We start from the raw sequence: 57,327 nt of genomic DNA on the forward strand, positions 1-57,327 counted from the left end.
CCGGCCGACAGGGCGTGCTCGGTGTAGTCCAGGACCCGCGCCCGGATGCCGACCGAGGCGAGCGCGTCGGTGAACGCGGAGATCGGGCCGTTGCCGATGCCCTCGATCTCGCGGATCTCCCCGTTGATCCGCAGGTCGACGTTGAGGACGTCCTTCTCGTCGACACGGGAGCTGGCCCGGTGGGCCAGGAGACCGACCCGCGGGCCGTTCGTCAGGAACTCCCCCTCGAAGATCTCCCACATCTGCTCGGGCGACACCTCGCCGCCCTCGCCGTCGGTGTGCTCCTGGACGACGCGGGAGAAGTCGATCTGCAGCTTGCGCGGCAGGTCGAGGGAGTGCTCGGTCTTCATGATGTAGGCCACGCCGCCCTTGCCGGACTGGCTGTTGACCCTGATGACCGCTTCGTAGGACCGGCCGACGTCCTTGGGGTCGATCGGGAGGTACGGCAGCGCCCAGCGGAACTCCTCCACCGGGACGCCGGCGGCCGCCGCGTCGCGCTCCAGGGCGTCGAAGCCCTTCTTGATGGCGTCCTGGTGGGAGCCGGAGAAGGAGGTGTACACGAGGTCGCCGGCGTACGGGTGACGCTCGTGGACGGGGATCTGGTTGCAGTACTCGACGGTACGGCGGATCTCGTCGATGTCGGAGAAGTCGATCTGCGGGTCGATGCCCTGGGAGAAGAGGTTCATGCCCAGCGTCACCAGGCAGACGTTGCCCGTACGCTCGCCGTTGCCGAACAGGCAGCCCTCGACCCGGTCCGCCCCGGCCAGCACCGCCAGCTCGGCGGCGGCCACGCCGGTGCCGCGGTCGTTGTGCGGGTGCACCGACAGCGCGATGTGCTCGCGGCGGGACAGGTTGCGGCTCATCCACTCGATCTGGTCGGCGTAGACGTTCGGCGTGGACCGCTCGATCGTGGACGGCAGGTTCAGGATGATCTCGCGGTCCGGGCCCGGCTCCCAGGTGTCCATGACCGCTTCGCAGACCTCGAGCGCGAACTCCAGCTCGGTGTCGATGAAGATCTCCGGGCTGTACTCGTAGCCGAAGTCGCAGTCGCCGAGGTACTTCTCGGCGTACTTCATGACGTGCTGGGTGCCCTGCACGGCCAGGGCCTTGCAGTCGTCCCGGTCGATGCCGAAGACCACGCGCCGGAACAGCGGCGCGGTGGCGTTGTACAGGTGGATCGTCGCGCGTGGCGCCCCGCTCAGCGCCTGGGCCGTGCGCTCGATCAGCTCCTCACGCGCCTGGGTGAGGACGGAGATCTGCACGTCGGCGGGGATGCGGTCCTCTTCGATCAGCTGACGGACGAAGTCGAAGTCGGTCTGGCTGGCGGAGGGGAAACCGACCTCGATCTCCTTGTAGCCCATGCGGACCAGCAGCTCGAACATGGCCAGCTTGCGCGCGGGGCTCATCGGGTCGATCAGCGCCTGGTTACCGTCGCGCAGGTCGGTGGACAGCCACCGCGGGGCCTTCGTGATCGTCTTGCTCGGCCAGGTGCGGTCCGGCAGGTCCACCGGCGTGAAGGGGGTGTACCGGCCGAAGGGCATGGGGCTGGGCTGTTGCTTGATACCAGGATTCATGAGAAAGGGGTGCTCCCGAGACAGGTGCCTGCGGCCGACGGTCACGCCGAAGCCCCGCGGCGAGGGAGCCGGCCTGTTACAGGCCCCCGCCGCGGCCGCTAAGGAGGAGCAGCTCGCGCAGCACGATGTACAAGCTAACAGATCGCATCCGAACCGTCCCAATCAGTCCCAGCTGCTGAGACGGCCGAGGGTGCCACGCCGTCGATCCGGAGGTCCACGGCGACGGATCCGCGGGCGGACGGCGGGGGCGCGAAACGGCCGGTCGCCCCTCTCTCAGGGTATGAGAACGGACAGGCAGGTGACGCAACCCTCCATCTTCTCGAACTCGCCGATGTCCACGACGGACACGTCGTAGCCCTCCTCCCGGAGCCGGTCGGCCGTACGGGGCGCGGACGCGGCGATGAGCACCTGCTCGTCCCCGAGGACCACCACATGCGCCCCGGACGGCTCCGGGGCCACCCGCAGGCCGGGCAGGACGGAGGTGTCCACCCGGTCGGGGTCGCCGATCAGCGTGCCGTCCGGCAGCGCCGTCATCGCCGTCTTCAGGTGCAGGCAGCCCCGCACCTGGACCGGCACGACGTGCCGGCCGCGGGCGCCGAAGAGCCGGGCCGCCAGGCAGATGGCGTCCTCGTTCGTCCGGCCGGACCGCCCGACGTAGACGGTCGTGCCCACCTGCAGCACGTCACCGCCGTCCAGCGTCGCCTCCCCGTCGATCCGGGCGACCTCGAGACCCAGTCCGGTGACCGCCCGCTCCACCGAGGCCACCTCCGCGCGGCGCTCCGGGGCTCCCGGCCGGGCGAGGACGGCCAGGCCGTCGCAGACGACCACGGTGTCCTCGACGAAGACGGCGTCCGGAAGGTCGTCGGCCGCCGGGAGCTCGTGCACCCGCCAGCCCGCCGACCGCAGGGCCGCGACGTACGCCTCGTGCTGCCGCGCCGCGAGCCCGGCGTCCACCGGGCTGCGGTCGATGTGGGTCACGAGCCCCTCGGCCAGGCGCGGGCTCGGCCGCCGCACCAGGGCGACACGCTTCTCGGATTCCACGGACGGCTCCTGCCATGTCACGGTGCCCCGGGTGTCAGAGGCACCTTCTCGTCACTGCGCTCGCGCGGCCGCGGTCCCCGGACGCGACCTGACGATCGCGGCGGCCGGGCCGTGCTCACTCCCGCGCCGCCGCCTCGGTGGTCGCGATCACGCCGAACGCGTGCGCCGGCGTGAGGCCCAGCCGGCTCGCGACCAGGCGGAGCGCCTGGCGCTCGACGTCGCTGAGCGCCCCGTCGGCCAGGGCGATCCGGACCGCCTGCGCCAGGAACCACTCCCTGGCCTCGGTGGTGAGCTGTGCCCCCGCGGCGGCGATCACCTCTTCCGCGTCCGGAACCCGCTCGTCGACCGCCGCCTGGAGCGCGTCCTCGTCGAAGTCGGCCGCGCCGTAGCCGCGGACCGCCTCCACCGCCCGGCTCCGCGCGCCCGCGTCACCGGAGTCACCGGCGGCCAGGACGAGCACCGCGGCGGCGCGCATCGCCAGCGGAAGGGTCGCCTCCATCTCCCGCGCGGTCGGCAGGCGAAGCGCGCCGAGACCGAAGCGGTTCCGGCAGGTGGCGCACTCGACCACCTCACCGGCCTTGGTCAACGGGATCACCGGCAGGAAGAACAGCGTGAACCACCGGCGGGCCACCCGATGCCGATAGCGCCGGTCACCCCCGCAGTGCGGACAGTGAAAGTCACCGTGGCCCACCGTCCGGAAGAAAACGGCGAACCCGAAGATCAGCAACACGGGCGGCCTCCTCCTGTATCAACCTGATATCGGAGAATATCCAGCCCGTCGTCCCGTCCGGCAGAGCGACCGGGGCTGCACTTCCCTCCCGAGGAGGGCCGAGTTCCCCCAAACCCCCGGTCCGCCCCGGCGCCGGACGTTACGCTGCCGCGCCATGACCACCCCGCCTGGTGACGATTCCCTGCCCGAGGCCGACGCCGTCCCGCCGCCGCGAACCGAAGCCGAAAGGGTACGCGCGGCCGCCCCCGACCCCGCCTCGGCACCGGACGGCACGACGGCGCCGAGGCCGCCCCAGGCGTGGTTCACGCCGCCTCAGGTCCCGCCCACGCCCGAGCAGGCGGAGCCCGCCCCGCAGAAGAGTCTCGGCGAGTACCTCGGCGTGCTGCTGATCGGCGCGGCCTCGCTGCTGCTCCTGTCGATCTTCCTGCCGTGGACGACCTGGCGCACTCCGGACTTCGGGCGCAGCATCTTCACGGGCCTGCCGGCGACCCGGGGACAGTCGTCGTACGGCCTGGCCGAGCCGCACGGGCAGATCATCCTGCTGGCCGGGATGGTGGCACTCGGCCTCGCCCTCGCGGGCCGGGCCGTGCACGAGCGGTTCATCCCGTACGCCGCGATCCCCGGCGCCCTGGGCCTCCTGGCCGTCTTCCACCGCGGAATGACCCTCGGCGACGCGGGCGTGACCGAGTCGATCACCTGGGGATTCTGGGTCGCCGTCCTGGCCTCGGTCGCGGTGCTGGCCCTCGGCCTGGCCGCGCTCGCCCGCGGGCCGCAGCCGCCCCGCTCCTGAAGGATCAGTCGTAGAAGCCGAGGCGGCGCAGTTGCTTCGGGTCCCGCTGCCAGTCCTTCGCCACCTTGATCCGTAGGTCGAGGTAGACCTTCGTGCCGAGGAGCGCCTCGATCTGCTTGCGGGCGCGGGTGCCGACCTCCTTGAGCCGGGCTCCCTTCGGCCCGATGACGATGCCCTTCTGACTGGGGCGTTCGACATAGAGCCATGCCTGCACGTCGACCAGATCGTCGCGGTCCTCCCGCGGCCTGATCTCCTCGACCACCACGGCGATCGAGTGGGGGAGCTCCTCGCGTACGCCCTCCAGCGCGGCCTCGCGGATCAGCTCCGCCACGAGGATCTGCTCGGGCTCGTCGGTCAGCTCCCCCTCGGGGTAGAGCGGCATGCCCTCGGGCAGCCGGGCCGCGAGGAGGTCGCTGACCACCTCGAGCTGGTAGCCCGACTCGGCCGAGCACGGCACGACGTCGGCCCACTCACCGAGCGCGGAGACCTTCAGCAACTGCTCGGCGACCTGCTGCCGGTCCGCGAGGTCGGTCTTGGTCACGATCGCGACGACCGGCGTCCGCTTCACCTGGGCCAGCTCGGCGGCGATGAACCGGTCGCCCGGCCCGACCGGTTCGTTCGCGGGCACGCAGAAGCCGATGACGTCGACCTCGCTCAGTGTCGAGCGGACCAGGCTGTCCAGCCGCTCGCCGAGCAGTGTGCGGGGCTTGTGCAGCCCCGGCGTGTCGACGATGACGAGCTGGGCGTCCGGCCGGTGCACGATGCCGCGGATCGCCCGGCGCGTCGTCTGAGGCTTGCTGCTGGTGATCGCCACTTTCGTCCCGACGAGGGCGTTCATCAGCGTGGACTTGCCCACGTTGGGACGCCCGATGAAGCAGGCGAACCCGGATTTAAAGCGCGTGCCGGTCGGCATCTGGGGCGAGGTCACACCGTCGATTGTCCCGTATTCCGCGCCGGACTCCGACAAGGGCGCAGACGATCAGTCCGTCAGCACGGTCCGTACCGTGCCGTCGAGGCCCGCGACGAGCACCGGTGCCTTGGCGGCGAGGTCACGAACCGCCGCGACATCCGGGGCGTCGTCCTCGGTGACGACCGCGGCCGCCTCCAGGCTCTCCGCGCCGCTGGACACGGCCATCGCCACGGCCACCTGCAGCGCCGTCAGCCGCAGTGACGGCAGCTCCACCGTCGCCGCAGCGTACGTGCGGCCGGTCTCGTCGCGGACCGCGGCGCCCTCCGCCGACCCCGCACGGGCCCGCGTGGACCGGGCCAAGGTGATGATCTTCGCGTCTTCCGGATCGAGCTCGCTCACGCGCTTCAGCGTACTTCCCGCCCCCGGCGGGCCGCGATCAGGCGTCGGCGTTCTCGCGCTCCTCCTCGGCCACGGGCTGCTTCTCCGGGATCCGCTCGACGAGGACCGTGCCGATCCGGTTGCGGCGGCCCGCCAGGCTCTCGGCGGTCAGCCGCAGCCCCGCCACGGTCGCCTGCGACCCGGCGATCGGCACCCGGCCCAGCGCGTGCGCCAGCAGGCCGCCGACCGTCTCGACCTCGTCCACCTCGAGCTCCACGTCGAACAGCTCCGCCAGGTCCTCCACCGGAAGCCGCGCCGTCACCCGCGCGGAGCCGTCCGGCAGCTCCTCGACGCGGGGCAGCTCCTGGTCGTACTCGTCGGTTATCTCCCCGACGATCTCCTCGAGGATGTCCTCGATCGTGACCAGCCCCGCCGTCCCGCCGTACTCGTCGATGACGATGGCACAGTGGATCTGCCGGGCCTGCATCTCGCGGAGCAGCTCGTCGATGGGCTTGCTATCCGGGACGTACGTCGCCGGCCGCATGATCGACTCGACCCGCTCCACCGACTCGCCCTCGCGGAACTCGTGGCTACGGCGGACGATGTCCTTCAGGTACGCGATGCCGATCACGTCGTCCTCGTTCTCCCCGACCACCGGGATCCGGGAGAACCCGCTGCGCAGCGCGAGCGACAGCGCCTGCCGCAGTGTCTTGTCGCGCTCGATGAAGACGATGTCGGTACGCGGCACCATCACCTCACGCACGAGCGTGTCACCCAGCTCGAACACCGAGTGGATCATCTGCCGCTCGTCCGGCTCGATGAGCTGCCGCTGCTCGGCCAGGTCGACGAGGTCCCGCAGCTCGGCCTCTGAGGCGAACGGCCCCTCACGGAACCCCCGGCCGGGAGTGAGGGCGTTGCCCAGCAGGATCAGCAGCCGCGGCAGCGGCCCCAGCACCCGAGCCAGCGGATGGATCACCGCCGCGCCGACCAGCGCCACCCGGGCGACATGCTGGCGGCCGAGCGTCCGCGGCGTGACGCCGATCGCGATGTAACTGATGACGATCATCACGGCCGCGGCGGTGAGGTACGCGCGCCAGTTCGCCTCCAGCCAGGTGATGCACAGGTCCGCGACGAGCACCGTCGCGCCCAGCTCACAGCTCACCCGCAGCAACAGCAGCAGGTTGAGGTAGCGCGGCGGGTCGGCGACGACCTCGGCGAGCTGCCGGCTCCCCCGCCGCTCCTCGCGCCCCAGCTCCTCGACCCGGACCCGGGAGATCCGGGCGAGCGCCGTCTCGGCGCCCGCGAACAGACCGGCCACCGCCACGAGCACGGCGGCACCGACGATCAACCAACCCTGAACAGCGGTCATGAGGAGGGCCGGGCACGCGCCGCCCGCCATGAGGCGAGCAGCTCGGCCTGCAGGCCGAACATCTCCTTGTGCTCTTCGGGCTCGGCGTGGTCGTAGCCGAGCAGGTGCAGGATGCCGTGAGTGCACAGCAGGTGCAGCTCGTCCTCGGCGCTGTGCCCGGCCTTCTTGGCCTGCCGCACCGCGACGGTCGGGCACAGCACGACGTCACCGAGCAGCGCCGGGTCCGGCGGCGCGTCCTCGGCACCGCCGGACACGTGGCCCGGCCGCAGCTCGTCCATCGGGAAGGACAGCACGTCGGTCGGCCCGGGCTCCCCCATCCACTTCTCGTGCAGCTCGCTCATCGCGTCCTCGTCGACGAGGACGATCGACAGCTCGGCGAGCGGGTGGACCCGCAGCTTCTCCAGCACGTGCGCCGACAGCGCCGACAGCGCGGTCTCATCGACCTCCGCGCCGGACTCGTTCAGAACCTCGATGCTCATTACAGGCCTAATGTCCCCGTGGCTTACGCGGGCCACGGCCGGACGCGCCCTGCTTGATGTGGTCGGGCTGCGCGTCGTACCGGCTGTACGCGTCGACGATGGCGCTCACCAGCTTGTGGCGGACGACGTCCTTGCTGGTCAGCGTGCAGAAGCTGATGTCGTCGAGCCCTTCGAGGATGTCCTGGACGACCCGCAGGCCGCTCAGCTGCCCGGACGGCAGGTCGACCTGGGTCACGTCACCGGTGATGACGACCTTCGATCCGAACCCGAGCCGGGTCAGGAACATCTTCATCTGCTCCGGCGAGGTGTTCTGCGCCTCGTCGAGGATGATGAAGGAGTCATTGAGGGTGTTGTGCGTCAGCAGGTAGTCCTGGGTGACGTACAACGAGTCCTCGGCCGCCACCTGGATGCACACGCACTCCTCGCGGCCCGCCGGCTCGATCTCGTCGATGAAGCGCATCGGCCGCCCGCCGCCCCCGGCCGCGTGGTACTTCTCGGCCTTGCGGGCGAGGCGGAAGGGCTCGATGCCCTCGGGCAGGCGGATGTCGACGATGTGTGCGTCACTCCGGTAGCCGACGTCACGGCCTTTCGCCCGGCCGGGCCTGCGGCCCTCGGCCACGCGCCGCCGCGTGTAGGCCACCCCGCCCAGCGACCGGACGAGCGCGATGACGTCGTCGCGGAGCAGGATCGACGTCGTCGTGAACTGGATGCGGCAGGTACGGCCGGCCTGGGTGACCGGCCCGCCGTCGCTGTCCAGCAGCCCCTGCAGCAGGGCGAGCCTGACCTCGGCGCTGTTGTGGAGGTACGCCTCCGGAACGAACCTCGTCGCCGACCGGGTGCCGCAGAGCCCGAGTTCGCGTGCGGCCGCGGTCACCGGGTTCGCGATGGTGATGACCTGGCCGGGCTCGGCGACGCGGTTCAGCACGTAGTCGACACCGCCCCTGTGGCGGACCTCGACGCCGGGCAGGAGCTCCTCCAGCGCGACGGCGAGCCCGGGGTCGTTCGTGGCGAAGGACGGCGTCGTGGAACCGGTCAGGCGACCGTCACCGAGCAGCAGACCCAGGGCGTACGGGTCCAGGGGGACCTCCCGCTCCGGGTACTGCACCGGGGCGGTGAGCAGCGGCAGCTCGTAGCGCCGGGCGTGCGCCGCGCGCAGGTTGCCGATCATCTCCCGGGTCTCCAGGACCCGCCACGGCTTGCCGCGGCGCTTGTCGGACGCCGTACGGACCGTCCACAGGTGCTCGCCGCAGCACAGCGTCCAGGCACCGTCCTGGGCGGAGACGCGGTAGATGTCCTTCTCACCCTGCGGGTAGACGCCGAGGACCGGGGTCGGCTCGCCGTTCGATCCGACGACGAGGTCGCCCACCTTCAGGTCGCCGATGGGGCGCCAGCCATCAGGCGTCAAAACCGGCATAAAGGTCGGCTGCGCCCGACCGCGCATGTATGCGAGAGGAGCGACCTCGATCGTGCCGGCGGCCATGAGGCGGGGGATGGAGTCGGGGTCGACCATGTCGTGCAGCGCGTCGTACAGCGGGCGGAGGTACGGGTCGATCTTCTCGTACAGCGTGCCCGGCAGGAAGCCCAGCCGCTCGCCGGCCTCGACGGCCGGGCGGGTCAGGATGATGCGGTTGACCTGCTTGGCCTGCAGGGCCTTCACGGCCTTGGCCATGGCCAGGTAGGTCTTCCCGGTGCCCGCGGGTCCGATGCCGAACACGATCGTGTGCTTGTCGATCGCGTCGACATAGTGCTTCTGGTTGAGCGTCTTGGGGCGGATGGTGCGGCCCCGCGACGACAGGATGTCGAGGGTGAGGACCTCGGCCGGTCGCTCGGCGGTCTCGGCACGCAGCATGGCGATGCTGCGCTCGATCGCGTCGGGCGTGATGGGCGTGCCGCTCTTCAGCAGATCGAGCAGTTCCTCGAAGAGCTTGGCGGCGAGGTCGGTCTCTTCCGGTCGACCCGTGATCGTGATCTCGTTGCCCCGGACGTGGACGTCGCTGTCGAAGGCTCGCTCCACGACCTCGAGGAGTTCGTCACGGGAGCCGAGCAGGGCGACCATCGAGTGGTCGTCCGGGATCACGATCTTGATCTGCGTGGGCGCGCCGTCGGGCGCAGCCCCGGTCTGAGTTGATTCGGCCATAGCGCGGCCTTGCGGCCTTTTCGCCCCTACCTTCCGGTCACGTCGGGTCTTCGGCTGCGTATCACCCATGGTACCGGCCCGGACCACTCAATTTCCGGCCGCGCGGAGGCGGCGGCTCATCGTCGGCTCATCCCGGCGGCCAGCCCAGCCCACGGCCGCCGAGCACGTGCGCGTGCACGTGGAAGACGGTCTGGCCCGCCCCGGGGCCGGTGTTGAAGACGACGCGGTACCCGGTCTCCTCGATGCCTTCCGCGACCGCGACCTGATGCGCCTCACGGACGACCTCCGCGAGGAGATCGCCGTCCTGGGCGGCGAGCGCCGCGGCGGTCGGGTGGTGGTCCACCGGAATGACGAGCACGTGCGTCGGCGCCTGCGGGTTGATGTCCCGGAACGCGAGCGTCCGATCCGTCCGGCGAATCACGTCCGCGGGCACCTCCCCCGCCACGATCTTGCAGAACAAACAGTCCTGTTCCGTCAATGTGGTCTCCTTCACCAAGGATCTGCGCATGTTATCGCGCCACGGGGCGTCACAGCCGTCTGCGAATCGTTACGGCCGCAGGCGTGTAACTGTGGGCAAGACACTCCCTCGTCTGGTTATCGTTACCTTCACGCGAACCCCCAGCGCGGGATCCTTCGGCAAATCCGAGGCCGGGTGACGTTCGCACGAACCAGCCGGGTCAAGGCGTTCGTCTGAACAAGACGACGGCCGACGACGGCACCGACGGGCGGATAAGGCGAGACGAGGAATGCCCTTTCGTAAACCTGACCGCGAGGGCACGCGTCCTACTGATGTGACCGAGACCCTCGTGGCCAGAGCGACGACGGGCGCTGTAACCGTGGCCTGGGATGCTGACCAGGCGGTTACCGCGCTTTACAGCGCTCATTACCGTTCGCTGGTGCGCCTCAGCGCTCTCCTGGTACGCGACTCGGCGACGGCGGAGGAAGTGGTGCAGGACGCGTTCGTCGCGATGCACGGGGCCTGGCGACGACTGCGCGATCCGGAGAAGGCGCTCTCCTACCTCCGGCAGTCGGTGGTCAACCGGTCGCGATCCGTACTGCGCCACCGGGCCGTCGTCGAGAAGTACGCCCCCAAGGGCCTGCCCGACGCGCCGAGCGCAGAGAACGGCGCGATCACCGAGCTCGAGCGTTCGGCCGTGGTCAAGGCCCTGGGCGGGCTGCCGACCCGACAGCGCGAGGCACTGGTGCTGCGCTACTACGGTGATCTGTCAGAGGCGGAGATCGCCCACACGATGGGCATCAGCCGGGGAGCCGTCAAGAGCCACACCGCGCGCGGGATGGCCGCGCTACGCAGCGTTCTGGAGAAGTTTTAATGACCGAACCCTTCGACGAGTACGGCGAGCGTCTGCGCCGTGTCTTGCACGCGGAAGCGGAAGCGGTCACGCCCTCTCCAGAGGGGCTTGAGCAGATCCGCGGCAAGATAGCCGAGAAGCAGGAGCGGCGCTTCGGCGCGTGGTTCACGATCCCGTGGCTGCGCCCCCTGGCGGCGGTGGCGGCCGCGCTCGTGATCGCGGGGGTCGCGGTGTCGACGACGCCGGCGCTCAAGACCTTCGTGCAGACGGGCCGTTTCAGCCCCGAGGACGGGCAGAACCACAGCGGGTCCGTGAGCGGCGGCCAGCAGGTGTACACCGCCTCCCCCCCGGCGAATCCGCCGCGTTCGGCGGGGAGCGCGGCGCCCCACCCGTCGTCGCCCAGGACCGGCCCGTCCGGCACTCATGTCATCCCGGGTCGCAAGTGCCCGCCGGGTGAGAACCCGATCCGGCCGTCGGCCGGTTCGGCCGGTGGCTCGACGGCCACTCCGGCTCCCCGGCCGCAGGTGACGTGCGGCCCGGACACCGCGACGCCGGCGCCGCCGACGGACCCCGTGTCCTCCCCGCCCGCCACACCTCCGACGCCGCCGGCGACGAGCGAGGCACCGCCCGACGGCGTGCAGCCGTCGGCCCAGGCGTCTCCGTGACCGCCGGCCCGGTCTCGTCCGCCGCCGGTACCGGCTGACCGCCGCCCCGGCTTCGCTGACCGCCGGCCCGGTCCCGTCCGCCGCCGGTGCCCGCCGGCCGCCGGCCCGGGTCCGTCCGTCTTCGGCCCGGTCGTCTTCGTGACGGCCGGGCCGTTCGTCTCCGTACGCCGAGGGCTACCAGCGGCCCACGCGGCTGAGGAGGACGGCGGCCGCGGCCACTCCCGCGGTGGAGGTGCGCAGGACGGTGGGGCCGAGGAGCACCGTCGTGCCGCCCGCGTCCTCGAACGCGGCGACCTCGTCGTCGGTGAGCCCGCCCTCCGGACCCACGACGACGACGATGTCGCCGGTGTCCGGGACGTCGACGCGGCTGAGCGGCCGCTCGGCCTCTTCGTGCAGGACGACGGCGAGCGCGGCGCCGCGGACGCGCTCGGCGGCGGTGGCCGTGTCGGCCGGTTCGGTCACCTCGGGCAGCCAGGCGCGCCGGCTCTGCTTGGCCGCCTCGCGTGCGGTGCCGCGCCACCGGTTGAGGGCCTTGGCGCGGCGTTCGCCGCGCCACTGGGTGACGCAGCGGGCGGCCGTCCAGGGGACGATGACGTCGACGCCCACCTCGGTCATCGTCTCCACCGCCAGTTCGCCGCGGTCGCCCTTGGGCAGGGCCTGGACCACCACGATCCGGGGGTCCGGGCGGGGAACGCTCCGGCGGTCGCGGGCCTCGAGGTGGAGCCTGTCGCGCTCGGCGGCCGTGACGACGCACTCGACGAGCCGGCCCTCTCCGTCGCTCAGGTCGACCCGCTCGCCCTGCCGCAGCCGGCGTACGGCGGCCGCGTGGCGTCCCTCGGGGCCGTCGAGGACGATCCGGTCGGACTCGAGGCGGGCGGGGTCGCTGAGGAAGAGGGGCGGGCTCATGGCACGAATCGTAGGCGTACGGCGGGGCGGTACGGCCTGCGGGCCGTACCGGCGGACGCGTGAACGAGGCCCCCGCTCCCTGGTGCGGGAGCGGGGGCCTCGTTCGTCGGGCTCAGCGGCCGTTGAAGGCGTCGCGGAGGCGGGAGAAGAAGCCCTGCTGGCCTGGGGCGAACTTGCCGGGCGGGCGCTCCTCGCCGCGCAGGCTCGCGAGCTTGCGCAGCAGCTCCTCCTGCTCCTCGTCGAGCTTGGTCGGCGTCTCGATGTTCACGTGGATCATCAGGTCGCCGCGGCCGTTCTCGTTGAGGTGCTTGACGCCCCGGCCGTACATCGGGATGACCTGGCCGGACTGGGTGCCGGGCCGGATGTCGATCTCCTCCGGGCCGTCCAGGGTCTCGACGGTCAGCGACGTGCCGAGCGCGGCCGCCGTCATCGGGACCTGGACGGTGCAGTGCAGGTCGTCGCCCTCCCGCTCGAAGATCGCGTGCGGGCGTTCCACGATTTCGAGGAACAGGTCGCCGGCCGGGCCGCCGCCGGGGCCGACCTCGCCTTCTCCGGCGAGCTGGATGTGGGTGCCGTTCTCCACCCCGGCGGGGATGCGGACCTTGATCGTGCGACGGGTGCGGACCCGCCCGTCGCCGGAGCACTCCGTGCAGGGCGTGCGGATCGTGGTGCCGTAACCGCCGCACTGCGGGCAGGCGCGCGAGGTCATCACCTGGCCGAGGAACGACCGGGTGACCTGCTGGACCTCGCCGCGGCCGTGGCACATGTCGCACGTCTCGGGGTGCGTGCCGGGGGCGGTGCCGGAGCCCGAGCAGGTGTTGCAGACGACGGCCGTGTCGACCGTGAGCTCGCGTGTGGTGCCGAACGCCGTCTCGGACAGGTCGAGTTCGACGCGGACGGTGCCGTTGCGGCCGCGCCGGGCGCGGCTGCGCGGCCCGCGCTGGGTCGCGGTGCCGAAGAAGGCGTCCATGATGTCGCTGAAGGGGAACCCGGCGCCGAAGCCGCCCGCTCCCGCCCCGGCGCCGCCGGCGAACGGATCGGCGCCCAGGTCGTACATCTCGCGCTTCTTCGGGTCGGAGAGCACCTCGTACGCCTGGGTGATCTCCTTGAACTTCTCCTGGGTGGCCGGGTCCGGGTTCACGTCCGGATGCAGCTCCCGGGCGAGCCTGCGGTACGCCTTCTTGATCTCGTCAGCGCTGGCGTCACGGCGCACCCCGAGGGTCGCGTAGTAGTCGTTCGCCACTTACGACCCCGCCAGTATCTGACCGACGTAACGTGCCACTGCGCGTACTGCTCCCATCGTCCCGGGGTAGTCCATCCGCGTCGGACCGAGCACGCCGAGCCTGGCCACGGCCTGGTCGCCGGCGCCGTAGCCGGTGGCGACCACCGAGGTCGTGCGCAGGCTCTCATGCGGGTTCTCGGTGCCGATCCGCACGGTGAGGCTGGAGGGGTCCCCCACCTCGCCGAGCAGCCGCATCAGGACGACCTGTTCTTCCAGGGCCTCCAGCACGTCGCGGAGGCTCTGGGACAAGTCGGCGCGGGCGAGGTTCGCCGCGCCGCCGATGATTATCTTCTCTTCGTGCTTCTCCACGAGGCTCTCGAGGAGGACCGACAGCACCGTGGTGGCCAGGGCCCGCTCGTCGGCGGAGACCTGTTCGGGCAGGTCGGCGAGGGCGTCGGGCACGTCGGTGAGCCAGCACCCGTCCAGGCGCGCGTTGAGCAGGGCCCGCAGGTGCGCGATGGCCTCGTCGGAGACGGGCTCGTGCGTCTCGATCGCCCGCTGCTCGACCCGGCCGGTGTTGGTGATCACGACGAGCAGGAGCCGCTCGGACGCGATCGGCACCAGCTCGACGTGCCGGACCGACGACCGCGTCAGCGAAGGGTACTGCACGACCGCGACCTGCCGGGTCAGCTGCGCGAGCAGCCGGACGGTGCGGCTGACGACGTCGTCGAGGTCGTAGGCGTTGGCGAGGAACGTCTCGATCGCGCGCCGCTCGGCTCCGGACAGCGGTTTGATCGTCGACAGCCGGTCGACGAACAGCCGGTATCCCTTGTCGGTCGGCACGCGCCCCGCGCTCGTGTGGGGCTGGGCGATGTATCCCTGCTCCTCCAGCACGGCCATGTCGTTGCGGATCGTGGCCGGCGAGACGCCGAGGTTGTGCCGATCGACCAGCGCCTTCGAGCCCACCGGCTCATGGGTGGACACGTAATCTTCGACGATGGCTCGCAGCACCGCCAGCTTCCGGTCGTCGAGCACGCACTCACCTCCCGTGTCCACAGCCCTTCAATTTGGCACTCTTCTCCTCTGAGTGCCAAGTGTACGGCCCGGTGGCACGCGGAAGGAGCCGCCGGTGGATCACGTTCTCGCGTCGGACGTGGCAGAGTCACTCGTGTGACCTGGCACGAGATTGCCGAACGCTGTTTCCAGCGTCGTTATTCCGACTTCGACGTGACCGTGGGGGTCGTCATCGGGTCCGCCGGCGCCGTCGTCGTCGACACTCGCGCGAGTGTGGCACAGGGCGTGCGCCTGCGCGACGACCTTCACGCCCTCGGTGTGCACGACCCGGCGATCGTGAACACCCATGGTCACTTCGACCACTGCTTCGGCAACGCGGCGTTCACCACCGGGCCGCGCTGGGGTCACGCGTCGCTGCCCCGCTACCTGGCCGAGACGGCGCGGCCCATGCTGGCGCGCGAGTTCCCCGGCTGGGCGGAGAAGGTCGAGACCGACCTCCTGCTCGCCCCGGACCGGCTCGTCACCGGCCGCGCCGAACTCGACCTGGGCGACCGCGTCGCCGAGCTGCGGTACTTCGGCCCGGGGCACACCGACGGCGACCTGGTCGTCTGGGTGCCCGACGCGCGGTGCGCCTTCACCGGCGACCTGATCGAGCAGTCCGGCCCGCCGTCGTACGGGGCCGACTCGTTCCCGCTGGAGTGGCCGGCGACCCTGACGGCGCTGCTGGAGACCGTCGACGGCGTGCTCGTGCCCGGCCACGGCGCGCCGGTGGATCACGCGTTCGCGGCCCGGCAGCGGGCGGAGATCGACCTGGTGGCCCGCCGGGTGCGCGAGACGCACGCGGAGGGGCTGGACGTCGAGGAGGCCCTGGCGGCGGGCGGCTGGCCGTACCCCGCCGAGACGCTCCGGGAGGCGGTCCGGCGCGGCCACGACCATCTGGGCCGGCGCTCCGGCCCCGGACGGCCGCCCGGCTGACCCGCTCGTGTCCGGACCGGTACGGTGCGACGCGTGCGGAGTAGAGACTATGGACGCGATGTCCTGTCCGGTGACTGGCGGCGGCCGCGGAAGGGACAGATCCCGGAGGTCGCCGCCGAGCCGGGCCTGGTCGCCGAGGACCCCGCGAGCGGGTTCTGCGGCGCGGTCGTCGCCTGTGAGAAGGACGCCGTGACCCTCGAGGACCGCTTCGGCAAGCGCCGGGTCTTTCCGCTGGCGAAGGCCGGCTTCCTCATCGACGGCAGGCCCGTCACGCTCGTCCGTCCCGTACGGGCGGCGGGCCCGGCCCGGTCGGCGTCGGGTTCGATCGCCGTGCCGAACCTCCGGGCGCGGGTCGCCCGGGAGAGCCGGATCTACGTCGAGGGCCGCCACGACGCGGAGCTCGTCGAGAAGATCTGGGGGCACGACCTGCGGGTCGAGGGCGTCGTCGTGGAGTACCTCGAGGGCGTCGACCACCTCCCGGACATCGTCGCGGAGTTCGGCCCGGGGCCGGAACGCCGGCTGGGCGTGCTCGTCGACCATCTCGTGGCCGGATCCAAGGAGAGCCGGATCGCCGACCAGGTCTCCTCGCCGTACGTCCTGGTCACCGGGCATCCCTTCATCGACATCTGGGAGGCCGTCAAGCCCGCGACGCTCGGCATCCCCGCGTGGCCGCGGGTGCCGCGCGGGATCTCCTGGAAGGAGGGCGTGATCGCCGCGCTCGGGTGGAAGGGCGAGCCGGGCGAGGTGTGGCAGACGATCCTCGGGCGGGTCCGCGCGTACACCGACCTGGAGCCCGCGCTGCTCGGGCGGGTGGAGGAGCTCATCGACTTCGTCACCGTTCCGCAGACGGACTGAAGGTCCTGCAGAACCATCCGGCGCCGCCGCGCGTCTCATAAACTGCGCGTTCGCATCGACACGTCTCACGTTCCGCCGGAAGGGGCATCAGGGACATGACCTATGGTCGGCAACCGGTCCACGGAGGTCCGGGCTTCGGCGGACCGGGCCCGCACGCCGGTCCCGGCGCCCAGGCGTACGGTCCCGGGTACGGAGGCCATGGGCACGCCCCCTACCCGCAGCCGGGCAATCCTCAGGCCGGTCACGGCCAGGGCGGATACGGGCAGGGCGGATACGGGCAGGGCGGATACGGGCAGGGCGGATACGGGCAGGGCGGCCACCCGGGGGGATACCCTCCGCAGCCGTACGGCGCGCCGCCCGTGCAGCACCCCGCGCCCGGGTACGCCCCGCCGGCGCCCGCGAAGCGCCGCCGGGAGCCGATGGTCCCCGGCGGGCCGGTGACCGACGAGGACGAGCGGTGGGCCGTGCCCGCCTACGTCGGGATGTTCGTCGTCGGGTTCGTCGCCCCGGCCATCGTCTACCTGGCCAAGGGCCGTGCCTCGCGATTCGCGCGGTTCCACGCGGTCCAGGCGCTGAACCTGTCGATCGCGATGATCGTGTGCGACCTTCTCGCGTTCGCGGCGATGTACTTCTTCGGCATGCCCGGGCTCCTGATCGCGCTGGCGGTCGTGGCCGTCGAGTTCTTCTGCGTCGTCAAGGCCGCGATCGGCGCCAACCGCTGCGAGTGGTACCGCCTGCCGTCGGTCGCCGCCTGGCCGATCTTCCGTTAGGGGCCCGTCCTCCCGGCCCGTCTCAGGGAGTCAGGTCGCGGACGACCGCGTCGGCCAGCAGCCGCCCGCGCAGGGTGAGCACCGCCCGGCCCGCGTCGTACGCCTCCGAGACGAGGAGTCCGTCGGCGACCGCGCGGCGGACGGCGGCGTCGTCGAGCAGGTCCAGCGGGCAGCCCTCGGCGAGCCGCAGCTCCAGCATGACGCGCTCGAAGCGCCGGTCGGCGGCCTCCAGGATCTCGCGGGCGTGCGCCGGCGTGGTGCCGGACGCGAGGCGGTCGGCGTACGCGGCGGGGTGCTTGACGTTCCACCAGCGGGTGCCGCCGACGTGGCTGTGCGCGCCCGGGCCGATGCCCCACCAGTCGCCGCCGGTCCAGTACAGGAGGTTGTGGCGGCAGCGGGCGTCGTCGTCCGCCGCCCAGTTGGAGATCTCGTACCAGTGCAGGCCGGCCGCGCTCAGCGTCCGTTCCGTGGCGAGGTAACGGTCCGCCATTGCGTCGTCGTCCGGCGCGGCCACCTGCCCTCGGCGGACCTGGGCGGCCAGCCGGGTGCCCTCCTCGACGATGAGGGCGTAGGCCGAGACGTGATCGGGACCGGCCTCCAGGGCCGCGTCCAGGCTGGCCTGCCAGTCTTTGTCGCTCTCCCCCGGCGCGCCGTAGATGAGGTCGAGGTTGACGTGCTCGAAGCCGGCCTCCCGCGCCCACCGGACGCACTGCTGCGGCCTGCCGGGCGTGTGCGTACGGTCCAGGACGGCCAGCACGTGCTCGCGTGCGCTCTGCATCCCGAACGACATCCGCGTGAATCCCGCCTCGCGCAGACGCGCGAGGTAGCCGGGGTCGACGGTCTCGGGATTGGCCTCGGTCGTCACCTCGGCGGCCGCCGCCAGGCCGAACTCCTTGTCGATCGCGTCGAGGATCCGCCCGAGGTCACCGGCGGGGAGCAGGGTGGGCGTGCCCCCTCCCACGAAGACCGTCTGGACGGGCAGGTCGGCGTCGCCGAGCACGCGGCGGGCCAGCCGGATCTCCGCGATGGCCGTGTCGGCGTACGCCTCGCGGGACGCGCCGCGCAGCTCGGGCGCGGTATAGGTGTTGAAGTCGCAGTAGCCGCAGCGGGTCACGCAGAAGGGCACGTGCACGTAGAAGCCGAAGGGACGGTCACCGAGGCCGTCCAGGGCACTGGCGGGCAACGCGCCGTCGTTCGGGACCGGGTCTCCGTCGGGCAGGGTCGAGGGCACGCCTCAAGTCTGCCGTCACCGCGGGGATGCCTTCGACACCGGTCGTCAGTACGAGAACTCCGCCCACACCGTGGTCCGGTCGGTGCTCCGCGTCACGCCCCACCGGTCCGCGACGGTGTCGATGAGGACCAGTCCCCGGCCGTGCTCGGCGTCCACCTCCGGGCGCTCCGGGAGTCGTGGCTCCGGGCCGGTGGCGCCGTCGTTGACGACCTCGGCGCGGACGGCGTTGTCGGCGGTGGCGAGCCTGATGGTGATCTGGCCGCCCGAGCCGCTCGGCGTGTGCTTGACCGCGTTGGTGGCGAGTTCGCTGACGCTGAGCCGTACCGCGTCCGCCGCGGGGTGCCCCCGGCCGAGCGTGTCCCGGACGAAGCGGCGCCCGTCGGCCACCGAGCGCTCCGTGCCCGGGAGGGTGATCGCCCCGACGACGTTCATCTCGGGCGTCTCACTGCGGTCCTGCCCCTGCGGGGTGCCGCCGCTCGCCTCCGGCCCTGCCATGGCCGCCGTGTCCACTGATCCTCCCTAGGTCATCACGGACACGACCCATTCCCCTTATCGGGTGGTGCAACCAGGATCGACATAAGCCGGGAATTCCGGACAGCGACTCCGGGCCGTCCGGAATGCCCGTCACCACGGCCGCCGCGGTCTCCGGCCGGCCACCCCGTGAGTTCGCTCACGTACGGCCGCGCGCCCGCCTGGGCGACCGGCTGGTCCCGCTCGGCCCCGCGAGCCGGCCCGGATCTGACGGGTCAGCGCAGGCCGAGCCCCGCGGCGAGCTCCCGCCACTCCGCGCGGGGCAGCCCGCCCCGGTCCCCGGTGAGGACCTGGAGGGCGGCGTGGTCCGCGCCCGCGTCTTGATGGGCGGTGACGCGCCGCCGTACCGCCTCGACGTCGCCCCACGCGACGACCGCGTCGACGAGCCGGTCACTGCCGCCGTCGGCGAAGTCGTCCTCGGTGAAGCCGAACCGCAGCAGGTTGTTGGTGTAGTTGGGCAGCCCCATGTAGAAGCCCAGATGCGCGCGGGCGGTGGCGCGGGCCCGTTCCGGATCGGTGTCGAGCACCACCTTGACCTCCGGGGCGAGGAGACGATCCGGGCCGAGGGCCTCCCGGGCCCGTGCCGTGTGTTCCGGGGTCACGAGGTACGGATGGGCGCCCGCCGTACGATCGCGGGCCAGCTCCAGCATGCGCGGGCCGAGCGCGGCCAGCACCCGCTCCGAGGACGGCACGCCGGCGGCGTCGAGGCCGTCGAGGTACCGCACCATGGCGGAGTACGGCTTGTCGTACGCCTTGACCGCGGCGGCGTGACTCGCGCCCAGGCCGAGCAGGAACCGGCCCGGGTGCTCGGCGGACACGCTCTTGTGCCGGTCCGCGACGTCGGCCGCGTCATGCTCCCAGATGTTGAGGATCCCGGTCGCCACGACGATGCGGGAGGTCACCTCCAGCAGGGGCACGGCGTGCCGCACGCCGGGACTGCCGCCCAGCCAGATCGCGCCGTACCCGAGCTCCTCCAGCTCGGCCGCCGCCTCGCGGAGCTCCTCCGCGGCGCCCGGCTCGTCGCTCCGGAGCCCGATGCTCCAGATCCCCACCCGGCCGACGTCCACCATCGTTCCCTCCAGAATCTCGGCTGAACTTCAGGTCCAGCCTGCCCCAGAGGAGACGGATCGAGTCGCCTACTTCTTCTTTTCCGCGGCCGCGCCGGTCGACAGTGCCGCGACGAAGGCCTCCTGCGGGACGTCGACCCGGCCGATCGTCTTCATCCGCTTCTTGCCCTCCTTCTGCTTCTCCAGCAGCTTGCGCTTACGGGAGATGTCGCCGCCGTAGCACTTGGCCAGGACGTCCTTGCGGATGGCGCGGATGTTCTCCCGGGCGATGACGCGCGCGCCGATCGCCGCCTGGATCGGCACCTCGAACTGCTGGCGCGGGATGAGCTCCTTGAGCTTGGCCGTCATCATCAGGCCGTACTCGCGGGCCTTGTCCTTGTGCACGATCTGGCTGAAGGCGTCCACCGACTCACCCTGCAGCAGGATGTCGACCTTGACCAGGTCCGACTCCTGCTCCCCGCTCGGCTCGTAGTCGAGCGAGGCGTACCCGCGGGTCCGCGACTTCAGCTGGTCGAAGAAGTCGAAGATGATCTCCGCGAGCGGCAGCGTGTAGCGGATCTCGACGCGGTCCTCCGACAGGTAGTCCATGCCGAGCAGGACGCCGCGCCTGCCCTGGCACAGCTCCATGATCGCGCCGATGTGGTCGCTCGGCGACAGGATCGTCGCCTTGACGATCGGCTCGTACACCTCGCCGATCTTGCCTTCGGGGAACTCGCTCGGGTTGGTGACCCGGTGCTCGTCGCCGTTCTCCATGACCACGCGGTAGACGACGTTCGGCGCGGTGGAGATGAGCGACAGGTCGAACTCCCGCTCCAGCCGCTCGCGCACGATCTCCATGTGGAGCAGGCCGAGGAAGCCGCAGCGGAACCCGAAGCCCAGCGCCAGCGACGTCTCCGGCTCGTAGATCAGCGCGGCGTCGTTCAGGCGCAGCTTGTCGAGGGCGTCGCGCAGCTCGGGGTAGTCGTCGCCGTCCACCGGATACAGGCCGGAGAACACCATCGGCTTCGGATCCTGGTAGCCGCCGAGCGGCTCCGCCGCCGGCTGGGACGCGATCGTCACGGTGTCGCCCACGCGTGCCTGGCGAACGTCCTTCACTCCGGTGATGAGGTAGCCGACCTCGCCGACGCCGAGGCCGGTGACCGGCTTGGGCTCCGGCGAGATCACGCCCACCTCGAGGGTGTCGTGCGCCGCCTTCGTCGACATCATCAGGCTCTTCTCGCGCCGCGACAGGTGCCCGTCGATCACCCGGACGTAGGTGACGACGCCGCGGTAGGTGTCGTACACCGAGTCGAAGATCATCGCACGGGCCGGGCCGTCCGGGTCGCCCACGGGCGCCGGGACGGTCGCGACGATGTTGTCGAGCAGCTCGGCGACGCCCTCCCCGGTCTTGCCCGACACGCGCAGCACCTCGGAGGGGTCACAGCCGATGATGCCGGCCAGCTCCGCGGCGTACTTGTCCGGCTGCGCGGCGGGCAGGTCGATCTTGTTGAGCACCGGGATGATGTGCAGGTCCGCCTCGAGCGCGAGGTAGAGGTTGGCCAGCGTCTGCGCCTCGATGCCCTGCGCGGCGTCGACGAGCAGCACGGCCCCCTCGCACGCGGCCAGCGACCGTGACACCTCGTAGGAGAAGTCGACGTGCCCAGGCGTGTCGATCAGGTTGAGGACGTGGTCCTTCCACGGCAGGCGCACGGCCTGGCTCTTGATGGTGATGCCGCGCTCGCGCTCGATGTCCATCCGGTCGAGATACTGGGCGCGCATCTGACGCTCCTCGACCACGCCGGTGAGCTGCAGCATGCGGTCGGCGAGGGTCGACTTGCCGTGGTCGATATGCGCGATGATGCAGAAGTTGCGGATCACCGCGGGATCGGTCTGGTTCGGTACGGGCGGCACCGGGTTCCTCAAGGAGTGACGGATCTAGCGTCTTCCATGGTCCCATGTCTCATGCCATGCTCTCGCCGCGCGGCCCGTCCGCTCGGCACCGGTGGCCGCCGGGCCGTCGTGTTGGGGCCTCTGGGAAAGCTTGGTAAGCTGTTCCACTGCGTGTGGGCGCGACAGGTCCCGCGCCCCCATCCCATCGACTTAAGACCTGAGGCTTCTTTCGTGGCGAACATCAAGTCCCAGATCAAGCGGAACAAGCAGAACGAGAAGGCTCGCCTGCGCAACAAGGCGGTCAAGTCGGAGCTGAAGACCGCGATCCGCAAGTTCCGTGAGGCCGCCGAGGCCGGCGACGTCGAGGCCACCCTCGCCGAGCTGCGTCACGCTACGCGCAAGCTCGACAAGGCCGTGAGCAAGGGCGTCATCCACAAGAACCAGGCGGCCAACCGCAAGTCGGCGATCGCCAAGCGCGCCGCCGCGCTGCAGGCCAAGTAAGGCCGACCGACGCGTCAGCGACGCCGTGCCCGCATGTCCGGGCGCGGCGTCGTGGTGCTTGCCCCGCTTGAGGCACAGGGAGTCTTCGGTGGCCGTGCTACAGCCCCGCGACTACGATCGATTCTTCGTGGCCGGCACCGTCTTTCACGACGGCGGGCGCCACTGCACGATTCAGCTGGACCGTGGCCGGTTGTCACTGTCCAGTGGTCGTGTCGCGGCGTCCGAGCCGGGATTCCCCATTGAGGCGTTCACCCAGACGGTGTCGCCGGGTCGGTACCCGGTCGTGCTCGCCGTCGTGGAGTTCCGGGACACCGCCGACGGCGACGTCGTCGACGAGCGTGTCGCCGCCGCGCGGGTGGTTATCCGCGATGAGCCGGTCGCCTCCTGGGAACTGGCCCTCTGGCCCGGTCGGGACGCCACCGATCTCGTCGGCGAGGACCGCTACTACGGGTACCCGGTGGACGGCGGCCTGGCGTCCTTCGCGGACGCCGACGCCGTGCAGGCACTCCAGGAGGAACCCGACTTCGAGTGGTGGGAAGAGCTCCGCCTGGACGTGTCGGACCGCCCCACCTCGCCCACCGAGGCCGAGGGTCCCGACGGTGAGCCGGTCCTGGTCGCGTTCACCAGTGGCTTCGGCGACGGCATCTACCCGACCTGGGTCGGCCGTACGCCCGATGGCGAGGTGGCGTGCTTCGTCACCGACTTCTTCGTCGTGCCCGAAGAAGAAGTCGGTTGAGGATCCACCCCGGTGCGGTGGCCCACGGGATCAAGTGGTCCCGTCGATGAGCGCCTCCGCGTCCGCCCAGGTCGCGGCGTGCCGCACCCAGCCTGGCGGTTCGGCCGGCTGCGGGCCGAACAGGATGAGGTGGGGCACGAGGCCGCGCAGCGCCGCGTGCACCGCCAGCCGGTCGTCGATCATGTGCGTGATGCCGAGCTCGGCGCAGTGCCCGGCCTTGTCCGCGCGCCGGCGGCAGAAGCGCACATTCCCGGGCGGGATTCCGGTGCGCCGGTAGAAGTCGTGGTGATCGAGCCACTGCAGCGTCCGCTGCCGGACCTGCTCACCACACTTCGAGATCACCCATGCCCGTCCGCCGAAGCGGGCGACGAGCCGGGGTAGCGCCTCGAAGGTCCCCGGCGTGGCCGGCGTCCGCATCGCCTGCTCCGTCCCTCCGCCGAGGAAGGTCGTGTCCTCCTCCCCCGCCTCCATCACGCCTCCCTGGATCACCCGGCCGAAGTCGACACCGAGGCGCGGTTCCCCGAGAGCGTTCATGAAGCAAGCGTGAGGCATCGACGAAGGGGATCAAACCGATTTACCGCCTCGCCGGAAGGACCGGCCGCGGGCAGCGTCAGCGGCGGTACGCGCGAATCAGCGACCGGCGCACGCAAGTCAGCGGCCGGCGCGGGCAGGTCAGCGGCCGGCGCGGGCGGCGACGATCTGGGCGATCGCCTTCTCCAGCGCGTACGCCGGATCGGCACCACCGCCCTTGACCTGGGCGTCGGTCTCGGCCACGCCCTGCAGCGCCCGCGCGACCCCCGCCGGCTCCCATCCGCGCAGCTGCGCGCGGACCCGGTCGATCTTCCAGGGCGGCATGCCGAGCTCCTTGGCCAGCCCGGCGCCCCGCAGCCCTCGCGGCGCGCCACCGACCTTGGCGAGCGACCGTACGCCCTGCGCCAGCGCGCTGGTGATGAGGACCGGCGCGACGCCCGTCGCCAGCGCCCAGCGCAGCTGTTCCAGCGCCTCCGCGAGCCTGCCCTCCACCGCCCGGTCGGCGACGGTGAACCCACTGACCTCCGCGCGGCCCCGGTGATACCGCGCGACCGCCTCGTCGGAGATCTTCCCGCCGGTGTCGGCGACGAGCTGACTGCACGCGCTGGCCAGCTCCCGCAGATCGGTGCCGACGGCGTCGAGGAGAGTACGCGCCGCGTCCTCCCCGATGCTCCCGCCCGCCCGGCGCACCTCCGCGCGGACGAACGCGACGCGATCACCCGGCCGTGTGATCTTCTGGCAGGTGACCTTGCGGGCGCCCGCCTTGGTCAGCGCGTCGAGCAGCGCCTTGCCCTTGGCGCCGCCCGCGTGCACGACGACGAAGTCGATGTCGTCGGCCGGGTTCGCGGCGTACCGGCCGATCTCGGCGGCCAGGTCCTTGCCACAGTCCTGGGCCGAACGCAGGACGACCACGCGCCCGCCGCCGAACAGCGACGGTGAGGTCAGCTCCGCGAGGGCGGCCGGCGCGAGCGAGGCGGGGGTCAGCTCATGGACCTCGACCTCGTCCTCACGGGCGCGGGCCGCGGCGACGACGTCGCCGATCGCCCGGTCGACGAGCAACTCCTCGTCGCCGACGACGAGAGTGAGACGTTCGGAAGACACGCATGCAGCATGCCACGCTCCAGCGCCCGGCTCGGCCGGAAGCCCGTGTCAGAACCGGCCTGGGCGAAAGGCCACCGCGCGCATGTCACCGAGGTCGTCGTTCTTGGGGTCCTTCGGCAGCCCCAGCAGGCGCGCGATGGTCGACCAGGCCAGCGGATGCGCCTCCTTGTAGGCGACCAGCACGGCGCGGCGCTCCTCGTCCGGCAGGAACCGATGCTCCGGCTCCAGGAGCCGAAGATGCCCGATCCGGACCTCCAGCGCCCGCCCCGCCCGGAGGTTCTTCACCCAGTCGGCACGGTTACCCCACCCCGAGAACACGATGACCTCGCCGGCCTCGTGGTCGAGCCGTACCACCTCCAGGACGGTCTCGCGGCGCAGGCCACTGAGTCGTCCCTGATGGGCCAGGTAGAGGAAGCGTTTGCCGAGGAGGAAGCCGAGGTCCCGGTGATAGATCCAAAGGGGGGCGCGGACCACACGGCGCAGGAACCCGTGCGGTCGGGGGGCACTGGAGATTCCTCGGGGCATTGTCCAATGATGCCGGTGAACAGCGGATCCCCGCACCTCGAGCGGCCTCGCCGACGGAGATCGACCCGCCGCCCTGTGATCCGGACCGCACCGGGAATCCCCGCTTTCCGCTTCAGGTTGTTCGAAGGTGCCCGAACTTCGTGAACTGCCGCTCTCCGTGCTCGACCTCGTCCCCGTGAGCTCGGATACGACGCCCGGGGCCGCGCTGCGCGCCAGCATCGACCTGGCCCGGGCCGTCGAACGCCTGGGATACCACCGGCTGTGGGTCGCCGAGCACCACAACATGCCCGGTATCGCCAGCTCCTCACCCCCCGTGCTGATCGCGCATCTGGCGGAGGCGACGTCGACCCTGCGGGTCGGCTCGGGCGGAGTGATGCTGCCCAACCACGCGCCGCTGGTCGTCGCCGAGCAGTTCGGCATGCTGGAGGCCCTGCACCCCGGGCGGATCGACCTCGGCATCGGCCGGGCGCCCGGAACCGACCAGGCCACCGCGTACGCGCTGCGGCGGAGCGCCGACCTGAACGTCGAGGACTTCCCGCGCCACCTCGCCGAACTGCGGGCGTTCCTCGGCGGTTCGTCGCTCGGGATCCGGGCGGTCCCGGCGGCCGAGAACCCTCCGGAGGTCTGGCTGCTGGGTTCCAGCGGCTACAGCGCGCAGCTCGCGGGGGCGCTGGGTTTGCCGTTCGCGTTCGCGCACCACTTCAGCGCGCGGTTCACCGAGCCCGCCCTGGAGCTGTACCGGTCGACGTTCCAGCCGTCGGAGGTGCTGTCCCGGCCGCATGCCATGGTCACCGCGGCCGTCGTCTGCGCCGACACGGACGAGGAGGCGGAACGGCTGGCCGCGCCCATGGGCCTTTCCATGCTGCGGCTACGGTCCGGGAAGCCCGGGCTGCTTCCGACGCCGGAAGAGGCGGAGGCGTATCCGTACACGCCTCAGGAGCGGGAGGCCATCGGCACGATCACCGAGTCGCACGTCGTGGGCGGCCCGGAGACCGTACGCAAGGGGCTGCTCGACCTGATCGACCGCACGCAACCCGACGAGCTGATGATTTCGACGAACGTCGGTGATCCCGCCGCCCGCCTGCGCTCGTACGAGCTGGTCAAGGAGGTCCTCCGCGCGTAACGCCGCTGAGCGTCCCATACCGGTCGCCCGGCTGTTTCAAGGGCGGCCGGCCCGCTCTCGTGGACATCGATGGCCTCTCAAAGTACCTTTGGCTTCAAAATCTTTGAGAACAAAGAGAACTTGGGGTCGACCATGCCGCATCTGACCGTCCATCTTCCGGAGAACAGGCTGACGGGCCGGGAATCGGAGCTCATCTCTGCCCTGACCGCGGCGATCGTGGACGTCTACGGCGAATGGGCCCGCAAACACGTGCTCATCCGCCTGGCAGGGGCTCCCACAGGCCGCCTTGCGCGGGGCGGCGAGGCCGTGGACACCACTGCCCTGCTGAGCCTGGGCGTTCGCGCCAGCGTCTTCGATCGCCCCGACGCCCCTGAGATCACGGCCCGTCTCGGCGCCGCCCTCACCGATGCGATCACCCGCATCCTCGGTACGGATTTTCGCGCCGGCACCATGGTCGAACTCGTGGCGTCCCCTCAGGAACGCACCTTCGTCGGCGGCGCCCTCGCCGTGTGACGGCGCGTCTTCGCGGGTGCGGCCGGAGCGATGGCCGGCTGCGGGCTCCGGGCTCCGGGCTCCGGGGAGCGTCGTGCACCCGTACGAGTGGGCTGCGGTCGGCCCTGCTGCTGGGCCCCGGGCCGGTCAGCGAGGGCCCGCGCGCCGGGTGACCACGGCGGGGCCGTCGCCGGAGCGGATGACGGCGATGTCTCCGTCGTGGTCGGTCCGGTAGCCGCGCAGGCGCAGCCGCGCGAGCAGGGCCATCGTCGACGGGGCCGGGTGCCCGTAGTCGTTGTCCGCGCCGACCGAGGTCACCGCGATCCGCGCGTGGACGGCGGCCAGGAAGTCCGGGTCCTGGTGCGCCGAGCCGTGGTGCGGGACCTTGAGGACGTCGGCGTGTGGCGGTCCGGCGGCCAGCAGCAGCCGCTGGGCCTCCGTCTCGACGTCTCCGCCGAGGAGTGCCGTCAGCCCCGGCCACTGCGCGAACAGCACCACGCTGGCGTTGTTCACCTCGGTGCCTGGGTCGCGGGTCGACACGGGCAGGGTGCCGAGCGGGCCGAGCACGCGCAGGGTCAGCGGCCCCGCGGACCAGACGTCACCGACGCCCGCGGCGAGGACGTGCCGCCCCGTGAGCAGGCGCCGCTCCTCCCCTTCGCTGTCTGGACTGATCAGGACGGTCCCGACGGCGCGCCCCCGCAGGACGCCGGGCACCCCGCCGACGTGGTCGGCGTGCGGGTGGGTCAGCACGAGCAGCGGCACGGACCGGACCCGGAGCGCGCGCAGGCAGCGGTCGATGAAGCGGGGGTCGGGGCCGGCGTCGACGACCACGGCACTGCCGGGCCCGGCGGCGAGGACGAGCCCGTCGCCCTGGCCGACGTCGCAGGCCACGAACCGCCAGCCGCGCGGCGGCCACCCCGGGGCGCAGGCGTGCCCGCCGATCGCCACCAGGGCCGTACCGGTGACGGCGGCCGCGGCGACGCGGCGCGCCCCCGGCCGGCGCAGCACCAGCACGCCGGCGACGAACACGGCCGTCAGCAGTGCCGCCCCGGCGGCGCCCGCCGGCCAGCCGACCGCCGCGTACGGCACGCGGGCGCCCAGCCGGGCCACTCCGGCGATCCACCCGACGGCCAGCCCGGCCGGTACGACGATCAGCCGGGCGAGCGGCAGGGAGATCGGCGCGACGGCCGCGGCCAGCACCCCGAGGAGCGTCGCGGGCCCCACCGCGGGGGCGGCGAGAAGGTTCGCGGGCACGGCGACGAGGCTCACCTCGCCGTCGAGCAGGACGAGGAGTGGAGCGCACGCGACGTGGGCCGCCGCCGCCACCGCGAGCGGCTCGGCGAGCGCGCCGGCCAGCCGGCGGAGCGGCCGTCCCGGTGTCCGCTGCGGCAGGCAGCGGGTCAGGCCCCGTCGCCAGGGCGGTCCGAGCACGAGGATGCCGGCGGTCGCCAGCGCCGACAGCGCGAAGCCGTACGACCGGGCGAGCGCCGGGTCCAGGAGGACCAGCACGAGGACCGCCGCGCACAGCGCGGGCATCCCGCGGCGCTCCCGGCCCGTGACGACCGCGAGCAGCGCGACGGAACCCATGACGGCGGCGCGCAGGACACTCGGCGACGGACGCGCCACCAGCACGAAGCCGAAGACCGTCAGCCCGGCGAGCACGGGCACCGCGCGGCGGCCGAGGCCGGTGAAGCGGCCGGCCATCAGCACCGCGCCGATCAACAGGGAGAGGTTCTCGCCGCTCACCGCCATCAGGTGCGTGAGCCCCGCCGCGTCGAACGCGTCGGCGAGCTCCGGGTCGAGCAGCGACGTGTCGCCGTCCACCAGCCCGGGCAGGACGCCGCGCTGGTCGGCCGGCAGGCCGGACGCCGCCGCCCGCAGGCGGGACCGGATGACGCCCGCCCACCGCTGCGGGGCCGGCGGCCGGCCCACGAGCGCGGGCGGCCCCCGCACCAGGCCGACCGCCGCGAGCAGCTCACCGTGGCGTGGCGGGGCGAGCCGCGCGGTGAGGCGAACGCGCTGGCCCGGGAGCAGTGGTCGCCACGCGGGGTCGTCCGCGAGCAGGAGCACCGGCACGCGCACCCGCCGCCGCCCCGTCCCGGGCGCGGAGTCCACCTCTTCCACCCGCGCCGGGACGAGGACGGTGTCGCGCCGGCGCGCCGGCCCGGCCTTCAGCACGACCGGGTCTCCGGCGACCACCGCGCCGAGCCCTGCCGTGACGCCCCGGACCGCGAGCGCTCGCACCGGCCCGGACCCGGCCGCCGTGAGCCGGAACCCGACACCGGCGGCCGAGGCCGCGACGCACACCAGCGCGCCCGCGGCCACGCGCGACGGCACCGGCAGCCGCTCCCGTGCCGCGCCGGCCGCCAGGAGCACCGCCCCGGTCGCCGACACGACGGCGGTCACGTAGGCGGCCTCCGGCCCCAGACCGAGGAGCACCAGCGCGGACAGCCAAGCGCCCACCGCCGGTGGCCCCAGCCGCAGGTCGTACCCGCCGCCCGGAGGCCCATCGACGGGACCGTCACCGGGCGCTTCGTCCGTCGTGCCGCCGTCCACGCTCACTCGGTCACCCGGCGCCTCATCCGTCATGCCGGCGTCCGCGCTCACCCGGTCAGCCGGCGCCTCATCCGCCGTGCTCGCGTCCGCGCTCACACGGTCACCAGGTTCTTGAGGTCACCGAACTTGGCGGCGCCGATGCCGGAGACCTGCCGCAGCTCTTCGACGGACCGGAAGGCGCCGTGCCGGGTGCGGTAGTCGACGATGCGCTGGGCCAGCACCGGGCCGACGCCCGGCAGCCGATCGAGCTGGGCGGCGTCGGCGGTGTTCAGGTCGAGCGGCGCGGCCCCGGGTGCCGTGGCGCCCGGTGTCGCGCCCGGAGCGAGGGCGGGCGCGGGCGTCGCGTCGACCCCCACGAGGATCTGCTCACCGTCCACCACCCGCCGCGCCAGGTTGAGGGCGCCGGTCCGGGCCCCGGGCCGGACTCCCCCGGCCGCCTTGATCGCGTCGATGACCCGTGCCCCGGCCGGCAGGCTCACCACGCCGGGACGCCGCACCTTCCCGCCGACGTCGACCAGCACCGCAGATGCGGACCCGGTCGGCGGGGCCGGGACCGCGGGCGGGCCGGGCGCGGGCGAGGACGCGCCCGCGGGAGCGGCCCGGTGCGCCGCGGGGCTCACGGCCGCCGCGGGCGCGGGCTGCGCCTCCGGGCGTGACCACCACAGGAGGACGCCCGCCAGGAGTGCCGCCAGAACACCGACGGTCGCCAGCACGCGAAGGCCGGGAACGCGAGGATCGAGCCGTATCTGCCCGCCCGGGTCTTGGGGCGAGGAACGTAACGCCGCCCCCGGCGGCCGAGGGCCCAAGTCGTCGGGCCCGAACGGCCGCGGTGGCCGGAACACGTCGCGGAGCCGGTCGAAGGCGGCGGAATCAGAGCTGGGCATGCCGCCGACGCTAACCGGCCGTTCACCGTCCGCGATGACGCCGGCGCGGATTGTGGATAACTCACGGCTCCCGGCGGGATACGGCGACGCCGAGCATCCCGGGCCCGACGTGCGCGCCGACGACCGGCCCGACCTCTCCGACGTACAGGTCGTGCAGGCCCGGGACCCGTTCGCGCAGGTGGCCCGCCAGCGCGGCGGCCCGTACGGGAGCGGCCAGGTGCTGAACGGCGATGTCCACGGCCCGGTCACCGGCCAGCTCGACGGCCAGTTCCTCCAACCTGGCCAGCGCGCGGGAGGTCGTGCGGACCTTCTCCAGCGGCGCGATGCGGCCGTCGGCGATGCGCAGCAACGGTTTGATCATCAGGGCCGACCCCAGCAGCGTCGCCGCCGCGCCGATCCGGCCGCCCCTGCGCAGGTGTTCCAGCGTGTCGACGTAGAAGAGGGAGCGGGTCGCGCGGATGCGCCGGACCGCGGCATCGGCCACGGCGTCGAGATCGCCGCCGCCCGCCGCCGTACGGGCCGCGGCGAGCACCGAGAATCCGAGTGCCATCCCGAGGGAACGGCTGTCCACGACACGAACCGGGATGGGCGCCTCTTTCGCGGCGAGCCGGGCCGACTCGACGGTCCCCGACATCTCCGCGGACAGATGGACCGACACCACTCCGATGGCCCCCGCCTCGGCCGCGTGCCGGTACGCGGCGGCGAAGCTCCCCGGCGATGGGCGGGACGTCGTGACCGGGCGCCAGTCGCGGAACCCTTCACCTGCTTCGGCCGCCGTACGCTCCCGGCCCTCCTCGAACGTCTCCCCGCCGACCCCGACCTGCAGCGGCACCACCGTGACGCCGTGCGCCGAGACGAGTTCGTCCGGCAGGTAGGCGGTGGAATCAGTGACGACCGCGACGGGTGCTGTCATACCGGGAGTTTAGGTCGACATGTCCCATCAACCTCGTAACCCGGCCGCGACGCGGCAAGCGTACGGCGCGTCCCGCCGGCGGACTCAGGCCTGCACGGGGACGCCGCCGCGCCAGACGCGGAGTGCGCGGAGCCCGAACGCCCAGGCGAACGCGCCCTCGTGGTCGGCGTCCCACAGGACCATGTCGGCGTACATCCCCGGGACGAGCGCGCCGCGGTCGGACACGCGGAGGGCGGCCGCGCCGCCGAGCGTGGCCGCGCGGAGCGCCTCGTTCACGCTGAGGCCGAACATCGCGACCGCCAGCCCGATCACCAGCGGCATCGAGGTGATGCCGCACTGGCCGGGGTTGTGGTCGGTGCCGAGCGCCAGCGTGACGCCGCGGTCGAGCATGGCCCGGACCGGCGGGGTGCGGCCGTTGTGCAGGGCGCTGCCGGGGCAGACCGTCGCGGCGACGCCGCCGTGGTGCAGCGCCTTGATGTCGTCGTCGTTGGCCTCGGTGAGCAGGTCCGCGGAGGCGCAGCCGACCTCCGCCGCGACCTGGGCGGCACCGACCCGCTCGTTGGCGCAGGCGTGCAGCCGGGCCTTCAGGCCGACGCGCTGGCCGGTCATGAGCAGGACGCGGGCCTCGTCGGGCGTGAAGTGGCCCTCGTCGCAGTAGACGTCGATGCTGTCGGCGCCCGCGGCGGCGGCGTCACCGGCCCACAGCCGGACCGCCTCGATGTAGTCGCGGCGGCGGCCGAAGTACTCCGGCGGCAGCATGTGCGCGGCGAGGAATGTCGCGTGGATGCGCGGCATCGAGGGCTCTTCCTCGAGCGAGCGCAGCATCCGGACGTCGGCCAGCTCGCCGTCGCGGGTCAGGTGGTACCCGGTCTTCGCCTCGACCGTCGTCGTGCCGGCGCAGATCCACTGCCGGAGGCGCTCACGGACGTTGTTGCACAGGGTCCAGGGGTCGGTGCCGCGGGTCACGGTGACGGTGGAGGCCACGCCACCGCCCGCGGCGACGATCTCGTTGTTGGTCGACCCGCTCGTGCGCATGGCCAACTCGGCCCAGCGGTTGCCGGCGTACACCGGATGGGAGTGGGCGTCGATCAGGCCCGGGGTGACGAGGCCGCCACCGAGGTTCTCGACGTGGTCGACATCGACGATGTCGTCGATGACACCGGGGACGCTCTGCGGAAGGTCCGAGGCGGGACCGGCCCATACGATCCGGTCATCGTGCACGAGAATGGCGGCGTTGCTGCACACGTCGGTGCCGGTCCACAGCCGGCCGATGTTCGTCAGCAAACGCACGGTCATCGCGTCACCGCCCCGTTCTGCGGTCGCGCGCCGGTGAAGGGTGTCCGGACGCCATGCAGCGGGTCACCTGCTCTCGCTCGATTACGCCGGCGGCACTGCCGGCGGACCCAAGTCGGAATTAGGGGTGATCAGCCGACCACCTGGAGCACTGAGCCCGGGAATATCGGTTTCGTCACCGTAGTGCACGTAAGGCCACGCTGTACAGCCTCACGCGACATACCGCTCCTAAACCGCCCCAGCGGCCGACTGCTACAGGTGCATAGACGATACCGCACCTCGGACCCCCGCCATGCCGAACAACGGAATGCCCCATCTTCGGCGCAGTGCGGGGACATGTCCGGCCACGCCCGGAGAGCAATAGCGCAATTCGGGTTCGGCCGTGCCGTACGAAAGAAAAACACCAGGTCACGGCATATGACGAACGGCGGGATCCGGAATGCGGACCCCGCCGTTCGGCCGGTTCGTTCGATCAGGCGTGCGCGGTGACGTACGGCTCGAGTTCGCCGGCCACGCGGGCCGGCACGCGGGCGTGCAGTGCCGTACCGTCCGCGGTGTGCTCCTGGGAGAGCACCTCCCCGAGGTCGTGCACCCGGGCGACCAGGTCGCCGCGCTCGTACGGCACCAGGGCGTGGACCTCGTGATCGCCGCGCGGGAGGTTCTCCTCGATCGCGTCGAGCAGGGCGGCCACGCCCTCGCCGGTGCGCGCCGAGACCACGACGCTGTGCGGCTCGCGACGGCGGAGCCGGGCGAGGGAGATCTCGTCGGCCACGTCGGCCTTGTTGATCACGATGAGCTCGGGCACGCCGTCCGCGCCGAGCTCGCGCAGCACCTCACGGACCGCGGCGATCTGCGCCTCGGGGTCCGCGTCGGAGCCGTCCACGACGTGGAGGATCAGGTCGGCGTCGGCGACCTCCTCCAGCGTCGAGCGGAAGGCCTCGACGAGCTGGTGCGGCAGGTGACGCACGAACCCGACCGTGTCGGCGATCGTGAACGCCCGGCCGTTCGGCGTGCTCGCCCGCCGGACCGTGGGATCCAGGGTGGCGAACAGCGCGTTCTCGACGAGGACGCCGGCGCCGGTCACGCGGTTGAGCAGGCTGGACTTGCCGGCGTTGGTGTATCCGGCGATCGCGACCGAGGGGACCTGGCGGTTGCGCCGCCGGGACCGCTTGGTGTCGCGCGCCTTGCCCATCGCGTCGATCTGGCGGCGCAGGCGGGCCATGCGGGACCGGATCCGGCGCCGGTCCAGCTCGATCTTCGTCTCACCGGGTCCGCGGCCGCCGATGCCGACACCGCCGGCGGCGCGACCGCCGACCTGCCGGGACAGGTTGCCACCCCAGCCGCGCAGGCGGGGCAGGAGGTACTCGAGCTGGGCCAGCTCGACCTGCGCCTTGCCCTCACGGCTGCTGGCGTGCTGGGCGAAGATGTCGAGGATGAGGGCCGTCCGGTCGATCACCTTGACCTGGACGATCTCCTCCAGCTGACGGAGCTGGCTCGGGGTCAGCTCACCGTCGCAGATCACGGTGTCGGCGCCCGTGGAGATGACGACGTCGCGCAGCTCCTCCGCCTTGCCGGAACCGATGTAGGTCGCCGGGTCGGGCTTGGAACGCCGCTGGACCATCCCCTCCAGGACGTCGGATCCGGCGGTCTCGGCGAGGAGCGCGAGTTCGCGCAGGGAGTTCTCGGCCTGGGCCTCGTCGCCGTCGGTCCAGACGCCGATGAGGACGACGCGCTCCAGGCGCAGGGCTCGGTATTCGACCTCGGTGACGTCCCGGAGCTCCGTGGACAGGCCGGCCACGCGCCGCAGCGCCTGCCGGTCCTCCAGGTCGAGCTCACCGGTCAGCGGGGTCCGCTCTGGGTCTTCTTCGAAAGGAAAGTTCGTCATGTTCCCCCATGTCAACGCCGGAACGTCGCCGGATCTTCCCTGATGCTCCCATGACCAGGCCGGGAACACACCTCCTTATTCCGGACCGGCCGGTGCCCGGCTCGCGTGCGGGCCTTCCTGAAGGGGAGGGATACCCAGAGCCCGTTGACCGAGCTGCGGCGATCTTAATATCGTTTCCAGTAGGCAGAAGAATAATTTCACTGTGCGAAAGGTGGCCTCGATGTCCGAACCTCAAGGCGTGGAGCTGACCGGCCCGGTCCACGAGCGTTACGACGAGATCCTCACGCCCGAGGCGCTCGGCTTCCTCGCCGCTCTGCAGCGTGAGTTCGGCGGCCGCCGGAACGAGCTGCTGCGCAAGCGCGCCGAACGGCAGGAGGAGCTGGCCCGGGGCGGCACGCTGGACTTCCTGCCGGACACGGCGAGCGTCCGCCATGACGGCTCCTGGCGGGTCGCCAAGCCCGCGCCGGGCCTCGAGGACCGCCGCGTGGAGATCACCGGTCCGACCGACCGGAAGATGACCATCAACGCGCTGAACTCCGGCGCCAAGGTGTGGCTCGCCGACTTCGAGGACGCCAACACGCCGCTGTGGGAGAACATGGTCGGCGGCCAGCTCAACCTCCGCGACGCCCTCGACCGCACGATCGACTTCGAGACGGGCGGCAAGTCCTACCGGCTCAAGCCGGACGAGGAGCTGGCGACGATCGTCGTCCGGCCGCGCGGCTGGCACCTCGACGAGAAGCACGTCCTCGTCGACGGCGAGCGGATGTCGGGCTCGCTGTTCGACTTCGGGCTGTACTTCTTCCACTGCGCGCGGCGGCAGCTCGACAAGGGCAAGGGACCGTACTTCTACCTGCCGAAGATGGAGAGCCACCTGGAGGCGCGCCTCTGGAACGACGTCTTCAACCTCGCCCAGGACCTCCTGGAGATCCCGCGCGGCACGATCCGGGCCACGGTCCTGATCGAGACCATCCCGGCGGCGTTCGAGATGGAGGAGATCCTCTACGAGCTGCGCGACCACTCCGCGGGGCTGAACGCGGGCCGCTGGGACTACCTGTTCTCCGTCATCAAGAAGTTCCGCGCCCGGGGCCGGCAGTTCCTGCTGCCGGAGCGCAACGCGATCACGATGACGGCGCCGTTCATGCGGGCGTACACCGAGCTGCTGGTCCGCACGTGTCACAAGCGTGGCGCGCACGCGATCGGCGGCATGGCCGCGTTCATCCCGTCGCGCCGCGACGAGGAGGTCAACAAGGCCGCCTTCGAGAAGGTGCGGGCGGACAAGACCCGCGAGAGCGGCGACGGCTTCGACGGCTCCTGGGTCGCCCACCCCGACCTGGTGCCGCTCTGCCGGGAGATCTTCGACGGCGTGCTCGGTGAGAGGCCGAACCAGCTCGACCGGCTGCGCGAGGAGGTCTCCGTCGCCGCGTCGGACCTGCTGGCCGTGGACAAGACCCCGGGCGAGATCACCGAGGCGGGGCTGCGCAACAACATCAGCGTCGGCCTGCAGTACATCGCCACGTGGCTCGGCGGCAACGGCGCGGTCGCCATCTTCAACCTGATGGAGGACGCCGCGACCGCCGAGATCTCCCGCTCCCAGATCTGGCAGTGGATCCACAACGACGTGAACCTCGCCGAAGGCCCCAAGATCACGAAGGACCTCGTGGAGCGGACCATCGACGAGGAGCTGGCCAAGATCCGCGAGTCGTACGGCGACGCGTTCGACGAGGAGCGGTTCGCCGACGCGCGGGCGCTGTTCACGGAGGTGGCGCTCGCCGACGACTACGCCGACTTCCTCACCCTCCCGGCGTACGAACGGATGCCGTGACTCTCGCCGATCAACGAAAAAAGGGCGAGGATGTCTGGTATGGCACTGCTTGACGGGCTCGCGGCACGGCTCAGGGAGATCGTCGGCGCGGAGAGTGTCATCACCGACCCGGCGGAGCTGGCCACGTACGACTGTGACGGGCTGACCTACCACCGGGCCACGCCGGGCGTCGTGGTGCTGCCGGACACCACCGAGCAGATCGCGGCGATCGTCCGGGCCTGCGCGGGCGCCGGCGTGCCGTACGTCGCGCGCGGCTCGGGGACGGGACTGTCCGGCGGCGCCCTCCCCCGTACGGACGGCGTGCTGATCGTGACCTCCAGGATGCGCCGCGTCCTGGAGGTCGACGCCGCGAACCAGCGGGCGGTCGTCGAGCCCGGGGTCATCAACCTCGACGTCACCCGGGCCGCGCGGCCGTACGGCTACTACTTCGCGCCCGACCCGTCGAGCCAGCAGGTCTGCTCGATCGGCGGGAACGTCGCGGAGAACTCCGGCGGCGCGCACTGCCTGAAGTACGGCTTCACCGTGAACCACGTCCTGGCCTGCGAGGTCGTCACACCGGACGGGGAGATCGTCGAGCTGACCGAGGGTCCCGGGTACGACCTGCTGGGCGCGTTCGTCGGCTCGGAGGGCACGCTCGGCATCACCACCAAGGTCACCGTACGGCTGACGCGCCTGCCGGAGAGCGTGCGCACGCTGCTGGCGGGATTCGACTCGATGGAGCGCGCCGGCGCCGCCGTGTCGGCCATCATCGCCGACGGGGTGGTGCCCGCCGCGATCGAGATGATGGACGCCCTGTCCATCGAGGCGGCGGAGGCCGCGGTGAGCTGCGGGTACCCGCCCGGCGCGGGCGCGGTCCTCATCGTCGAGCTGGACGGCCCCGCGCCGGAGGTCGACGTGCAGTTCGAGCGGGTGAAGGAGCTGTGCGCGGAGGCGTTCGAGCTGCGGGTCGCCGCCGACGACGTCGAACGCGGGCTGATCTGGCGCGGCCGCAAGTCGGCGTTCGCCGCGGTCGGCCGGATCAGCCCCGACTACATCGTGCAGGACGGCGTCATCCCCCGGACGACGCTGCCGCAGGTCCTGGCCCGCATCGACGCGATCTCCCGGGAGCACGGCGTGCGCGTCGCGAATGTCTTCCACGCCGGCGACGGCAACCTCCACCCGCTCGTGCTGTTCGACGGCGCGGAGGCGGGCGCGGGCGAGCGCGCCGAGGAGGTGTCCGGGCGGATCCTCGACCTGTGCATCGAGCACGGCGGGTCGATCACCGGCGAGCACGGCGTGGGGATCGACAAGGCCCGGCACATGCCGCGGATGTTCACCGGCGAGGACCTGGACACGATGCAGATGGTGCGGTGCGCGTTCGACCCGGCGGGGCTGTGCAACCCGGGAAAGATCTACCCGACGCCCCGGCTGTGCGGCGAGGCGCCGGGCCGGCGCAAGGGCGTGCATCCGCTGGTCGGGAGCGGAAAGGCGGACCTCTTCTGATGACGACGGACCTGCCGCCGATGAAGGCGGACCTGTTCTGATGGCGGTGCTGTGCTGATGGCGGTGCTGGACGATCTCGGCAAGGCGTGCGAGGTCCGGCCGGGCGAGGACGGCGACGCCGTCCAGGGCGTCACGCCGTCGTACGTCGCCGCGCCCGCGTCGGTCGCGGAGGCCGCCGACCTGATGCGGGCGGCCGCCGCGCACGGGCTCACGGTGGTCCCGCGCGGCGCGGGGACGAAGACGCACTGGGGCGCGCCGCCGGACGGCTGCGACCTGCTCGTGGACACCCGCCGGCTGCGCCGGATCGTCGAGCACGCCGCCGGGGACCTCGTCGTCAAGACCGAGGCCGGACTGCCCCTGGACGACCTGCGCGAGGCGCTCGCCGGGTCGCGGCAGCAGCTCGCCCTCGACCCGCCGCCGCCGGGCGGGACCGTCGGCGGGGTCCTGGCGACCGGGACCGCCGGGCCGCGCCGGCTGTTGTACGGCTCGGCGCGCGACCTGCTGATCGGCATCACCGTCGTCCGCGCCGACGGCGTCGTCGCGCACGCGGGCGGCAAGGTCGTCAAGAACGTCGCCGGGTACGACCTCGGCAAGCTGTTCACCGGCTCGTACGGGACGCTGGGCCTGATCGTCGAGGCGGCGTTCCGGCTGCATCCGCTGCCGCGCGCCACGGCGTACGTCTCCGCCACCGCCTCCGACGCCGGACAGGCCCTCGCCATGGCCCAGGCGCTGCTGCACTCGGCGCTGGTGCCGGCCGCGATCGAGGTGGACGGGCCCGGCCCGATCACCGTCGCGGCGCTGTTCGAAGGTGTGCCCGCCGGGGTCGTGCCCCGGGCCGAGGCGGCGTGCGGGCTCATCGGCGGCCGGACGGGCGAGGGCCCGCCCGGCTGGTGGGGCCGGCTCCCCGATGGGGAGGTGCTGGCCGAGGTACACGCCCTGCCGACCGCCCTTCCGGCCCTGTTCGCCGAGCTGGACGGCGCGGCGCGAATCCGGGGCTCGGCCGGGCGCGGCGTGTGGCACGTGGCCCTGCCCGCCGACGGCGCGGACGACGCTCTCGCGCGGCTGCGCCGCCACGGCACGGCGGTCGCGCTCACCGCGCCGGCGGGCGTACGGCTCGACCGGTGGGGGCCGAGTCCGGTGCTGCCGCTGATGCGCCGGGTCAAGGACCAGTTCGATCCCGAGCACCGGATGGCGCCGGGCCGCTTCGCCGGAGGCATCTAGTGGAGGAGTTCCGGGAGCTGCTCGACGACTGCGTGCACTGCGGGTTCTGCCTGCCGACCTGCCCGACGTACGTGCTGTGGGGCGAGGAGATGGACTCGCCGCGCGGCCGCATCCACCTCATGGACCAGCTGGAACACGGCGGGCCGCTGACCGACTCGACCGTCGAGCACGTGGACCGCTGCCTCGGCTGCATGGCGTGCGTGACCGCGTGCCCGTCCGGGGTCCGCTACGACCGGCTCATCGAGCTGACGCGGGCGCGGATCGAGGAGGACCATCCGCGGTCGCGCGGGGAGCGGCTGCTGCGTGAGCTGATCTTCGCCGTTTTCCCGTACCCGCGGCGGCTGCGGGCGCTGCGCGGGCCGCTGCGGGCGTACCGCCGGCTGCACCTGGACCTCGGACCGCTCCTGGAGCGGGTCTCCCCCACCCTGGCGGCGATGGAGCGTCTCACGCCGCCACCGGCCCGGCACGTACGGCTGCCGGAGCGCGTCCCCGCCCACGGGGAGCGCCGGGCCGTCGTGGGGATGCTGACCGGGTGCGTGCAGCGCGAGTTCTTCCCCGGCGTGAACGCCGCGACCGCCCGCGTGCTGGCCATGGAGGGCTGCGACGTCGTCATCCCGAAGGGGCAGGGCTGCTGCGGGGCGCTGTCGCTGCACAGCGGCCGGGCCGGGGAGGCGAAGGCGTTCGCGCGCGCGGTCATCGAGGCGTTCGCGGACGTGGACGTGGTCGTCGTGAACGCGGCCGGGTGCGGGTCCGCGATGAAGGACTACGGTGCCGTGCTGGCCGGCGACCCCGAGTGGGCCGGGCGGGCGGCCGCGCTGTCCGCGAAGACGCGTGACCTCGCGGAGTTCCTGGCCGAGCTGGGGCCGCGCGCCACCCGGCATCCCCTGGACCTGACGGTCGCGTACCACGACGCGTGTCACCTCGGGCACGCCCAGGGGGTGCGCGCGCAGCCCCGGCGGCTGCTCGCCGGCATCCCCGGGCTGCGGGTCAGGGAGGTCGCCGAGCCGGAGATCTGCTGCGGGTCCGCCGGGGTGTACAACCTGCTGCGGCCGGAGGCGGCGGGCGAGCTCGGCGAACGCAAGGCGGAGAACGTCGCGGCGACCGGCGCGGACCTGCTCGTCGCCGCGAACCCCGGCTGCACCCTGCAGATCACCACCGCCCTGCGCCGCCGCGGGCGGGAACTGCCGGTGGCCCACACGGCAGAGGTCCTGGACGCGTCCATTCGGGGGATCGGCAAGGAGTCGTTTCTGTCCCGGAGGTGAGCGTGTTCCGCCAGGTGCTCGATCCCGTCGCCCATTCCCTCGCCTGGAGTTCGCTGGTCGCCGCGCTGCCGCTGCTGACGCTGTTCGTGCTGCTCGGCGGCCTGCGCATGCGGGCTTGGACCGCTTCGCTGGTCGCCCTCGCCGTCGCGCTGGCCGTGGCGGTCTGGGCGTACGGGATGCCGGCCGGCCAGGCGGCCCTGGCCGGGACGGAGGGGGCGGCGTTCGGGTTCTTCCCGATCCTGTGGATCGTGATCAACGCGATCTGGGTCTACACGATGACGGTGGAGACCGGGCACTTCGACGTGCTGCGGCGCTCGTTCGCGCGGGTCAGCGACGACCAGCGGATTCAGGCGATCATCATCGCGTTCTCGTTCGGGGCGCTGCTGGAGGCTCTCGCGGGGTTCGGCACGCCGGTGGCGGTCACCTCGGTCATGCTGATCGCGCTGGGCTTCCGGCCGCTCAAGGCCGCGGTGCTGGCGCTGACCGCGAACACCGCGCCGGTGGCCTTCGGCGCGATGGCCACCCCCATCCTCACGCTCGGCAAGGTGACGTCGCAGTCGAGCGACACCCTCGGGGCGATGGTCGGGCGGCAGACGCCGATCCTCGCGCTGTTCGTGCCGCTGGTGCTCGTCGGCATCGTCGACGGGCGCCGCGGCCTGCGGGAGACCTGGGCACCCGCGCTCGGCTGCGGGGTGGCCTTCGCGGCCGCGCAGTACGCCACGTCGAACTTCGTGTCGGTTCCGCTGGCGGACGTGGTGGCGTCGCTGGTGTCGGTCGCCGCGGTGGTGGCGATGGTACGGGCGCGGCCGCGCCCGAGCGGCCACGTGGTCGTGGCGGGCGGCGCGGCGGACGAGCCGACGCCGGAGTTCGCCGAGCGGGTCGCCCACCCGGACGACCGCCGGGAGGTCCTGCGGGCCTACCTGCCGTACGCGACGATCATCGTGGTGTTCGTCGTCTGCCAGATAACGGCGATCAAGAACGCGCTCGGCGAGGCGACGCGGACGGTGCGCTGGCCGGGTCTTCACCTGGAGAACGCCGCGGGCAGACCGCTCTCCCTGCCGGCCTTCACGGTGAACTACCTGACGTCCCCGGGCACCCAGATGCTGGCCGCCGGACTGCTCACCATGATCATTTTGCGCATTCCGGTCGGCGGCGCACTACGGGCCTATCGCGACACGCTGGTACAGCTGCGCTGGGCGATTCTCACCGTCATGCTCGTTCTCGCGCTGGCCTTCGTGATGAACGCGTCGGGACAAACGATCACTTTGGGCACCTGGATGGCGGGGGCCGGGGGATTCTTCGCGTTCCTCTCCCCCATCCTCGGCTGGCTCGGCACGGCGGTGACCGGCTCCGACACCTCCTCGAACTCCCTGTTCGGCGCCCTGCAGGTGGCCGCCGCGGGCCGGGCCGACCTGTCGCCGGTGCTCCTGGCCGCCGCCAACAGTTCCGGCGGAGTGCTCGGCAAGATGGTGTCCCCGCAGAATCTGGCGATCGCCGCCGCGGCGGTCGGACTGGACGGCCGGGAGGGCGACATCCTCCGCCGGGTGATCATTTGGAGTCTCGTGTTCCTGGCCGGCATGTGCGTGCTGGTCCTTTTGCAGGCCGGTGCCATTCTCGCGTGGATGGTGCCCTGACGAACGGTCATCTCCGCGGTAATTCTGAATTTCGACCTACTTTGCTATCTTTTGTCCTCTCCAAACCATCGGGCAAGGCTCCGACCTGCCCGCACGCGGCCATCGAACCGGGATGATCAATGCCAGCGAGCCACCGCTCACATCGACGAAAGAAAGCCGGGAACGCCGCCCGCCTCGGCATCGCGGGCGCCGTCACCGGCGTCGTCGGGGTGGCCGCCCTCGCCGGAGCGATCTACGCCATCCGGACCCACGAGACCGACGGCCGGCCCGATCCGGGCACCGTCGCGGCGGCCAAGACGGACGCCGCCGCGGCCGGGACCTCCCACGGGCGGACCCTCGCCAAGCTCAAGGCCGGCCCGAAGCTCGACCTCACCACCCCGGACGGCTACACCTACGCGATCGCCGCGGTGGAGTCCGGCACCGCCGACAAGCCGCTTCCCGGGACACGCACACCGCCGCCGGACGGCGCGACCCTCGCCTACATCGACTACGTCATCACCAACACCGGCACCCGGCCCGCCCTGCTCGACTTCCCGGCCGACCTGTTCGTCAAGCGCTCCGCCCTGCCGGCGAGCGTCGCGGGCTCGGGCCGGTGCATGCCCCAGCCCGGCGCCCCCTCGGGCATGTGCACCCTGCCCGACACCACTCAGGTCATCGACACGCTCGGGTTCCCGGCACCCCGGTCCGAGGACGGCGACCAGTTCATCCCCGCCGGGGCGAGCTACCTGCTCCGGGTCGCCACCGACATGGGCGTGAACAAGGACGTGCGGCGGGACGACGTCGGACTGTACGTCTGGAACCCGCGCTTCGTCACCGACCGGCAGGCCGTCGAGGCCGAGTTCCCGCCGGCCAACGGTTCCTGACGGGGTCGCGCACTCATCGCGTCAGGCCGGGCGCACTCACCGCGTCAGGCCGGGCGCGCTCACCAGGCGTACGCCTCGGGCGCGGGCCTGGCCCCGTTGGGCGCGGGCGGCGGGAAGATCGCGTCCAGCTCGGCGAGCGTTCCGGCGTCGAGTGTGATCCGCAGGGCGCGCAGTGCGCCGTCGAGCTGCTCGGCCGTCCGCGGCCCGATGATCGGCCCGGTCACCCCGTCCTGCGCGAGCAGCCACGCGAGGCCGACGTGGGCCGGGTCCTCGCCGAGCTCGGCGCACAGCTTCTCGTACGCCTCGACGGAGTCCCGGTGCTCGTCGAACGCAGCGGCCCAGAGTCCCGACCCGCTGCGGACGGCGCTGCCCTCGCGCTGCTTGCGCAGGACGCCGCTGAGCACGCCGCCGTGCAGCGGCGAATACGGGATCAGACCGACCCCGTAGTGCCGGGCGGCGGGCAGCACCTCCAACTCGACCCAGCGGTTCATCAGGTTGTAGATCGACTGCTCGGAGACCAGGCCGAGGAAGTGCCGGGACCGCGCGGCCTCCTGTGCCTGCGCGAGGTGCCAGCCCGCGAAGTTGGACGAGCCGTAATAGAGGACCTTCCCCTGCTGGCGGAGGACGCTGAACGCCTCCCAGATCTCCTCCCACGGCGTGTCCCGGTCGATGTGGTGCATCTGGTACAGGTCGATGTGGTCGGTCTGCAGGCGTTTGAGTGAGGCGTCGACCGCGCGGCGGATGTGCAGCGCGGACAGGCCGCTCTCGTTGGGCCGGTCCCCCATCGGCAGGTACACCTTGGTGGCGAGGACGGTCCGGTCGCGCCGGCCGCCGCCCTGGGCGAACCACCGGCCGATGATCGCCTCGGTGCCGCCCTCACCCTGCTGCGCGCCGTACACGTCGGCCGTGTCGAAGAAGTTGATGCCATGGTCGTGCGCCCGGTCCATGATCGCGTGACTGTCCTCTTCGGACGTGCGCGATCCGAAATTCATGGTGCCGAGGACGAGCCGGGAGACGGAAAGGCCGCTGCGGCCCAGGCGGGTGTACTCCACGTTCTTCAGCCTTTCGAGAGAACCGGTAGTCGCGTCAAGCCGGACGCGATGAACGTACAACTCGCAACATAGATGATGCAAGTTGCAGTTCAACGGCCACAGTGGCGACCAGCATTGGGCAGGTCCACCCACGGGCGGTGAAGAAGCTGAGAGTTACGTGAGAAAGCGCCTGGTGACCGTCCGCGCCGGTTCTCCCAGGTCGGGGCGCCGGTAACGTCGGATCGTGCGCATTCTGGTCGTGGACGACGAACCCGCCGTCCGAGAGTCACTCGCCAGCAGTCTCGCCTTCGAGGACTACGAGGTGGAGACCGCGGTGGACGGGCTGGAGGCTCTGGAGAAGCTGGACGCCGTCAAACCCGACCTCGTCCTGCTCGACATCCTCATGCCCCGCCTCGACGGACTGACCACCTGCCGCCGGCTGCGCGCCCACGGGGAGACCGTGCCGGTCCTCATGCTCACCGCGCGGGACACCATCGGCGACCGGGTGACGGGCCTGGACTCCGGCGCCGACGACTACCTCGTCAAGCCGTTCGAGCTCGACGAACTGCTGGCCCGGGTCCGCGCGCTGCTCCGTCGCAGCGCGCTCGCCTCCCGGCCGGCGGAGGAGCCCGGAGACGTTCTGGAATACGCCGGCGTGCGGATGAACACGCTGACCCGAGAGGTCACCCGCGACGACCGCGCGCTCGGCCTGACCCGCACGGAGTACACCCTGCTGGAGATGTTCCTGGCACACCCGCGTCAGGTGCTCACCCGCGAGCAGATCCTCGAGACGGTGTGGGGCTTCGACTTCGAACCCGCCTCGAACTCCCTCGACGTCTACGTGATGTACCTGCGGCGCAAGATGGGCGAGCCCCGGCTCATCCACACCGTGCGCGGTGTCGGCTACGTCCTGCGCGAAGCATGATCACCCGGCTGTCGCTGCGGACCCGGCTCGCCGTGCTGACGAGCCTGGCGGTGGCCGTCGCGGTCGCGGCCTGCGCCATCGGCTGCTGGTTCATCGTCCGCCGCCAGCTCGTCGAGCAGCTCGACCAGTCGCTGTCGAGCCCGAAGGCCGGGTTCGGCGGCAGGCCGATGGGCGGCGGCAAGGGCGGTCCGCCGCCACCCCAGGACGCCGACCCCGTCGCCGACATCTGCGGGCAGCAGGCGCGCGGCGGCAACGAACGGTTCCGCGACTTCCTGCCCACCATGCAGGTCGTGCGGGCGGACGGCACCTCCTGCGACCCGAAGGACACCACCGATCCGCTCGTGCCGACGGCCGGGGACGTGGACGTCGCCAAGGGCCTGCGCGACCTCGTCCGCCGCGACGGCCGCACCAAGAGCGGCACCCCGATGCGGGTCTTCACCCACCGAGACCCGGTCACCGGGGTCGCGGTGTCGATCGCCAAGCCCCTCGACCCGGTCAACGAGAAGCTCGACAGCCTCGCCGTGCTCCTGGTCGTCGTCTCCGCCGTCGGGGTCGTCGGCGCGGCCACCGCCGGCCTGTTCATCGCCCGTGCCGCGCTGCGCCCCGTCCACCGGCTCACCGCCGCCGTCGAGCACATCGCCCGCACCGAGGACCTGGCCACGACCATCCCGGCCGACGGCCACGACGAGATCGCGCGGCTGAGCCGGTCGTTCAACAGCATGACCCGCGCCCTGGCCAGCGCGCGCGAACGCCAGCAGCAGCTGATCGTCGACGCGGGCCACGAGCTGCGCACCCCGCTGACCAGCCTGCGCACGAACGTCGACCTCATGCTGCGCAGCGAGGCGACCGGCCGGCCACTGCCCGCCGGGCACAAGCAAAAGCTCCTCGGCAACGTCAAGGCGCAGCTGGTCGAGCTCACCCACCTCGTCGGCGACCTGCTCGACCTGTCCCGGCCCCAGCCCGCCGCCGGCGCGCGCATCGAGGAGGACGTCGCCCTGCACGAGGCCGTCGGCAACGCCCTGCGCCGGGCGCGGCTGCGCGGCCCCGGCCTGCGCATCGACGCGGACGTCGCGCCCTGGTACGTACGCGGCGACGCGGCGTCCCTCGAACGGGCGGTGGTGAACCTCCTCGACAACGCCGTGAAGTTCAGCCCGCCGGACGGAACCGTCGCCGTGCGGCTGGCCGGCGGCGAGCTGACCGTACGCGACCATGGGCCGGGCATCCCGCCCGAGGACCTGCCGTACGTCTTCGACCGGTTCTGGCGTTCTCCGTCCGCCCGCGGCCTGCCCGGGTCAGGGCTGGGCCTGGCGATCGTCGCTCGTACCGTGGCGGACGCGGGCGGCGAGGTCCGCCTCGGGCCCGCCGAGGGCGGCGGCACGGTGGCGTGGCTCCGCCTGCCGGGGTCGGCCACGCCGCCACAGGGCGCGGAGCTGGGCCGCGACGAGTCGCGGGTCGGCGTCGTCGACGCAGGCGGCGGCGCCGGCGGCGAAGACACCGACGACCGGGGCTAGCGACGCGACGACCTTCAGCAACGCGCCGGGATGACCGGCCCCCACGCGGCGTACCCGCTCGCCGTCGGCGTGCCCGAGAACGACGCGTCCGGGTCGGCGACGCTCGCCGAGACCTCGATCGGCGCGGGCGTCAGCGCGGCGAGCCGTATTGCGGCCGATGAGAGACGGATGAGAGGGGGTTTCTCATCCCCGCTTCACAGACGGCTCAGGCGGCTCCCACGATGGGTGGCGACCTTGGTCCCCATGACCGAGCCGACGATCTCCGTGGCGCCCCCGAGGTCCGGGCCGGCGCACGGCTCAGCCGTGCGTTCCCGGCTCAGCCTCCTGGGGCGTCCCCCGGGGACGACCGAGGAAGACCCCCGCGACCCGCTCGTCGAGGTCGCCATTCCCGTCTACAACGAACAGCACGTCCTGGCGGCCAGCGTGCGCCGCCTGCACGCCTACCTTCGCACGACCTTCCCGTACCGCTTCGTGATCACGATCGCGGACAACGCCAGCACCGACGGCACCTGGAAGGTCGCGCAGCGGCTGGCGCTGGAGATCCCCGAGGTCGACGCGGTGCACCTGGACCGCAAGGGCCGCGGGCGGGCGCTCCGGCACGTGTGGAGCACCAGCGTCGCCGACGTGGTCGCCTACATGGACGTGGACCTGTCCACCGACCTGCACGCGTTCCTTCCGCTGATCGCGCCGCTGGTGTCCGGCCACAGCGACCTGGCGATCGGAACCCGGCTGTCGCGCGGCTCCGCCGTCGTCCGCGGGCCGAAGCGGGAGTTCATCTCCCGCACCTACAACCTGCTGCTGCGGACGGCGCTCGCCGCGCACTTCTCCGACGCCCAGTGCGGGTTCAAGGCCGGCCGCACCGAGATCGTGCGGGCCCTGCTGCCCGCCGTCGAGGACGAGGCCTGGTTCTTCGACACCGAGCTGCTGCTGCTCGCCGAGCGCAACGGCCTGCGCATCCACGAGGTGCCGGTGGACTGGGTCGACGACCCCGACAGCCGCGTCGACGTCGTCCGTACGGCGGTCGACGACCTGCGCGGCATGGCACGGGTGACCCGGCGCGTACTGTCCGGCGCCTTCCGCGTGCCGGTCCCGGCCCGCGCGCGGGAGGCCCGGCTGCCGACCGGGATGAAGCGGCAGCTACCGAGCTTCGCCGTCATCGGCGTGATCAGCACCGTCGCCCAGCTCGTGCTCTACGCGCTGCTGCGCCTCCTCATGCCGGTGGTCGCCGCGAACGTCGTGTCGTACTTCCTCGCCGCGATCGCCAACACCGCGGCGAACCGCCGGTTCACCTTCGGCGTCCGTGGCCGCCGGCGTGCCGTACGGCACCAGCTGGAGGGCGGCGTCGCCTTCCTCGTCGGCCTCGCCATCAGCACCGCCGGGCTGGCCGCCCTGAACGCCGCCTCCCCGGGCGCGTCCCGCCTCGCCGAGGTCGGCGCGCTGTTCGCCCTCAACCTGTTCGCCGCCGTCGTACGCTTCGTCCTGCTGCGCGCCTGGGTGTTCCACCCGCGCCGCGCCGCCGAGGGATCGGAGCCCGTCCTCCAGGAGCAGTCCCGTTGACCACCCAGCTGTCCGAACCCGTCGGCGCCTGGCAGGCGCCGCCCGAGAGCCGGCTCAGACGCCTCGCGCTCGGCCCCGCCGAAGACCCCCGCTGGACCCGGCCCGCGCTGTGGGCCGTCCTCGCGCTGGCCACCGCCCTGTACGCCTGGGGCCTGTCCGGAGGCGGTTACGCGAACGACTTCTACTCCGCCGCCGTCAAGAGCGGTACCCAGAGCTGGAAGGCGTTCTTCTTCGGCTCCCTGGACGCCGGGTCCTTCATCACGGTGGACAAGCCGCCGATGGCCCTGTGGGTCCAGGAGATCCCCGGCCGGATCATGGGCTTCGGCACGTGGAGCCTGCTGCTGCCCGAGGTCGTCATGGGCGTCGCGGCGATCGCCGTCGTGTACGCGACGGTCCGGCGGGCCTTCGGGCCGGTCGCGGGCGTCATCGCCGCGCTCGTCATGACGCTCACGCCGATCACCGTGGCGATCAACCGGGACAACAACCCCGACACGCTGCTCGTGCTGCTGCTGGCCCTGGCCGCGTGGGCGTGCCAGCGGGCGCTGGAGTCCGGGCGGCCGCGCTGGCTGCTCGCCTCGGCGTTCTTCGTCGGCTGCGGGTTCAACACCAAGATGCTGCAGGCGTACATCCTGCTGCCGGCGCTGGCTCTCACCTATCTGCTGTTCGCCCGCGGCGGCCTGGTCCGCCGGATCGGGCACCTGCTGGCCGCCGGAGTCGTCCTCGCGGTGTCGAGCCTCTGGTGGCTGGTGATCGTCGACCTGATCCCGGCGGGCAAGCGGCCCTATATCGGCGGCAGCACGGACGGCACCGCCTGGAACCTCGTCATCGGCTACAACGGCATCGGCCGCATCACCGGCAACGAGAGCGGCGGCCCGGGCGGTGGCCGTGGCGGGCCCGGGGGCGGCGGGGGCTTCTCCGGCACGTCGGGCCTCGGGCGGATGTTCAACGACGTCCTCGGCGGCCAGATCTCCTGGCTGCTGCCGATGGCCGCGATCGCGCTCGTGGCGGGCCTGGTCCTCTACTGGAGGCGGCCGCGCACCGACCCGGCGCGGGCGGCGCTGGTCATGTGGGGCGGCTGGCTGGCCCTGCACTTCGTGGTGTTCAGCTTCGCGAGCGGCATCATGCACCCCTACTACACGACGGCCATGGCCCCGGCGATCGCCGCCCTGACCGGCATCGGCGCGGTCGAGCTGACCCGCGCCCGCCGTCGCGGCGGCGCCTGGCCCTGGATCCTGCCCGTCGGCGTCGCGGTGACCGGCACCTGGGCCTTCGTCCTCCTGGGCCGTACCCCGGACTGGAACCCGTGGCTGGCCTGGGTGGTCGCGGGCCTCACCGTGGTCGCGGTGGTCGGCCTGCTGGCCACGCGTCTCGGCCCCGCCTCCCTCGCCCGCTTCGGCGTCCTGGCGGCCGGCGTCGGCCTCGTGGCCGGCCTCGCCGGGCCTGCGGCCTTCGCGGTCTCGGCCGCCGGCAGCCACGTGAACGGCAGCAACCCCACGGCCGGCCCCGGCTCCGGCGGCATGGGCTTCCCAGGCGGCATGCGCGGCGGGATGCCGGGCGGCGGCCGGCTGCCCGCCGCCATCAGGGAGCGGATCGAGGAGAACGGCGGATTCCGGGGCGGCTTCCCGGGCGGCGGCCTCCCCGGCGGTGGAGCGCCGGGCGGTGACGCGGCCGGCGGTGACGCGGCCGGCGGCCGCGCGCCGAGCGGCCCTGGCGGCCAGGGCGGTGGTCCCGGCATGGGTGGTGGTCCGGGCATGGGCGGACAGGTGAGCTCGCAGATGATCTCCTATCTGGAGAAGAACCAGGGCGGCGCGACCTGGCTCGTCGCGGTCGGTGACTCCCAGAGCGCGGCGTCGCTCATCCTGCAGACCGGCAAGCCCGTGATCTCCATGTTCGGCTTCGGCGGCAGCGACAAGGCGATGACGGCGCAGAGGCTCCAGGAGCTGGTCAAGGCCGGCAAGCTGCACTACGTGATGACCGGCGGCGGCTTCGGCGGCCGTGGCGGCCCCGACGGCGGCGGCAGCTCCGACGTGACCACCTGGGTCACCAAGAACTGCACCGCCGTGAAGGCCTCGGAGTACGGCGCCGCCACGACGCAGAGCAGCGGTTCCTCCCTCTACCGCTGCGGCTGACGGCCACCGCGGGCCCGGTGCCCTCCAGCACCGGGCCCGCGATTCGCGCCCCCGCCTGTCGCCGCTCAGCGACTACCGCTCGGCCATACGCCGGCTGGTGCGTTCGCGAGTCGGCTCGGGATGGAAAACTGAGGACGTTCCCTCAACCAGAACATGGGGTACCGGATGAGCGAATCGCCCGTCGAGGATGCATGGCTCAATGCACTCGCCGACGAAGCCGAGTCGGAGGGCACAGACGGCTCCGTCTCGATCGAAGAGATGCATGCCATGCTGGCGGCGCCACGAGCCTTGTGACCGCCCTACGGGTGCGGGGCCGAGTCGATCAAGGTTTCGACTCGGCCGGTCGGAATGGATCAGCCGCATCGACGCCGCCATTGACGCGCCGGCCCCGGCGAATCGGCCATCCATCCGTCAACCTCAGCGGCAAGGCGGCCCCGGCGGCGAAGCCGCCCCAAGAGGCCGGCACCGGGGCCTTGGCTCACTTGCGGAAGCCGATGTCGGTCCAGACCGGGTCGCTCAGGCCGAAGGCGCCCCAGTTGGCGAGAGACGACCGGACCGGGACGATCTGCGGGCGCTGGTAGAGCGGTAGCGAATGCATCTCCTGCCAGATCATCCGGTCCGCCGCGTTCGCCGCGCGCCGGGCCCGGACCGGGTCGAGTTCGCCGACGGCCTCGGCGAGCCTCCGGTCCAGCCGTGCGGTGCCGACGCGGGCGAGGTTCTGCAACACGGCACCGCCACGCGGCCGGGCGTACACCGACTCCAGGTTCGAGATCGGGTACGGCGTGCCGTGCCAGGTGAACGGGGCGAGGTCGAAGGCGCCCGGCACGAGGTACCGGTCGAAGAGGTCACCGTCGGGCACCGGATGGAGCAGCAGGCGAACCCCTACCCGGCGCAGCATCGCCTGGATAAGCTCTCCGCTCTGCCCGCTGACCGTCGCGCTCTCCGGATAGACGAAGCGCAGGGTCAGTGCCCGGCCGCCCTTCCGGCGTACGCCCCCTGCCTGGGACCAGCCCGCTTGGTCGAGCAGCCGGCCGGCCTCGGCCGGGTCGTAGGCTCCGGTTCCGCCGGCGTTGTCCTGGTAGCCGCGCTGGGTGTTGACGTACACGTGGTCGTTCATGACCTCGGCCCGTCCCGGCAGTCCGTGCAGGGCCGACCGGGCGACGGCCGGGCGGTCGATGGCGATCGCGACGGCCCGGCGCACGTCCGGGTCGGCCAGGATCGGACCGGCGCCGTTGAAGGTGAGCTGGGTGAAGTCCGGTCCGGCCGCCCGGCGCACCGTGATCCCGGCGGTCCTCTGGAGACGTGCGTACGCGGCGGGGTCCGGGCCGGCGTCGAAGCCGTCGATCTCACCGCCGAGCAGCGCGCCGGGCATGGCGTCGCGGGCGAGGTACCGAAAGACGATCCGGTCGAGCTTCGGGCGGGTCCCCCACCAGGCGGGATCGCGGGCGAGCGAGACGGTCTGGGCGGTCCGGTCGATCCGTTCGAGCCGGAACGGGCCCGCGGTGACGGGGAGCCGGTTAAGCCACGCGTGGTCCCAGCGGTCCGGCGTGCCGATGGTCTTGGCCGGATACAGCGGACTGAACAGCTCGGGCCACTCGCCGAACGGCCGGGCGAACGTGACGACGACCTGCCGGTCCCCGGTGCCGCGCCGGACGCTGCGGATGCGGTCGTACCCGGTGGACGCGGCGATCGCGTACGCGGGGTTCCGGCCCCGGGCCGCCCGCCAGAGGGCCTGGAAGTCGTGGTACCCGATCGGCGTGCCGTCGGACCAGCGGGCCCGCGGATCGATGTCGTACACGACGACCTGGCGCGGTCTGGTGCGGGCGAGCCTGACGCGGGCGAGGTAGTCCGGGTTCGGCCGCACCGATCCGGTGGCGTCGGCGCGGAACAGCCAGGGCATCGTCGTGCGCAGGACCGCGACGGCGTCGAGGTTCGGCCCGCCGAGGTGCCAGTAGTTCCACTGGGTGCGGAACTCCCCGGCCGCGAGCCGCAGCGTTCCGCCGTCCCGGACCGTGGCGCGCGGCGCGGGGCCGATGTCGTACGACACGAGGGCGGACGGCGTGCCGGGCGGGGTGCCGCCACAGCCGACTGAGACGCTCACGATGAGCGCGCTCAGCACGGCTTTCACCAGAGTCATTAGCGCTCCCGGGGCGATGGGCGGCCCGGCAGGCCGGCACCGGCCAGGTCGACGGCGAGCAGGACGAGGACCAGCAGGAGCACCGGGGGCAGGAACAGCCACGGGAAGACCGTCGCGGCGGGGGCCCCGTCGGCGATGAGCGTGCCGAGTGAGACGTCGGGCGGGCGGACGCCGAAGCCGAAGTAGGACAGGCCGGACTCCGCGACGATGGCCGCGCCGGTGTTCAGGGTGGCGTCGGCGAGCAGCAGCGGCGCCAGACTCGGCAGGACATGCCGCCGGATGATCGCCCAGGCGGGGGCGCCCAGTTGGCGTGCCGCCAGGACGTACCCCTCCTCGCGCAGGGAGCGCGTCGCGACCCGGACCGCCCGTGCGGTGACCGGCCACAGGAGGACGGTGAGCAGGAGGGCGGTCCCCGCCGTGCCGGTGATCTTCTGTGACGCCACCGCGGCGATCAGGAACGGCGGGAGGATCAGGAGCAGGTCGGTGACCGACCGCAGGAGGCGGTCCGCCCACCCGCCGAGGTGGCCCGCCGCCGCGCCGGTCACGGCCGCCAGGCCCGTCGCCCCGGACGCCACGAGCAGGCCGACCGCGAGGGACCGGCGCAGAGCCCGTAGCGTGATCGCGTACATGTCGCGGCCGGCCGGGGTCGTGCCGAGCCAGTGGCGCGGCGACGGCGGATCGCCGAACGCGGTGACGTCGACGCCCGCCCAGTTCCATCGGGTGAGGTACGGGCCGAGGCAGGCGGCCGCGCCGAGCACGGCGAGCAGCGCCAGACCCGCGGGCCGCCGTCCGCGGCTCACGTACGGGCCCGCGGGTCGAGCGCCGTGACGACCAGGTCGGACAGCAGGCCCGCGGCGACGACCACGACGGCGGCGAAGCAGCAGTACGCGGCGACCGCGTTGACGTCGCCGCGGTGGATGGAGTCGATCAGCCACTCGCCCATCCCGTGCCAGCCGAACACCTTCTCGGCGCAGGCCGCGCCGGCGAGGAGGGTCGCGCACCCGTACGCCGAGAGCGGGACCACCGGGATCACCGCGACGCGCAGCGCGTGCCGGATCAGCGCCCGGCGGCGTGTCAGGCCCTTGGCGACGGCGGCTCGTACGAAGGTGGCGCCGGCCGTGTCGCGCAGGGTGCCGCGAAGGTAGTGGGTGAGGACGGCCGCCCGGCCGAGGGCGAGGGTCAGCGCCGGCAGCAGGAGGTGACGCACGCGCTCGGTGATCGCGTTCAGGGATCCGTCCGCCCGGCCGGGGGTGTACTCCCCGGTCCAGGCGAGAATCCTCGTTCCGGTCAGGGATTCGACCGACTGCGCCGCGACCTCGGCCACGGTGGCCAGGACCACCATGGGGACGGCGAGGACCGTGAGGCCGCCGGCCGCGATGAGGCGGTCGAGGAGCACGGACCGGCGTGCCACGGCGGCGAGCCCGAGCACGACTCCAAGGGCGTCGCCCAGCAGCATGCCGGCCAGGAGCAGGCGGAGGCTCACGCCGGCCCGCCGGCCCATCTCCTCCGCCGCGGGGGTGTCGTCCAGGGTGCGGCCGAAGTCGCCGCGTACGACGCCGGACGCCCAGGTGAGGTAGCGCGCGCTCAGCGGTTCCCGGTCGTCGGCGTTCAGCCGGGCGAGCCGGGCCTCGATCGCGGCGCGGGGCGGTCGTGGATCGCGCGCCTCGAGCTCCGCCCGCGGATCGAGGGCCACGGCGGCGAGGAGGTAGGCGAGACTGACCGCGACGGCGAGGAGGAACACCTGACCGGCCGGCCCGCGCAGCAGGACGCCCGCCAACGCACACCTCCTCCGCGCATGCCGGATCGAGTCGACCACGTGACGTTATCGACCGGTCACCGTTCGCGCAGAGGATCGGCGAGATGTCCGCGACGCCGGATCCGGGAGGAGTGTCACCGAAGCGGCGGGGCGGCGACCCGCTCCGCCGCCGCCTCAGCTCCTACGGTCGCCGTCGTGTGACGCGGCGGCGCACCCCACCGCGATGCGGTCACCGCCGTTCGCAGTGCCGCGAGCGGGCCCACGCCAGGTCGCGACCTCGACACACGCACCGCCGTTGCCGCTGCTCCGCGTCGACTTGCGCCAGTTCATTTCCATTCTTCGGCCACTTTCTTGATCAGGTTGAGTGATGCCTGACGCGGGAGCGCCTCGGCGCGAAGCGACTCCCACATCCGTTTCACGATCGCCAGGTCGTCCGCGCTCTCCGCCACCTGGCCGTAGAGCGCGGTGTCGAGGTAGACGAACTCATCGCCGTCCATGGTCGCGATGACGAAGGGACCGGCCAGGCCGGCGTACGCGCCGGTGTCCCTCGGGATCACCTGCACGACGATGTCCGAACGCGCCTCGCACAGCGCGGCCAGGTGCAGGAGCTGATCCCGCATGACCCTCGGCCCGCCGATGGCCCGGTGGAGGACCCCCTCGTCGACCACCGCAACGAACATCGGCGCCTCGTCGCGTTCGAGGATCTGCTGCCGCTCGACCCGGGTGCGCACCTGCGCCTCGATGTCCTGCGAGGCGGGCTGGCCGCTCTTCTCGAACACCGCGCGCGCGTAGTCCGGCGTTTGCAGCAGCCCCGGGACGAGGAGCGCCTCGAACCAGTTCAGGGCCGTCGCCTGCTCTTCGATGATCCGCCACCGGTCGAGCCAGTCCGGGATCAACTCGCGTTCGACGAGCTCCTTCAGCAGCCGCCGGAGCGCTCCACCGGTCTCCAGAGCGTCATCGCAGCGCTTGACGAAGTCGACCTTCGGTTTGCGCCGCGCGGTCTCGACCATCCCGACGGCGGACTCCGAGTAATTGATCGCCTTGGCCAGCTGCAGTTGACTCATCTTCCGATACTCACGCCATGACCGTAACTCAGCGGCGAAGTACTCCAGCCAGGTACGACCGTCATTGAACCTCACAGCTCCCTCACAACCGTTTCACAGATCGGGCTCACACGCTCACGGTAACGGGTTCTTCGTTTCGAGAGTACGTCCCGCCAGGTAGACGTGGGAGGTAAATCGCGCACCGTCAGGAAGCCATAAGAGATGCGAACTTCACCGCGTTCGAGCTGCATGCTGATCGCCGCCCTCCCGACCGCCGCGGGCCGGGCCCGCGCCTATACACGCTCGGCCCTTCACGACTGGCGGCTCGACGTGCTGATCGACACCGCCGAGCTGCTGGTCAGCGAGCTGGTGACGAACGCGATGAAGGCGACGGGAGCCGTGACCTGCCCGGTTCGCGCCGGCCGGCGGGACAAGGAGCAGCCGATCTATCTCTGCCTTTCGGCATTCACCGAAAGCCTGCTGATCGAGGTCTGGGACACAAGTGACGATCCGCCGCTTCGGCGAACCGCGTCGGACGACGACGAGAACGGCCGCGGACTGCTCCTCGTTCAGACCCTCTCAAAGAACTGGGGATATGAATCATTACACTCGGGTGGAAAAATCGTATGGTGCGAGTGCCCGATCCTCGAGTGAGCCCACAGAAAGGGCATACGCGAATCAGTCAGCAAATGTCCTGACTTGGGCGGACGTTTCGAACGGCGGGCACGCGGAATGAGTGCGGCCGGGGAGTGCCCCGCAGTGGGCATTCCCCGGCCGCTCGTCACGCGGGCCGCGCCTCAGTCGAGGAGGAAGGCGGCGACCTCGGCGCGCTGGTCGCGGGCGGGGCCGTCGAAGGCCGCCAGCCACTGGGCGCGCTTGTAGTAGCGGTGCAGCACGTGCTCCCAGGTGAAGCCGATTCCGCCGTGCCCCTGGATCGCGTTCTCGCAGGCGAAGACCGCCGCCTCGCCCGCGTGGGCCTTGGCGGCGAGGCATGCCTGGCGCGCCATCGGGTCGTCCTCGGCGACGCACCAGGCGGCCCAGTAGGCCAGCGAACGCGCCTCCTGGAGCCGTACGTAGACGTCCGACGCCTTGTGCGACACGGCCTGGTAGACGCCGATCGGCTTGCCGAACTGCTCGCGCTCCTTGGCGTAGGCGACGAGCAGGTCCAGCGCGCGCTGCGCCACGCCGACCGCCTCCAGAGCGACCGCGGCGTACGCGCGGTCCCGGATCCGGCCGAGCAGGGCGGCGGCCGCCTCCCCGGTCACCAGCGGACGCGCCGGCGCGCCCTCGAACCGGACGCTCGCCAGGCGCCGCGTGCCGTCCAGCCCGCCGTGCGCCGTGACGACGGCGTCGGAGGCGTTCACGGCGTACAGCCCGTCGGCGGCCGTCACGACGAACAGGTCGACCGCCGCGCCGTCCGGGACGAGGACCTTCTGGCCCGTGAGCCGCCCGTCGGAGACCGACGCGCCGGCCGGGTCCAGCAGGCCCTGGCGCATGCCCGGCTCCGCCCAGGCGAGAGTCGCCGTCAGCCGGCCGTCCGCCACCTGCTCGGCCGTCTCGTCGTCCAGGGCGGGCGCGGCCAGGACGGTCGTGGAGAAGTACGGCGCGGCGAGTGGCCGGTGGCCGGTCTCCTCCAGCAGCACGGCCTGGTCGAGGAAGGTGAGCTCGGCGTCGAGCCAGCCCAGCTCGGCGAGCTTCGGCCAGACTTCGGCGTCGACACCGGTCTCGGAATCGGCGAGCTCCGCGAGGCGGACGTCGTCATACCGGTCGGCGAGGAACTCGCGAGCGAAGCCCCGCAGCTGCTCCTGCTCTTCGGAGAACGCGAAGTCCATGGTCAACGTCCCTTCGGCAGGCCGAGGACGCGCTCGGCGATGATGTTGCGGAGGATCTCCGAGGTGCCGGCCTCGATCGTGTTGCCCCGGGACCGCAGCTGCCAGTACTGCCAGAACCCGTTCCACGGCGCGTCCTCACCCGTCACCTGGGCGTGCAGGCCGTACACCGACTGGGCGAGCGAGGTGAGGCGCTGGTTGGCCTCGCTCCAGGCGAGCTTGACGCCCGAGCCCTCCGGGCCGGGGATGCCGGTCTCCAGCAGCGTGGTCAGGGCCCGGTAGTTGGTGAAGCGCAGCGACTGCATCTCGATCCACTCGCGGGCGACGGCGTCGCGGATCAGCGGGTCGTCGGCGGGCCGGCGGCCGTCCGGCCCCTCTTCCCGTACGAGGTCGACCAGGTGGTTCACCATGCGCTCGAGCTCGGCGGACAGCGCGAAGCCCAGCGTGCCGCGCTCGTGCAGCAGGGTGGTCATGGCGACCTTCCAGCCGTCACCGGGGCGGCCGAGGATCGACTCGCGCGGCACCCGCACGTCGTCGAAGAAGATCTCGTTGAACTCCGGGTCGCCGGTGATCTGGCGCAGCGGGCGCACGGTCACCCCGGGCGCGTGCATGTCGACGATGAGGTAGGACAGACCGGCGTGCTTGGGCGCGTCCGGGTCGGTCCGGACGACGAGGATGCACCAGTCGGCCTTGTGCGCGTAGGACGACCAGACCTTCTGCCCGTTCACCACCCAGTGGTCGCCGTCGAGGACGGCGCTCGTA

The 57,327-nt window shown here is 72.2% G+C and carries 53 protein-coding genes and 3 pseudogenes (2 of these 56 cut by a window edge); 22 read left to right on the forward strand and 34 right to left on the reverse strand.

Annotated elements, in window-relative coordinates; all coding sequences use genetic code 11:
- The 3 genes from leuA to NE235_RS15390 form a co-directional block, all read right to left on the reverse strand.
- Positions 1-1,574: the 5' portion of a 2-isopropylmalate synthase gene (leuA, locus tag NE235_RS15380; protein WP_252803273.1), read on the reverse strand. Its footprint begins 136 nt before the window's first position; the window shows 1,574 of its 1,710 coding nt (coding positions 1-1,574); the start codon lies at positions 1,572-1,574; the stop codon falls past the left edge of the window.
- 273 nt (positions 1,575-1,847) lie between these two features.
- Positions 1,848-2,615, reverse strand: coding sequence for a dimethylargininase (gene ddaH / locus NE235_RS15385; protein WP_252803275.1), 768 nt, complete (start codon positions 2,613-2,615; stop codon positions 1,848-1,850).
- A gap of 115 nt (positions 2,616-2,730) precedes the next feature.
- The gene (locus tag NE235_RS15390; RefSeq protein ID WP_252803277.1) at positions 2,731-3,345 is read right to left on the reverse strand and encodes a zinc-ribbon domain-containing protein; all 615 of its coding nucleotides are present in this window, start codon (positions 3,343-3,345) and stop codon (positions 2,731-2,733) included.
- Positions 3,346-3,499: 154 nt separating this feature from the next.
- Here NE235_RS15390 and NE235_RS15395 point away from each other — a divergent pair, with 154 nt between their 5' ends.
- Positions 3,500-4,135 carry a hypothetical protein gene (locus tag NE235_RS15395; RefSeq protein WP_252803279.1) on the forward strand — a complete coding sequence of 212 codons (636 nt, stop codon included), beginning with the start codon at positions 3,500-3,502 and terminating at the stop codon, positions 4,133-4,135.
- Between the two features lie 4 nt (positions 4,136-4,139).
- Here the strand turns inward: NE235_RS15395 and era are convergent, their stop codons facing one another.
- The 8 genes and pseudogenes from era to NE235_RS15435 all read right to left on the reverse strand — a co-directional run bounded on the left by era (position 4,140) and on the right by NE235_RS15435 (position 9,886).
- Positions 4,140-5,048: a GTPase Era gene (gene era / locus NE235_RS15400; protein WP_252803737.1), complete on the reverse strand. Its 909-nt coding sequence runs from the start codon at positions 5,046-5,048 to the stop codon at positions 4,140-4,142.
- 66 nt (positions 5,049-5,114) lie between these two features.
- The gene (locus NE235_RS15405; RefSeq protein WP_252803280.1) at positions 5,115-5,444 is read right to left on the reverse strand and encodes a cytidine deaminase; all 330 of its coding nucleotides are present in this window, start codon (positions 5,442-5,444) and stop codon (positions 5,115-5,117) included.
- Between the two features lie 37 nt (positions 5,445-5,481).
- Positions 5,482-6,792 carry a hemolysin family protein gene (locus NE235_RS15410; RefSeq protein ID WP_252803281.1) on the reverse strand — a complete coding sequence of 437 codons (1,311 nt, stop codon included), beginning with the start codon at positions 6,790-6,792 and terminating at the stop codon, positions 5,482-5,484.
- The gene (gene ybeY / locus NE235_RS15415; RefSeq protein WP_252803291.1) at positions 6,789-7,271 is read right to left on the reverse strand and encodes an rRNA maturation RNase YbeY; all 483 of its coding nucleotides are present in this window, start codon (positions 7,269-7,271) and stop codon (positions 6,789-6,791) included. Before ybeY ends, NE235_RS15410 begins: the two co-directional genes overlap by 4 nt.
- A gap of 7 nt (positions 7,272-7,278) precedes the next feature.
- A pseudogene (locus tag NE235_RS15420) lies at positions 7,279-7,620 on the reverse strand (PhoH family protein); the annotation flags it as partial.
- Positions 7,621-7,884: 264 nt separating this feature from the next.
- Positions 7,885-8,712, reverse strand: a pseudogene (locus tag NE235_RS37390) (LAGLIDADG family homing endonuclease); the annotation flags it as partial.
- Positions 8,701-9,408: pseudogene (locus NE235_RS38180) on the reverse strand (PhoH family protein); the annotation flags it as partial. The pseudogenes NE235_RS38180 and NE235_RS37390, both read right to left, overlap by 12 nt.
- A gap of 127 nt (positions 9,409-9,535) precedes the next feature.
- Positions 9,536-9,886 carry a histidine triad nucleotide-binding protein gene (locus NE235_RS15435; protein WP_252803293.1) on the reverse strand — a complete coding sequence of 117 codons (351 nt, stop codon included), beginning with the start codon at positions 9,884-9,886 and terminating at the stop codon, positions 9,536-9,538.
- A gap of 313 nt (positions 9,887-10,199) precedes the next feature.
- Between NE235_RS15435 and NE235_RS15440 the strand changes: the two genes are divergently transcribed.
- Both NE235_RS15440 and NE235_RS15445 read left to right on the forward strand, forming a co-directional pair.
- Complete coding sequence (locus NE235_RS15440; protein WP_252803295.1) at positions 10,200-10,739, forward strand: SigE family RNA polymerase sigma factor; 540 nt, start codon at positions 10,200-10,202, stop codon at positions 10,737-10,739.
- Complete coding sequence (locus NE235_RS15445; protein ID WP_252803297.1) at positions 10,739-11,383, forward strand: hypothetical protein; 645 nt, start codon at positions 10,739-10,741, stop codon at positions 11,381-11,383. The genes NE235_RS15440 and NE235_RS15445 overlap by 1 nt, the downstream gene beginning before the upstream one ends.
- A gap of 174 nt (positions 11,384-11,557) precedes the next feature.
- On the opposite strand, the gene NE235_RS15450 is transcribed toward NE235_RS15445, so the two are convergent.
- The 3 genes from NE235_RS15450 to hrcA form a co-directional block, all read right to left on the reverse strand.
- Positions 11,558-12,289 carry a 16S rRNA (uracil(1498)-N(3))-methyltransferase gene (locus tag NE235_RS15450; protein ID WP_252803299.1) on the reverse strand — a complete coding sequence of 244 codons (732 nt, stop codon included), beginning with the start codon at positions 12,287-12,289 and terminating at the stop codon, positions 11,558-11,560.
- Positions 12,290-12,401: 112 nt separating this feature from the next.
- On the reverse strand, positions 12,402-13,532 hold the full coding sequence (gene dnaJ, locus NE235_RS15455) for a molecular chaperone DnaJ (protein ID WP_252803301.1): 1,131 nt from the start codon (positions 13,530-13,532) through the stop codon (positions 12,402-12,404).
- A complete protein-coding gene (gene hrcA, locus NE235_RS15460; RefSeq protein ID WP_252803303.1) occupies positions 13,533-14,546 on the reverse strand; it encodes a heat-inducible transcriptional repressor HrcA in 1,014 nt (337 codons plus the stop codon).
- 135 nt (positions 14,547-14,681) lie between these two features.
- Here hrcA and NE235_RS15465 point away from each other — a divergent pair, with 135 nt between their 5' ends.
- The 3 genes from NE235_RS15465 (at position 14,682) to NE235_RS15475 (ending at position 17,125) form a co-directional block, all read left to right on the forward strand.
- Complete coding sequence (locus tag NE235_RS15465) at positions 14,682-15,500, forward strand: MBL fold metallo-hydrolase (RefSeq protein ID WP_252803305.1); 819 nt, start codon at positions 14,682-14,684, stop codon at positions 15,498-15,500.
- 33 nt (positions 15,501-15,533) lie between these two features.
- Positions 15,534-16,355: a DUF3097 domain-containing protein gene (locus NE235_RS15470; protein ID WP_252803307.1), complete on the forward strand. Its 822-nt coding sequence runs from the start codon at positions 15,534-15,536 to the stop codon at positions 16,353-16,355.
- A gap of 95 nt (positions 16,356-16,450) precedes the next feature.
- Positions 16,451-17,125 (forward strand): DUF4870 domain-containing protein, encoded by a 675-nt coding sequence (locus NE235_RS15475; protein ID WP_252803310.1) that lies wholly within the window; start codon positions 16,451-16,453, stop codon positions 17,123-17,125.
- A 22-nt stretch (positions 17,126-17,147) separates the two neighbouring features.
- On the opposite strand, the gene hemW is transcribed toward NE235_RS15475, so the two are convergent.
- From hemW to lepA, 4 genes are all read right to left on the reverse strand, one after another.
- Positions 17,148-18,356: a radical SAM family heme chaperone HemW gene (gene hemW / locus NE235_RS15480; protein WP_252803312.1), complete on the reverse strand. Its 1,209-nt coding sequence runs from the start codon at positions 18,354-18,356 to the stop codon at positions 17,148-17,150.
- Positions 18,357-18,401: 45 nt separating this feature from the next.
- Positions 18,402-18,866, reverse strand: a complete 465-nt coding sequence (locus NE235_RS15485) for an ATP-binding protein (protein ID WP_252803314.1) — start codon at positions 18,864-18,866, stop codon at positions 18,402-18,404.
- A gap of 236 nt (positions 18,867-19,102) precedes the next feature.
- Positions 19,103-19,957: an LLM class F420-dependent oxidoreductase gene (locus NE235_RS15490; protein ID WP_252803316.1), complete on the reverse strand. Its 855-nt coding sequence runs from the start codon at positions 19,955-19,957 to the stop codon at positions 19,103-19,105.
- A gap of 66 nt (positions 19,958-20,023) precedes the next feature.
- On the reverse strand, positions 20,024-21,844 hold the full coding sequence (gene lepA, locus NE235_RS15495) for a translation elongation factor 4 (protein WP_252803318.1): 1,821 nt from the start codon (positions 21,842-21,844) through the stop codon (positions 20,024-20,026).
- Positions 21,845-22,054: 210 nt separating this feature from the next.
- Here lepA and rpsT point away from each other — a divergent pair, with 210 nt between their 5' ends.
- Positions 22,055-22,324 carry a 30S ribosomal protein S20 gene (rpsT, locus tag NE235_RS15500; RefSeq protein ID WP_252803320.1) on the forward strand — a complete coding sequence of 90 codons (270 nt, stop codon included), beginning with the start codon at positions 22,055-22,057 and terminating at the stop codon, positions 22,322-22,324.
- Between the two features lie 88 nt (positions 22,325-22,412).
- Entirely contained in the window at positions 22,413-23,060 is a 648-nt protein-coding gene (locus NE235_RS15505; protein WP_252803322.1) for a DUF4241 domain-containing protein, read from the forward strand.
- Positions 23,061-23,090: 30 nt separating this feature from the next.
- On the opposite strand, the gene NE235_RS15510 is transcribed toward NE235_RS15505, so the two are convergent.
- The 3 genes from NE235_RS15510 to NE235_RS15520 all read right to left on the reverse strand — a co-directional run bounded on the left by NE235_RS15510 (position 23,091) and on the right by NE235_RS15520 (position 25,217).
- A complete protein-coding gene (locus NE235_RS15510; protein WP_252803324.1) occupies positions 23,091-23,594 on the reverse strand; it encodes a hypothetical protein in 504 nt (167 codons plus the stop codon).
- Positions 23,595-23,732: 138 nt separating this feature from the next.
- On the reverse strand, positions 23,733-24,692 hold the full coding sequence (holA, locus tag NE235_RS15515) for a DNA polymerase III subunit delta (protein WP_252803326.1): 960 nt from the start codon (positions 24,690-24,692) through the stop codon (positions 23,733-23,735).
- Between the two features lie 48 nt (positions 24,693-24,740).
- Positions 24,741-25,217 (reverse strand): nitroreductase family deazaflavin-dependent oxidoreductase, encoded by a 477-nt coding sequence (locus tag NE235_RS15520; protein WP_252803328.1) that lies wholly within the window; start codon positions 25,215-25,217, stop codon positions 24,741-24,743.
- Positions 25,218-25,344: 127 nt separating this feature from the next.
- On the opposite strand from NE235_RS15520, the gene NE235_RS15525 reads away from it, so the two are divergent.
- Positions 25,345-26,340 carry an LLM class flavin-dependent oxidoreductase gene (locus NE235_RS15525; RefSeq protein WP_252803330.1) on the forward strand — a complete coding sequence of 332 codons (996 nt, stop codon included), beginning with the start codon at positions 25,345-25,347 and terminating at the stop codon, positions 26,338-26,340.
- 69 nt (positions 26,341-26,409) lie between these two features.
- Entirely contained in the window at positions 26,410-26,853 is a 444-nt protein-coding gene (locus NE235_RS15530; protein ID WP_252803332.1) for a tautomerase family protein, read from the forward strand.
- 126 nt (positions 26,854-26,979) lie between these two features.
- Here the strand turns inward: NE235_RS15530 and NE235_RS15535 are convergent, their stop codons facing one another.
- The 5 genes from NE235_RS15535 to hflX form a co-directional block, all read right to left on the reverse strand.
- Entirely contained in the window at positions 26,980-29,421 is a 2,442-nt protein-coding gene (locus tag NE235_RS15535; protein WP_252803334.1) for a ComEC/Rec2 family competence protein, read from the reverse strand.
- A 59-nt stretch (positions 29,422-29,480) separates the two neighbouring features.
- Positions 29,481-30,272 (reverse strand): ComEA family DNA-binding protein, encoded by a 792-nt coding sequence (locus tag NE235_RS15540; protein WP_252803336.1) that lies wholly within the window; start codon positions 30,270-30,272, stop codon positions 29,481-29,483.
- Between the two features lie 61 nt (positions 30,273-30,333).
- The gene (locus tag NE235_RS15545; RefSeq protein WP_252803338.1) at positions 30,334-31,185 is read right to left on the reverse strand and encodes a DegV family protein; all 852 of its coding nucleotides are present in this window, start codon (positions 31,183-31,185) and stop codon (positions 30,334-30,336) included.
- An 84-nt stretch (positions 31,186-31,269) separates the two neighbouring features.
- Positions 31,270-32,481 carry an imidazolonepropionase gene (gene hutI / locus NE235_RS15550; protein ID WP_252803340.1) on the reverse strand — a complete coding sequence of 404 codons (1,212 nt, stop codon included), beginning with the start codon at positions 32,479-32,481 and terminating at the stop codon, positions 31,270-31,272.
- A gap of 469 nt (positions 32,482-32,950) precedes the next feature.
- Entirely contained in the window at positions 32,951-34,363 is a 1,413-nt protein-coding gene (hflX, locus tag NE235_RS15555) for a GTPase HflX (RefSeq protein WP_252803342.1), read from the reverse strand.
- A 220-nt stretch (positions 34,364-34,583) separates the two neighbouring features.
- On the opposite strand from hflX, the gene aceB reads away from it, so the two are divergent.
- The 6 genes from aceB (at position 34,584) to NE235_RS15585 (ending at position 42,647) form a co-directional block, all read left to right on the forward strand.
- Positions 34,584-36,185, forward strand: coding sequence for a malate synthase A (gene aceB, locus NE235_RS15560; protein ID WP_252803344.1), 1,602 nt, complete (start codon positions 34,584-34,586; stop codon positions 36,183-36,185).
- A 39-nt stretch (positions 36,186-36,224) separates the two neighbouring features.
- On the forward strand, positions 36,225-37,667 hold the full coding sequence (locus tag NE235_RS15565; protein ID WP_252803346.1) for an FAD-linked oxidase C-terminal domain-containing protein: 1,443 nt from the start codon (positions 36,225-36,227) through the stop codon (positions 37,665-37,667).
- A gap of 57 nt (positions 37,668-37,724) precedes the next feature.
- Complete coding sequence (locus tag NE235_RS15570; protein ID WP_252803348.1) at positions 37,725-38,888, forward strand: FAD-binding oxidoreductase; 1,164 nt, start codon at positions 37,725-37,727, stop codon at positions 38,886-38,888.
- Positions 38,888-40,150, forward strand: coding sequence for a (Fe-S)-binding protein (locus NE235_RS15575; RefSeq protein ID WP_252803350.1), 1,263 nt, complete (start codon positions 38,888-38,890; stop codon positions 40,148-40,150). The genes NE235_RS15570 and NE235_RS15575 overlap by 1 nt, the downstream gene beginning before the upstream one ends.
- Positions 40,147-41,784: an L-lactate permease gene (locus NE235_RS15580; protein ID WP_252803352.1), complete on the forward strand. Its 1,638-nt coding sequence runs from the start codon at positions 40,147-40,149 to the stop codon at positions 41,782-41,784. The genes NE235_RS15575 and NE235_RS15580 overlap by 4 nt, the downstream gene beginning before the upstream one ends.
- 119 nt (positions 41,785-41,903) lie before the next feature.
- A complete protein-coding gene (locus NE235_RS15585) occupies positions 41,904-42,647 on the forward strand; it encodes a hypothetical protein (RefSeq protein ID WP_252803354.1) in 744 nt (247 codons plus the stop codon).
- A 59-nt stretch (positions 42,648-42,706) separates the two neighbouring features.
- Here the strand turns inward: NE235_RS15585 and NE235_RS15590 are convergent, their stop codons facing one another.
- Positions 42,707-43,699, reverse strand: a complete 993-nt coding sequence (locus NE235_RS15590; protein ID WP_252803355.1) for an aldo/keto reductase — start codon at positions 43,697-43,699, stop codon at positions 42,707-42,709.
- A 229-nt stretch (positions 43,700-43,928) separates the two neighbouring features.
- Here NE235_RS15590 and NE235_RS15595 point away from each other — a divergent pair, with 229 nt between their 5' ends.
- The 5 genes from NE235_RS15595 to NE235_RS37395 all read left to right on the forward strand — a co-directional run bounded on the left by NE235_RS15595 (position 43,929) and on the right by NE235_RS37395 (position 50,094).
- Entirely contained in the window at positions 43,929-44,603 is a 675-nt protein-coding gene (locus NE235_RS15595; protein ID WP_425542471.1) for a response regulator transcription factor, read from the forward strand.
- Positions 44,600-46,114: a HAMP domain-containing sensor histidine kinase gene (locus NE235_RS15600; RefSeq protein WP_252803357.1), complete on the forward strand. Its 1,515-nt coding sequence runs from the start codon at positions 44,600-44,602 to the stop codon at positions 46,112-46,114. Before NE235_RS15595 ends, NE235_RS15600 begins: the two co-directional genes overlap by 4 nt.
- Before the next feature lie 243 nt (positions 46,115-46,357).
- Positions 46,358-47,671 (forward strand): bifunctional glycosyltransferase family 2/GtrA family protein, encoded by a 1,314-nt coding sequence (locus NE235_RS15605; protein ID WP_252803359.1) that lies wholly within the window; start codon positions 46,358-46,360, stop codon positions 47,669-47,671.
- The gene (locus tag NE235_RS15610; RefSeq protein ID WP_252803362.1) at positions 47,668-49,800 is read left to right on the forward strand and encodes an ArnT family glycosyltransferase; all 2,133 of its coding nucleotides are present in this window, start codon (positions 47,668-47,670) and stop codon (positions 49,798-49,800) included. Before NE235_RS15605 ends, NE235_RS15610 begins: the two co-directional genes overlap by 4 nt.
- Positions 49,801-49,965: 165 nt before the next feature.
- Entirely contained in the window at positions 49,966-50,094 is a 129-nt protein-coding gene (locus NE235_RS37395; protein WP_289848697.1) for a hypothetical protein, read from the forward strand.
- 184 nt (positions 50,095-50,278) lie between these two features.
- On the opposite strand, the gene NE235_RS15615 is transcribed toward NE235_RS37395, so the two are convergent.
- The 5 genes from NE235_RS15615 to NE235_RS15630 all read right to left on the reverse strand — a co-directional run bounded on the left by NE235_RS15615 (position 50,279) and on the right by NE235_RS15630 (position 54,832).
- Positions 50,279-51,937 (reverse strand): ABC transporter family substrate-binding protein, encoded by a 1,659-nt coding sequence (locus tag NE235_RS15615; protein ID WP_252803364.1) that lies wholly within the window; start codon positions 51,935-51,937, stop codon positions 50,279-50,281.
- Positions 51,937-52,737 carry an ABC transporter permease gene (locus NE235_RS15620; protein ID WP_252803366.1) on the reverse strand — a complete coding sequence of 267 codons (801 nt, stop codon included), beginning with the start codon at positions 52,735-52,737 and terminating at the stop codon, positions 51,937-51,939. Before NE235_RS15620 ends, NE235_RS15615 begins: the two co-directional genes overlap by 1 nt.
- Positions 52,734-53,714, reverse strand: a complete 981-nt coding sequence (locus NE235_RS15625; protein ID WP_252803367.1) for an ABC transporter permease — start codon at positions 53,712-53,714, stop codon at positions 52,734-52,736. The genes NE235_RS15620 and NE235_RS15625 overlap by 4 nt, the downstream gene beginning before the upstream one ends.
- A gap of 153 nt (positions 53,715-53,867) precedes the next feature.
- Entirely contained in the window at positions 53,868-54,029 is a 162-nt protein-coding gene (locus NE235_RS38690; protein WP_406567583.1) for a DUF397 domain-containing protein, read from the reverse strand.
- Positions 54,020-54,832 (reverse strand): helix-turn-helix domain-containing protein, encoded by an 813-nt coding sequence (locus NE235_RS15630; RefSeq protein ID WP_308206085.1) that lies wholly within the window; start codon positions 54,830-54,832, stop codon positions 54,020-54,022. The genes NE235_RS38690 and NE235_RS15630 overlap by 10 nt, the downstream gene beginning before the upstream one ends.
- Before the next feature lie 153 nt (positions 54,833-54,985).
- On the opposite strand from NE235_RS15630, the gene NE235_RS15635 reads away from it, so the two are divergent.
- Complete coding sequence (locus NE235_RS15635; protein ID WP_252803371.1) at positions 54,986-55,390, forward strand: ATP-binding protein; 405 nt, start codon at positions 54,986-54,988, stop codon at positions 55,388-55,390.
- Positions 55,391-55,533: 143 nt separating this feature from the next.
- Here the strand turns inward: NE235_RS15635 and NE235_RS15640 are convergent, their stop codons facing one another.
- On the reverse strand, positions 55,534-56,568 hold the full coding sequence (locus NE235_RS15640; protein ID WP_252803373.1) for an acyl-CoA dehydrogenase family protein: 1,035 nt from the start codon (positions 56,566-56,568) through the stop codon (positions 55,534-55,536).
- A 2-nt stretch (positions 56,569-56,570) separates the two neighbouring features.
- On the reverse strand, positions 56,571-57,327 hold the 3' portion of the coding sequence (locus tag NE235_RS15645) for an acyl-CoA dehydrogenase family protein (protein ID WP_252803375.1). Its footprint extends 413 nt past the window's final position; 757 of the gene's 1,170 nt are visible here — the last part of the coding sequence; the start codon falls outside the window, past its right edge; the stop codon is at positions 56,571-56,573.

Source organism: Actinoallomurus spadix (assembly GCF_024055725.1).
Classification (GTDB): domain Bacteria; phylum Actinomycetota; class Actinomycetes; order Streptosporangiales; family Streptosporangiaceae; genus Actinoallomurus; species Actinoallomurus spadix.

Coding starts and splice junctions, on each gene's coding strand:
- NE235_RS15395 (WP_252803279.1), top strand. CDS start 3,500: ATGACCACCCCGCCTGGTGACGATTCCCTGCCCGAGGCCGACGCCGTC.
- era (WP_252803737.1), bottom strand. CDS start 5,048: ATGCCGACCGGCACGCGCTTTAAATCCGGGTTCGCCTGCTTCATCGGG.
- NE235_RS15410 (WP_252803281.1), bottom strand. CDS start 6,792: ATGACCGCTGTTCAGGGTTGGTTGATCGTCGGTGCCGCCGTGCTCGTG.
- ybeY (WP_252803291.1), bottom strand. CDS start 7,271: ATGAGCATCGAGGTTCTGAACGAGTCCGGCGCGGAGGTCGATGAGACC.
- NE235_RS15445 (WP_252803297.1), top strand. CDS start 10,739: ATGACCGAACCCTTCGACGAGTACGGCGAGCGTCTGCGCCGTGTCTTG.
- NE235_RS15450 (WP_252803299.1), bottom strand. CDS start 12,289: ATGAGCCCGCCCCTCTTCCTCAGCGACCCCGCCCGCCTCGAGTCCGAC.
- NE235_RS15475 (WP_252803310.1), top strand. CDS start 16,451: ATGACCTATGGTCGGCAACCGGTCCACGGAGGTCCGGGCTTCGGCGGA.
- NE235_RS15490 (WP_252803316.1), bottom strand. CDS start 19,957: ATGGTGGACGTCGGCCGGGTGGGGATCTGGAGCATCGGGCTCCGGAGC.
- NE235_RS15510 (WP_252803324.1), bottom strand. CDS start 23,594: ATGAACGCTCTCGGGGAACCGCGCCTCGGTGTCGACTTCGGCCGGGTG.
- NE235_RS15520 (WP_252803328.1), bottom strand. CDS start 25,217: ATGCCCCGAGGAATCTCCAGTGCCCCCCGACCGCACGGGTTCCTGCGC.
- NE235_RS15530 (WP_252803332.1), top strand. CDS start 26,410: ATGGCCTCTCAAAGTACCTTTGGCTTCAAAATCTTTGAGAACAAAGAG.
- NE235_RS15535 (WP_252803334.1), bottom strand. CDS start 29,421: ATGACGGATGAGGCGCCGGGTGACCGAGTGAGCGTGGACGGCGGCACG.
- NE235_RS15540 (WP_252803336.1), bottom strand. CDS start 30,272: ATGCCCAGCTCTGATTCCGCCGCCTTCGACCGGCTCCGCGACGTGTTC.
- NE235_RS15545 (WP_252803338.1), bottom strand. CDS start 31,185: ATGACAGCACCCGTCGCGGTCGTCACTGATTCCACCGCCTACCTGCCG.
- hutI (WP_252803340.1), bottom strand. CDS start 32,481: ATGACCGTGCGTTTGCTGACGAACATCGGCCGGCTGTGGACCGGCACC.
- hflX (WP_252803342.1), bottom strand. CDS start 34,363: ATGACGAACTTTCCTTTCGAAGAAGACCCAGAGCGGACCCCGCTGACC.
- aceB (WP_252803344.1), top strand. CDS start 34,584: ATGTCCGAACCTCAAGGCGTGGAGCTGACCGGCCCGGTCCACGAGCGT.
- NE235_RS15565 (WP_252803346.1), top strand. CDS start 36,225: ATGGCACTGCTTGACGGGCTCGCGGCACGGCTCAGGGAGATCGTCGGC.
- NE235_RS15570 (WP_252803348.1), top strand. CDS start 37,725: ATGGCGGTGCTGGACGATCTCGGCAAGGCGTGCGAGGTCCGGCCGGGC.
- NE235_RS15585 (WP_252803354.1), top strand. CDS start 41,904: ATGCCAGCGAGCCACCGCTCACATCGACGAAAGAAAGCCGGGAACGCC.
- NE235_RS15600 (WP_252803357.1), top strand. CDS start 44,600: ATGATCACCCGGCTGTCGCTGCGGACCCGGCTCGCCGTGCTGACGAGC.
- NE235_RS15605 (WP_252803359.1), top strand. CDS start 46,358: ATGACCGAGCCGACGATCTCCGTGGCGCCCCCGAGGTCCGGGCCGGCG.
- NE235_RS37395 (WP_289848697.1), top strand. CDS start 49,966: ATGAGCGAATCGCCCGTCGAGGATGCATGGCTCAATGCACTCGCCGAC.
- NE235_RS15615 (WP_252803364.1), bottom strand. CDS start 51,937: ATGACTCTGGTGAAAGCCGTGCTGAGCGCGCTCATCGTGAGCGTCTCA.
- NE235_RS38690 (WP_406567583.1), bottom strand. CDS start 54,029: ATGGAAATGAACTGGCGCAAGTCGACGCGGAGCAGCGGCAACGGCGGT.
- NE235_RS15635 (WP_252803371.1), top strand. CDS start 54,986: ATGCTGATCGCCGCCCTCCCGACCGCCGCGGGCCGGGCCCGCGCCTAT.
- NE235_RS15640 (WP_252803373.1), bottom strand. CDS start 56,568: ATGGACTTCGCGTTCTCCGAAGAGCAGGAGCAGCTGCGGGGCTTCGCT.